The sequence below is a fragment of the Pseudomonas sp. NFR02 genome, from assembly GCF_900119375.1.
Lineage (GTDB): Bacteria > Pseudomonadota > Gammaproteobacteria > Pseudomonadales > Pseudomonadaceae > Aquipseudomonas > Aquipseudomonas paracarnis.
The window spans coordinates 1-53,650 of sequence record NZ_FPJJ01000003.1 but is presented as its reverse complement, the minus strand read 5'-3'; the positions used below and the strand labels follow the sequence as shown (position 1 = coordinate 53,650).

Annotated in this window: 45 protein-coding genes and 2 pseudogenes; 21 read left to right on the top strand and 26 right to left on the bottom strand. The window is 62.0% G+C overall.

Annotated features, from left to right (window positions below; translation table 11 throughout):
• Window positions 1-109 precede the first annotated feature (109 nt).
• The 5 genes from BT199_RS10720 to BT199_RS10700 are packed head-to-tail and all read right to left on the bottom strand — an operon-like array spanning window position 110 to window position 6,475.
• On the bottom strand, window positions 110-865 hold the full coding sequence (locus tag BT199_RS10720) for an energy transducer TonB (RefSeq protein ID WP_014718166.1): 756 nt from the start codon (window positions 863-865) through the stop codon (window positions 110-112).
• Window positions 862-1,308 (bottom strand): protein TolR, encoded by a 447-nt coding sequence (gene tolR, locus BT199_RS10715; protein ID WP_072434455.1) that lies wholly within the window; start codon window positions 1,306-1,308, stop codon window positions 862-864. Before tolR ends, BT199_RS10720 begins: the two co-directional genes overlap by 4 nt.
• A 15-nt stretch (window positions 1,309-1,323) precedes the next feature.
• Window positions 1,324-2,016, bottom strand: a complete 693-nt coding sequence (gene tolQ / locus BT199_RS10710; protein ID WP_072434454.1) for a protein TolQ — start codon at window positions 2,014-2,016, stop codon at window positions 1,324-1,326.
• 47 nt (window positions 2,017-2,063) lie between these two features.
• The gene (locus BT199_RS10705; RefSeq protein ID WP_072434453.1) at window positions 2,064-3,929 is read right to left on the bottom strand and encodes a phytase; all 1,866 of its coding nucleotides are present in this window, start codon (window positions 3,927-3,929) and stop codon (window positions 2,064-2,066) included.
• Window positions 3,930-3,964: 35 nt separating this feature from the next.
• Entirely contained in the window at window positions 3,965-6,475 is a 2,511-nt protein-coding gene (locus tag BT199_RS10700; protein ID WP_072434452.1) for a TonB-dependent receptor, read from the bottom strand.
• Between the two features lie 892 nt (window positions 6,476-7,367).
• Here BT199_RS10700 and BT199_RS10695 point away from each other — a divergent pair.
• Both BT199_RS10695 and BT199_RS10690 read left to right on the top strand, forming a co-directional pair.
• Window positions 7,368-8,282, top strand: a complete 915-nt coding sequence (locus BT199_RS10695) for a GGDEF domain-containing protein (RefSeq protein WP_014718160.1) — start codon at window positions 7,368-7,370, stop codon at window positions 8,280-8,282.
• Window position 8,283: 1 nt separating this feature from the next.
• Window positions 8,284-9,321 carry an AraC family transcriptional regulator gene (locus tag BT199_RS10690; RefSeq protein WP_072434451.1) on the top strand — a complete coding sequence of 346 codons (1,038 nt, stop codon included), beginning with the start codon at window positions 8,284-8,286 and terminating at the stop codon, window positions 9,319-9,321.
• On the opposite strand, the gene BT199_RS10685 is transcribed toward BT199_RS10690, so the two are convergent.
• The 4 genes from BT199_RS10685 to BT199_RS10670 all read right to left on the bottom strand — a co-directional run bounded on the left by BT199_RS10685 (window position 9,308) and on the right by BT199_RS10670 (window position 13,459).
• On the bottom strand, window positions 9,308-10,189 hold the full coding sequence (locus BT199_RS10685) for a LysR family transcriptional regulator (RefSeq protein ID WP_072434450.1): 882 nt from the start codon (window positions 10,187-10,189) through the stop codon (window positions 9,308-9,310). The genes BT199_RS10690 and BT199_RS10685 overlap by 14 nt on opposite strands.
• A gap of 197 nt (window positions 10,190-10,386) precedes the next feature.
• Complete coding sequence (ycaC, locus tag BT199_RS10680; RefSeq protein ID WP_003191905.1) at window positions 10,387-11,004, bottom strand: isochorismate family cysteine hydrolase YcaC; 618 nt, start codon at window positions 11,002-11,004, stop codon at window positions 10,387-10,389.
• A 29-nt stretch (window positions 11,005-11,033) separates the two neighbouring features.
• Window positions 11,034-12,872: an amidohydrolase gene (locus BT199_RS10675; protein ID WP_034134486.1), complete on the bottom strand. Its 1,839-nt coding sequence runs from the start codon at window positions 12,870-12,872 to the stop codon at window positions 11,034-11,036.
• Window positions 12,869-13,459, bottom strand: coding sequence for an antibiotic biosynthesis monooxygenase (locus BT199_RS10670; protein WP_014718156.1), 591 nt, complete (start codon window positions 13,457-13,459; stop codon window positions 12,869-12,871). The genes BT199_RS10675 and BT199_RS10670 overlap by 4 nt, the downstream gene beginning before the upstream one ends.
• Window positions 13,460-13,637: 178 nt before the next feature.
• On the opposite strand from BT199_RS10670, the gene BT199_RS10665 reads away from it, so the two are divergent.
• Genes BT199_RS10665 through argE form a run of 4 tightly spaced genes read left to right on the top strand, consistent with a single transcriptional unit; the run spans window position 13,638 to window position 17,234 of the window.
• On the top strand, window positions 13,638-14,969 hold the full coding sequence (locus BT199_RS10665; protein ID WP_161981182.1) for a flavin-containing monooxygenase: 1,332 nt from the start codon (window positions 13,638-13,640) through the stop codon (window positions 14,967-14,969).
• A gap of 23 nt (window positions 14,970-14,992) precedes the next feature.
• On the top strand, window positions 14,993-15,403 hold the full coding sequence (locus BT199_RS10660; RefSeq protein WP_014718154.1) for a RidA family protein: 411 nt from the start codon (window positions 14,993-14,995) through the stop codon (window positions 15,401-15,403).
• Between the two features lie 11 nt (window positions 15,404-15,414).
• Window positions 15,415-16,092, top strand: a complete 678-nt coding sequence (locus BT199_RS10655) for a DUF1028 domain-containing protein (protein WP_072434449.1) — start codon at window positions 15,415-15,417, stop codon at window positions 16,090-16,092.
• Complete coding sequence (gene argE / locus BT199_RS10650) at window positions 16,089-17,234, top strand: acetylornithine deacetylase (RefSeq protein ID WP_014718152.1); 1,146 nt, start codon at window positions 16,089-16,091, stop codon at window positions 17,232-17,234. Before BT199_RS10655 ends, argE begins: the two co-directional genes overlap by 4 nt.
• Before the next feature lie 213 nt (window positions 17,235-17,447).
• Here argE and BT199_RS10645 read toward each other — a convergent pair whose 3' ends face one another.
• Window positions 17,448-18,359 (bottom strand): LysR substrate-binding domain-containing protein, encoded by a 912-nt coding sequence (locus BT199_RS10645; RefSeq protein ID WP_014718151.1) that lies wholly within the window; start codon window positions 18,357-18,359, stop codon window positions 17,448-17,450.
• Between the two features lie 250 nt (window positions 18,360-18,609).
• Here BT199_RS10645 and BT199_RS10640 point away from each other — a divergent pair, with 250 nt between their 5' ends.
• The 4 genes and pseudogenes from BT199_RS10640 (at window position 18,610) to BT199_RS10620 (ending at window position 22,062) form a co-directional block, all read left to right on the top strand.
• Complete coding sequence (locus BT199_RS10640; protein ID WP_072434448.1) at window positions 18,610-20,025, top strand: purine-cytosine permease family protein; 1,416 nt, start codon at window positions 18,610-18,612, stop codon at window positions 20,023-20,025.
• 82 nt (window positions 20,026-20,107) lie between these two features.
• Window positions 20,108-20,203: pseudogene (locus tag BT199_RS27435) on the top strand (fructose-bisphosphate aldolase); the annotation flags it as partial.
• A gap of 639 nt (window positions 20,204-20,842) precedes the next feature.
• Window positions 20,843-21,334 (top strand): GNAT family N-acetyltransferase, encoded by a 492-nt coding sequence (locus BT199_RS10625; RefSeq protein ID WP_014718149.1) that lies wholly within the window; start codon window positions 20,843-20,845, stop codon window positions 21,332-21,334.
• A 329-nt stretch (window positions 21,335-21,663) separates the two neighbouring features.
• Entirely contained in the window at window positions 21,664-22,062 is a 399-nt protein-coding gene (locus tag BT199_RS10620; RefSeq protein ID WP_072434446.1) for a hypothetical protein, read from the top strand.
• Window positions 22,063-22,183: 121 nt separating this feature from the next.
• Here BT199_RS10620 and BT199_RS10615 read toward each other — a convergent pair.
• Window positions 22,184-23,376 (bottom strand): annotated as a pseudogene (locus BT199_RS10615) (YgcG family protein).
• Between the two features lie 132 nt (window positions 23,377-23,508).
• Between BT199_RS10615 and BT199_RS10610 the strand changes: the two are divergent.
• On the top strand, window positions 23,509-24,324 hold the full coding sequence (locus BT199_RS10610; protein WP_072434445.1) for an alpha/beta fold hydrolase: 816 nt from the start codon (window positions 23,509-23,511) through the stop codon (window positions 24,322-24,324).
• Window positions 24,314-25,450: a PAS domain-containing sensor histidine kinase gene (locus BT199_RS10605; RefSeq protein WP_014718145.1), complete on the top strand. Its 1,137-nt coding sequence runs from the start codon at window positions 24,314-24,316 to the stop codon at window positions 25,448-25,450. Before BT199_RS10610 ends, BT199_RS10605 begins: the two co-directional genes overlap by 11 nt.
• On the opposite strand, the gene dapF is transcribed toward BT199_RS10605, so the two are convergent.
• Entirely contained in the window at window positions 25,447-26,250 is an 804-nt protein-coding gene (dapF, locus tag BT199_RS10600) for a diaminopimelate epimerase (RefSeq protein WP_014718144.1), read from the bottom strand. The genes BT199_RS10605 and dapF overlap by 4 nt on opposite strands.
• A gap of 156 nt (window positions 26,251-26,406) precedes the next feature.
• On the opposite strand from dapF, the gene BT199_RS10595 reads away from it, so the two are divergent.
• On the top strand, window positions 26,407-26,904 hold the full coding sequence (locus BT199_RS10595; protein ID WP_020301859.1) for a P-loop nucleotide/nucleoside kinase family protein: 498 nt from the start codon (window positions 26,407-26,409) through the stop codon (window positions 26,902-26,904).
• Between the two features lie 42 nt (window positions 26,905-26,946).
• On the opposite strand, the gene BT199_RS10590 is transcribed toward BT199_RS10595, so the two are convergent.
• From BT199_RS10590 to BT199_RS10580, 3 genes are read right to left on the bottom strand one after another with little or no spacing between them, the layout of a single operon-like run.
• Window positions 26,947-27,357 (bottom strand): SRPBCC family protein, encoded by a 411-nt coding sequence (locus BT199_RS10590; RefSeq protein WP_032903525.1) that lies wholly within the window; start codon window positions 27,355-27,357, stop codon window positions 26,947-26,949.
• A 25-nt stretch (window positions 27,358-27,382) separates the two neighbouring features.
• A complete protein-coding gene (locus tag BT199_RS10585; protein ID WP_020301857.1) occupies window positions 27,383-28,180 on the bottom strand; it encodes an SDR family NAD(P)-dependent oxidoreductase in 798 nt (265 codons plus the stop codon).
• An 11-nt stretch (window positions 28,181-28,191) separates the two neighbouring features.
• Window positions 28,192-29,202, bottom strand: a complete 1,011-nt coding sequence (locus BT199_RS10580) for an aldo/keto reductase (protein WP_072434444.1) — start codon at window positions 29,200-29,202, stop codon at window positions 28,192-28,194.
• Window positions 29,203-29,314: 112 nt separating this feature from the next.
• Here BT199_RS10580 and BT199_RS10575 point away from each other — a divergent pair, with 112 nt between their 5' ends.
• Window positions 29,315-30,211, top strand: coding sequence for a LysR substrate-binding domain-containing protein (locus tag BT199_RS10575; protein WP_072434443.1), 897 nt, complete (start codon window positions 29,315-29,317; stop codon window positions 30,209-30,211).
• A 159-nt stretch (window positions 30,212-30,370) separates the two neighbouring features.
• Here the strand turns inward: BT199_RS10575 and BT199_RS10570 are convergent, their stop codons facing one another.
• From BT199_RS10570 to BT199_RS10560, 3 genes are read right to left on the bottom strand one after another with little or no spacing between them, the layout of a single operon-like run.
• A complete protein-coding gene (locus BT199_RS10570; protein WP_032903527.1) occupies window positions 30,371-31,663 on the bottom strand; it encodes an NAD(P)/FAD-dependent oxidoreductase in 1,293 nt (430 codons plus the stop codon).
• Complete coding sequence (locus BT199_RS10565) at window positions 31,660-32,748, bottom strand: polyamine ABC transporter substrate-binding protein (protein WP_072434442.1); 1,089 nt, start codon at window positions 32,746-32,748, stop codon at window positions 31,660-31,662. The genes BT199_RS10570 and BT199_RS10565 overlap by 4 nt, the downstream gene beginning before the upstream one ends.
• Window positions 32,749-32,773: 25 nt before the next feature.
• Entirely contained in the window at window positions 32,774-34,132 is a 1,359-nt protein-coding gene (locus tag BT199_RS10560) for a glutamine synthetase family protein (protein WP_014718136.1), read from the bottom strand.
• A 137-nt stretch (window positions 34,133-34,269) separates the two neighbouring features.
• Here BT199_RS10560 and BT199_RS10555 point away from each other — a divergent pair, with 137 nt between their 5' ends.
• Window positions 34,270-35,166: a helix-turn-helix domain-containing protein gene (locus BT199_RS10555; RefSeq protein WP_072434441.1), complete on the top strand. Its 897-nt coding sequence runs from the start codon at window positions 34,270-34,272 to the stop codon at window positions 35,164-35,166.
• Window positions 35,167-35,225: 59 nt separating this feature from the next.
• On the opposite strand, the gene BT199_RS10550 is transcribed toward BT199_RS10555, so the two are convergent.
• From BT199_RS10550 to BT199_RS10540, 3 genes are read right to left on the bottom strand one after another with little or no spacing between them, the layout of a single operon-like run.
• Complete coding sequence (locus BT199_RS10550) at window positions 35,226-36,329, bottom strand: acetoin dehydrogenase dihydrolipoyllysine-residue acetyltransferase subunit (RefSeq protein ID WP_072434440.1); 1,104 nt, start codon at window positions 36,327-36,329, stop codon at window positions 35,226-35,228.
• The gene (locus BT199_RS10545) at window positions 36,326-37,345 is read right to left on the bottom strand and encodes an alpha-ketoacid dehydrogenase subunit beta (RefSeq protein WP_003190665.1); all 1,020 of its coding nucleotides are present in this window, start codon (window positions 37,343-37,345) and stop codon (window positions 36,326-36,328) included. The genes BT199_RS10550 and BT199_RS10545 overlap by 4 nt, the downstream gene beginning before the upstream one ends.
• Window positions 37,346-37,382: 37 nt before the next feature.
• Window positions 37,383-38,360: a thiamine pyrophosphate-dependent dehydrogenase E1 component subunit alpha gene (locus tag BT199_RS10540; RefSeq protein ID WP_057977155.1), complete on the bottom strand. Its 978-nt coding sequence runs from the start codon at window positions 38,358-38,360 to the stop codon at window positions 37,383-37,385.
• 307 nt (window positions 38,361-38,667) lie between these two features.
• Here BT199_RS10540 and BT199_RS10535 point away from each other — a divergent pair, with 307 nt between their 5' ends.
• Window positions 38,668-40,530, top strand: a complete 1,863-nt coding sequence (locus tag BT199_RS10535; RefSeq protein ID WP_034125781.1) for a sigma-54-dependent Fis family transcriptional regulator — start codon at window positions 38,668-38,670, stop codon at window positions 40,528-40,530.
• A 41-nt stretch (window positions 40,531-40,571) separates the two neighbouring features.
• Here the strand turns inward: BT199_RS10535 and BT199_RS10530 are convergent, their stop codons facing one another.
• Complete coding sequence (locus BT199_RS10530) at window positions 40,572-41,351, bottom strand: acetoin reductase (RefSeq protein ID WP_003190660.1); 780 nt, start codon at window positions 41,349-41,351, stop codon at window positions 40,572-40,574.
• A gap of 191 nt (window positions 41,352-41,542) precedes the next feature.
• Between BT199_RS10530 and BT199_RS10525 the strand changes: the two genes are divergently transcribed.
• Complete coding sequence (locus tag BT199_RS10525) at window positions 41,543-43,705, top strand: TonB-dependent siderophore receptor (protein WP_072434439.1); 2,163 nt, start codon at window positions 41,543-41,545, stop codon at window positions 43,703-43,705.
• Here the strand turns inward: BT199_RS10525 and BT199_RS10520 are convergent.
• Window positions 43,695-44,825: an MFS transporter gene (locus tag BT199_RS10520; protein ID WP_072434438.1), complete on the bottom strand. Its 1,131-nt coding sequence runs from the start codon at window positions 44,823-44,825 to the stop codon at window positions 43,695-43,697. The genes BT199_RS10525 and BT199_RS10520 overlap by 11 nt on opposite strands.
• Window positions 44,826-44,923: 98 nt before the next feature.
• Here BT199_RS10520 and BT199_RS10515 point away from each other — a divergent pair, with 98 nt between their 5' ends.
• Window positions 44,924-45,694 (top strand): AraC family transcriptional regulator, encoded by a 771-nt coding sequence (locus BT199_RS10515; RefSeq protein WP_038449861.1) that lies wholly within the window; start codon window positions 44,924-44,926, stop codon window positions 45,692-45,694.
• A 5-nt stretch (window positions 45,695-45,699) separates the two neighbouring features.
• On the opposite strand, the gene BT199_RS10510 is transcribed toward BT199_RS10515, so the two are convergent.
• From BT199_RS10510 to BT199_RS10500, 3 genes are all read right to left on the bottom strand, one after another.
• Window positions 45,700-46,137, bottom strand: a complete 438-nt coding sequence (locus tag BT199_RS10510; protein ID WP_003190655.1) for a carboxymuconolactone decarboxylase family protein — start codon at window positions 46,135-46,137, stop codon at window positions 45,700-45,702.
• A gap of 93 nt (window positions 46,138-46,230) precedes the next feature.
• Window positions 46,231-47,676 (bottom strand): mechanosensitive ion channel family protein, encoded by a 1,446-nt coding sequence (locus BT199_RS10505; protein ID WP_072434437.1) that lies wholly within the window; start codon window positions 47,674-47,676, stop codon window positions 46,231-46,233.
• 179 nt (window positions 47,677-47,855) lie between these two features.
• Window positions 47,856-48,722: a pirin family protein gene (locus BT199_RS10500; protein WP_054896578.1), complete on the bottom strand. Its 867-nt coding sequence runs from the start codon at window positions 48,720-48,722 to the stop codon at window positions 47,856-47,858.
• A gap of 368 nt (window positions 48,723-49,090) precedes the next feature.
• Here BT199_RS10500 and BT199_RS10495 point away from each other — a divergent pair, with 368 nt between their 5' ends.
• The 3 genes from BT199_RS10495 to BT199_RS10485 form a co-directional block, all read left to right on the top strand.
• A complete protein-coding gene (locus BT199_RS10495) occupies window positions 49,091-50,197 on the top strand; it encodes an efflux RND transporter periplasmic adaptor subunit (protein ID WP_014718124.1) in 1,107 nt (368 codons plus the stop codon).
• A 2-nt stretch (window positions 50,198-50,199) separates the two neighbouring features.
• Window positions 50,200-53,274 (top strand): efflux RND transporter permease subunit, encoded by a 3,075-nt coding sequence (locus tag BT199_RS10490; RefSeq protein ID WP_072434436.1) that lies wholly within the window; start codon window positions 50,200-50,202, stop codon window positions 53,272-53,274.
• 110 nt (window positions 53,275-53,384) lie between these two features.
• Window positions 53,385-53,650 (top strand): hypothetical protein (locus tag BT199_RS10485; protein WP_139271609.1); only part of this gene is annotated, 266 nt, incomplete at its 3' end.

Below are 53,650 nucleotides of genomic sequence, written 5' to 3'. Positions count from 1 at the left end.
AGCGGGCTTGCCCGCGAAGGCGGTGTGTCAGTCACTGAATATTCAACTGAGCCACCGCTATCGCAGGCAGGCCAGCTCCCACAGGTTTTGGGGAGGTGGCTGGAGAAGCTCATTTGATGCGGTAGTGGAAGGTGTTGCGCACTGCCGGTACGGCAACAGCCTTGCCATCGACGATTCTCGGCTGGTAGCGAAAAGTATTGGCCGCCGCCAATGAGGGCCGAATGAACAACGGGTGACAGCCGTCCAGCACCTTGGGGTTTTCCACGTGGCCCTGGGTGTTGACGGTGTACTCCACCGAACAGTCGCCTTCGATGTTCTTGTCCAAGGCGCGTTCGGGGTAGTCGGGGGCGGCCTTGCTCAAGGGCTGGTACTGGCGGCTGTCGAATGCAGGGGTAGGCACAGGCACGGCGGCTCGGGCTTTTTCCGAAGCAGCACGCGCCTGACTCAGACGCTGCTGTTCCAACGCCTGATTGCGCTGCTCGGTCGCCATGCGCTGCTGTTGTTGCTCGAGTTTCTTTTCTTCCACCCGCTTGCGCGCCAGCGCGGCTTTCTCGAGCTTTTGCGCCTGGACCTGCGGATCGACCGTCGGTTTGGTTGGTACCGGGATGGCAACAGGTTCTGGCAGTGCGGCAGCGACGGGTTCAGGTGTCGGCGCAGGCGCCGGCGCGGGTAAAACCACCCACTGCGTGTGCATCACCCGTGGCGCTGGCACCCCCGGTCGCTCCGTTGACCAGCCCAGCATCAACGCCACTGCCACCGCACCATGCAGCGCCACGGCCAGGCTCGCTGCCAGGCTTTTACGCCAGAAACCATCGCTGTCAGGCGCCAAGGCCAGTGCCGGACTGTGCATGATCATCACCGTCATTGTGGGGCCTCTGTCACCAGCCCAAGATTGCTGATGCCGCCCTTCTGCAGCACCGCCATGGCCGCCACCACACGGCCATAACCGGCATTGTCATCAGCGCGGATATACACCTGGGTATCGCTGCGCGACGCCACCACCTGCATGACCTTGGCGCTCATTTCTTCCAGGGTCACCGCGCTGTCGGTCTGCTGGCGGGTCTCCAGCTCGCCCCCCAGGTTCCAGTAGTAGCCACCGTCCGCCTTCACCGATAACGTCAGGATCTGCTGGCGCGTATCGGTGGCCAACGCCTCGGCGGCGACCTTGGGCAGTTCGATCTTCACGCCCTGGGTGAGCATGGGCGCGGTGACCATGAAAATCACCAGCAGCACCAGCATCACGTCGATGTAGGGCACCACATTCATCTCGGCCTTGGGCCCGTGCTTGCGTTGCGGCCTGATCAACATCGCTTTGCTCCTTGTTCAGGCGGCCACGGCCAGGTTGTTCGAGGTACCGCGCAGTGTGCGGTGCAGGTGCACTTGCAGCTCATTGCCAAAAGCGTAGTAGCGCGTGAGCAAGGTCTGGCTGCGTGCCGCAAAGCGGTTATAGGCGACCACTGCCGGAATCGCCGCAAACAGGCCAATGGCCGTGGCAATCAAGGCTTCTGCAATACCCGGTGCCACGGTCGATAGGGTGGCCTGTTGCACCTGGGACAAGCCGAGGAACGAATTCATGATGCCCCACACGGTCCCGAACAGGCCGATGTAGGGGCTGACCGACCCCACCGTGGCCAGAAACTGCAAGCCCTTTTCCAGCTCCAGCTCCTGCTCGGTGATCGCTACCTGCAAGGCGCGCTCCACACCCTCGAGCACTGCCGGATCGTGGTGGTGCAAGTGCTGGTATTCCTGCATGCCGGCAATAAAGATCGGCGCCACACCGCCCTCGCCCGCCTGCACGGTTTCGCGATACAAGGGTTGCAGGTCCGACGCCCCGCGAAAGCGCGCCAAGAAGCCGTCAAGCTGACGTTCCAGACCACGCAGCACACTGCTGCGCTGAATGATCAGGTACCAACTGAGCAAGGACGCCAGCAGCAAAGTGACCATCACAGCCTTGACCAACAGGCTGGCGTCGCTGATCAAGCTCCAGATCGTCATATGTTCCATCGTCGCGTGCATGGTGAAGCTCCTATTCGATTAAAAACTGATGACTGCGTGATGACAGCTCAGGGTAATTTCAACGCACGGCTCACCTGGGCCCAGGGCACGAACTTGAAGTTCTGGGCTTGCTCGGGCATGCGCTTGCGCCCGTCCTGCACCACCAGCATGCCTTGGCTCCATGGCCCGCCGAGGTTGACGGCAGTGACCTCCAGGCCATCGGTTTCCGAGGCGCCATCAATGCCGGCGGCCGCATTGAGGCCAACGCGCAAGGCGCCGCGCACAGCGAATGGCGGCTCGGCGTCCAGCACCAGGTAGCTGTCATTGCCTTGGCTGGAGATCACCAGGTAATCCCGTGCGGGGCTTTGATACAGCGCCAGGCCTTCGACATCCGCATGCAGTTGCGGGCCGACATTGATCACCGAAGTGAGCATGGCCGGTTGGTCGGCACGGGCATCCATCGCCCACACGCCGACATCTTCCTCACCGATAAACAAGCGTTGGCGCTGGTCATCGGCCACACAGCCCTCGGGTTGGCTGTCGACCTTGAACTGACGCACCAACTCGCCCTGCACACGGCCTGCCGGTGCACTCAGGCGGTATTGCAGGAAGGTGCCATCCTTGTCATTGGCAAATGCGTAGAGTTCACCGCTGGCGGGCTGGTACAGGCAGATGCCGTAGATGTCCTTGAGTGGCGTGGAGACCTCACCGGCTTCACGCAGCTCGCCGCTCTGACGGTCGATGCTGAACAGGCTCAAGCTGTTGCGGTCGCGGTTACTCGCCACGGCCAGATCGACGGTGTGCGTACCCAGTTTGAAGCCTGGGCGTAGGTCGACATTGTTCAGGCGCCCCACTGCCAGTTCCTGCAGCAGCTTGCCGTCGAGATCGTAGGCCAGCAGGCCCTGTTTCTTGTTGGTCCCCAGCACACGGCTTTTGGCCGGTGTTTCCGGGTGAATCCAGATGGCCGGGTCATCCGCCGCGTCGCCCTGGCGACCCACGGGTTCGGTCTGGCGCAGTGCAGCGACTTGGGCAAGTATCGGCGCAACCGGCACCGGCGTGGCTTGCCAGTCGAGACGGCCCTGATAGAGCTGGCCGCTGTTGTCGTCCCGCACCAGCACCTGCCGGCCCTGTATCGCCAGTTGCTCCGGTTCTTTGAGGCCCGGCAAGGCCAGGCTGGATTGCCCGACCCAACGCTCCCCGACTTGCTGGAACAGGTGCAACTGCGCGGTTTTCGGGTCCAGCGCGAGCATCCCGCCCGGCACCAGCGCCATGACGCCGGCTTCGCGCTGGGGATCGTCGAACAGCGCCACGGGCGTGCGCTTCACCTCGGCTTCCGGGTGCGCCGGGTAGGCCCACCAGCCGACGTTTTGCTCATTCACCACCAATCGCTCGGTCGCATCGTCCACTTGGCAGTATTGCGCCGATGGCGGCAGTGGCAGGCTGCGAACACGCTGCGCCTGGGCCAACAGGGTCGCACCATTGCCCACCAGCCACTGTTCGCCCTTGCCCTCTTCACCGACCAGAAACACAAACAGGTTGGCCGCCGCATCGCGATAGAGGCACAAGCTGTTTACCGCAAAGTCGCGGGGCGGCAGGTACAGCGGCGTACCCCAGGTTTTGCCGGCGCCATCGAGGCCGATCAGCAAGGCCTGCTGGCGGTCGTTGTCGAGGCTGGCGATCAGCGATTGAGTGCCGTCAGTACGTGTGTCGAGGCTGCTGAAACGGCCTTTGAAGCGGGCCAGTTCGACGCCTTTATCGTCGAGCAGCAGCAGGCCGTCGCGGGCACTGGCCGCTACGCGCTGGGTGCCGCCGGGCAGGAAGGCAACGGCTTGGGCGTTAAGGCTCGGTGCCCACGGGGTCAAGGGTAGGTCAGTGGCGAACGCATTGGCGCTGCTAACCAGTACGACCAGCAGGCACAGCTTGGAAATTCTCATGAACAGACAAATCCTTCAGGATGCACGCGTTATCGTTAGAAATGGGTGAATGTCAGGCCCAGCTTGTAGGTGGGGCCGTACTCTTCGTACTGGCCGTTGTAGCTGCGGTGGCCGGTGTAGACGAAGTACGACTCATCGGTGAGGTTCTGTGCCTCGAAGCTGACCTGCAGGTTCTTGGTCAGCGAGTAGCGCGCGCTGAAATCAACGAAGGTTTGCGCGTCGACGTGCAGGTCATGGGCCTTGTCGTTGATCGACGCCAACTCGTACAGGTAGGCCGATTTGTAATTGGCCGAGAGACGCAGGCTGAGTGTGTCGTCTTCCCAACCGAGCATCAGGTTGCCGACCGTGTCCGATTGGTTGGGCAGGCTGATGTTGCGCTTGCGATTGCGCCCGCTGGCACTGTCGAAGCCCTCGATGTCCGCGCTGGAACGGCTGAAGGTGCTGTTGGCGCCGATCATCAAGCCGTTCCACGGCGCAGGCAGCCAGTCGAACTTCTGTGAGTAGGCCAACTCCAGGCCATAGAGTTTGGCGCTGTCGCCGTTGGCAAAGGTGTGCGCCTCGGCGAAGTTGGCCCAGGCCCCGGTACCGGCGACATCGGTGTTGTAGACGAAGTTCTGGATGTCTTTGTAGAACACGAATGCCGACACGGTACCGGCACGGCCCATGAAATGTTCGATGCCCAGGTCCAGGTTGCTCGACTCCAGAGGCTTGAGGTCCGGGTTGCCGAAGGTGGCTTCGTCATCGTCGATCACAAAACCTGGGGCCAGTTGGCCAAAGGTCGGACGCACCACCGATTTGGTCCAGGCGGCGCGCACTTGGGTGTTCTTGTCAATCTGGTAGCGCGCATGCAAGCCCGGCAGCCAATGGTGATAACGGCGCTTGGTCTCGGTGGCGCTGAACTGGCCGTCCGTGGCGCCGGTGCCCTTGGCTTCGAATTCAGTCCCCTCGTAACGCATGCCGGCAATGAAGCGCCAGTCGTCAATATCGACGGTGTTCATCAGGTAGCCGGCGTTGATGTCTTCGCGGATGGTGAAGTCGTTGACCGTGGATTCGGTGGGGTCATAGAAGTCATCGCGATTGAGGCCGCCGATCAACTGGCGGATATTGCTCGCGCTGATGCCTGGGCCAAAGCGGCCGAGACGGTAGTCGACGCTGCCCTTCTGGAACTGAGTGAGGTTGAGTTGTTCATCGCTCAAGCCCTCTTCATCCAGGTCCTTGTAGACCCAGGCCTCCAGGTCATTGTCCTTGTGGCGCCGGCTGACCTTGCCGCCGAACTTGAACTGGGATGCGTAACCGCGCAGGTCATAGTCGCGGGCCAGGTCCAAGCGCAGGTTCTTCTCGGTGTCCTGGGTGTGCTGTTTTTCCCAGTCGACTTTGTCGAGGCTGAAATTGGCGGGGTCGTAGAAACCGCTACCAACGATGGGCCGCGGCTTGGCCTTGTCGTAAAAGCCGCTGTGGGCAAAATCACCGCCATCGAAGGTCGCACCGGCAATATGCCCCGGGCTGTCTTCGCTGGAACGGCTGTAACCGGCCTGGCCGCTCAAGGTCCACAGGCCGAGCAGGCGTTCACCGCCCAATACGTAGGACTGGATTTGCTGGGTTTCCTCGCGGTTCTTGAGCTTGCGTTTGCCCTCGGCTTCGCCCAATTCACCGGGCGCTTGCGGGTCAGCGAACTCGAGGCTGGCGGCGTTGCGGGTTTCGGTGTCCTTGTAGCGGCTGTAGAGGGTGCGCAGATAGTAGCTGCTCAGGTCATCGGGCTTGTAATCAAAGTTAAGGCCACCACCGGCGCGTTCACGGCTGATGTCGTAGTCGCGCTGCTCGAATTCGTTGAGCCGGGCGCCGTTGGTGAAGTCCCAGGCGCCGCCAGTTTCGACGTTGTCCGAGCCGAAATCACGCTTCTGCCAACTGAGCGCCGCGGCCACGCCAAAGTTGTCGATACCGTCGCCGAGGCTGAACCGGTTACTGGCGGCGCCAGAGAATTTCGGGCTGGTCTGGTGCGTGTTCTTGTCATAACTGGCCTCGGTGCTGCCGGTGTAGAACAGGCCCTTGTGGTCGAACGCCGAGAGGCTCTTCACATCGACAGTGCCGCCGAGGGAGTTGGCGTCCATGTCCGGTGTGAGCGTCTTGATCACCGACAGCGACTGCACCAATTCCGAGGGCAGAACATCGAGGGCCACGGCGCGGCGTTCGCTCTCGGGGGATGGCACCAGGGTGCCGTTGATGGTCACGCTGTTGAGGTCCGGGCCCAGGCCGCGCACGCTGACAAAGCGGCCTTCGCCCTGGTCACGTTCAACGCTGATGCCCGGCAAGCGCTGCACCGCCTCGGCAACATTCTCATCCGGCAACTGGGCGACGCCGTCGGCATGCACCACGCTTTTGATACTGTCGGAAGAGCGTTGCTCCTTGAGGGCGCTGTCGATCGCAGCGGCTTGGCCGACCACATCGACATGCTCGGTGGCCGCTTCGGCGGCGTTGAGCCGCTCGCAGGCTATCGCCAGAGCCAAGGCGGTAAGCGTAAAGCTGACGAGCCCGGTGCGCTTGTACATGAAACCCTCCCCAAGAATCCGTTGGCGCCAGGCAAAGGGCCCGGCAACTGGGAGGGCACGCTAGGGGGCAGGCGTGACGGTTCTGTGACAAGGTTGCGGGCAGAGCCTGTCAAAGCGGGGTTTACAGGCTTCTGGAGGGTACAAATGAGCTGAAATGACCTCGGCCAGATGCGGGAGCAAGCGGGCTTGCCTGCGATAGCGGCCGGACAGCCGATGCTTATCTCTCTGACACCCCACAGTCCAAATGTGGGAGCTGGCTTGCCTGCGAAGACGGCAGTTCAATCGACAGAGAAGTCGAATGTGCCGCCCAGGTAACCACGATGCGAAGCGAGCCGCTCTTGATCTGCTCTTGATCTTAGGCGCCCCGTCAAACCACGCTGGCCGGAATTCGACAGGGATTTGGGGGGTAAACCGGCAGGGATGCCGGTTTAGCCGCCCCGCGCCATGGATGGCGCGTGGCGGCGGCCCCCCAAATCACTGGCGGATTACGGGCACACCGAGCCTAAGCGAGGTGCCGAGTGGTGGGGCAAGAGCGTTTTGCTTACTTTTGTCTGGGCCGGCATTCCGGCTTTTCAAAAGTGAGCCGCTGTAAAAGCGGAACCCTAAGTGGCCGTTACCGCAGGAATGGATATGTACTCGGTATAAACAGTGTCGCCTGTCAGGTCGCCATCGCAGGCAAGCCAGCTCCCACATTTGGAACGCTGACCGTCAGATAGATAGAGGCCGGCTGCCAGGCCGTCTTCGCAGGCAAGCCAGCTCCCACATGGGCTCTATGTCCAGCTAAAAATAGGCCAAGGGCATGAGCTGATTCGACCCTCCCGCCCGTCATCCAACCGTCACATCCATCTGCTGTGCTGGCGCCCATTACTCATTTGCCCAAGGACCCGTGGCCATGTTTTCCGTGCTCAAACCCCACCGCTGGAAACTCGCGTTGCTCCTGATCGCCGCCAACCTCGGGCTGCTGCTGCACCTGGCCTGCGGCGAGCTCAAGAGCGTCAGCGAATGGGTATGGCTGGATATCATCGGCGAAGGCGGTTCGGCGCTGCTCGCGCTGATCTGGCTGGGCCTGGTGTTGAAAAGCCGCCCCGCCGGACGGGTCACCCAATACCTGGCCCTGGGGCTGTCGTGCATCTTTTTTTCCTGGTGGATCGACAGCCTCGACGAATTCATCCGCCTGCCTGATAGCGTGTCCTGGGACCACTGGCTGGAGTCAGGGCCAATGCCGGTGGGCATGATCCTGCTGACGATTGGCATTTATCACTGGCACCACGAACAACTGGCGATCAGCGCGCAAATGGAAAAACGCGAGCGGTTGTTTCGCGAGCACCGGCTATTCGACAAACTCACGCCCCTGGCCGGCGCCGACTACCTCAAGCGCCAACTCATCGACAGCCTGCGCGACAGCCAAGCGCAGCAACAACCACTGTCGTTGCTCGCCCTGGACCTGGATAACTTCGCCACCATCAACCAGGTCTACGGGCATGCCGAGGGTGATGCGGTGCTACAGGCGGTCAGCCACGTGCTGCTGCTCAACCTGCGCCGCCAAGACCTGTTGTGCCGCCTGGCGGGCGATCGTTTCGTGGTGCTGCTGCCCAATACCGGCGAGCGTCAGGCCCAGGGCCTGGCGCTGGAGTTGCAACACGCGGTGCAGAGCCTGGCCCACAAGACCCGGCAACAGGGCGAACGCCTGCAACTGGCGGCGACCACGGCGGTGGCAATGGCCTTGCAAGAGTCCCCCCACGAGCTGCTCACGCGGCTGAATATGGGCCTGGCCCGGGCCAAGCAACCCCTTGCGAAAAGCGCCTGAAATGGCCGTGAAAACCAGCTGGTATGAAAACGACAGCCGCTTCATCCCCGGTCACTATCAACCCGCCACGTTGATCGACCTGGGCTTGTCCCGGGACATCGACAGCCATCGCCTGCTGCGGGGCACCGGCCTGTTCCACGAAGACATCCTGGCCGGCAACGCGCGGTTGAGCCCGCAACAGTTTCTGGGCTTGATCGGCAACAGCCGCAAACTACTGGACGCCGATGACAGCAGTTTCCTGTTTGGCCAACGCCTGCTGCCCGGCTACTACGGCGCCGCCAGCCATGCGCTGGGGCATGCACAGAACCTTCATCAGGCCCTGGACATCCTGATCCAGCAACAAGTGCTGCTCAGCCCGCTGGCCACGCTGCAACTGGAACTGGATGAGCACCACGCTTACCTGTATTGGTTGGACAGTTGCGGCGCCGGCGAACACTGGCGCTTTCTGCTCGAAGCCAGCATGACCTCGCTGGTTGCCATGAGCCAATGGCTCAGCGGCCAGCGCTTGCCATGGGTGTGCAGTTTCAACCATGCCGAACCTCGGTATGTCGAGCAATACTGGGTGCATCTGGGCGAGCACACGCGCTTCGAACGCCCGCTAGATATGATGTGCATCCCCCGTGAATACCTCACCCACAACTGGCCGGGCGCTTCGGCCACGGCGGGCCAGGTCGCGCGCCAGCAAGCCCTTGAACAAATCGAGCAACTGGGCTTTGCCACAAGTTTTCTGGACTGCCTCTATGCCTACCTGCGCGAACATGTGCGCCAACCACCCAGCCTGGAACAGGCCGCGCACATTTTCGCCATGAGCCCGGCCACGCTAAAGCGCAAGTTGCAACGGCACGACACCGGTTTTCAGCAACAGGTCGACCGGGTGCGCAAGCATGTGGCGTTGCACCTGTACCTGGCCAAGGGCTTGAGTAACGAGGAAGTCGCGGCGTACCTGAACTTCAACGATGCGGCGAATTTTCGGCGTTCGTTCAAGCGGTGGACGGGCAGCACGCCCAACCTGATCCGCCAACTGTTCAGCAGCCGCTAGCGAGGCGTTCGCGCAGGAACTCCACCAGCGCTTGCACCGGCCGTGAACTCTGTCGGTGCTGCGGGTACACCGCCGACAGGGTCAAGGCCTCTGGGGCGAAGTCTTCCAATACCTTGACCAAGCGACCGTCCTTCAAGGCGTCGCTGACAATGAACGTCGGTAGATAGGTAACGCCCAGACCGGCTATCGCGGTATCGCGCAGCAGGTCACCGTTATTGACGCGCATGCGCCCACTGACGCTCAAGGCTTGCACCTTGCCTTTGAAGCGCCATTGCACCTGGCGGCCGTGGCCGTAGGGCAGGCAGTCGTGCGTGGTTAAGTCCTCGGGTTTCAAAGGCGTACCCCGCAACGCCAGGTAGTCGGGGCTGGCGCAATACACCCGCTCGATAGCGGCGATCCGTCGGGCGATCAGCGTGGAATCTTCCAGGGTGCCGATGCGTAGCACCAGGTCGTAGCCTTCGCCGATCAAGTCCACCGGACGGTCGCTCAGGTCAACTTCAACGCAGACCTGCGGATGCTGACGCAGAAACAACGGCAACAGGCAACCCAGGTGCGCCATGGCGAACGACAAGGGTGCACTGAGGCGAATGGTGCCTCGGGGCTCGCTGTTCTGGCCAGCGATGCCCTGCTCCACTTGTTCCACCTCACCGAGCAGGCGCAAGGCCGACTCGTAGTAACTCTGGCCCAGCGGCGTGACGTCCAGGCGCCGTGTGGAGCGGTTAAGCAAGCGCACGCCCAGGCGGTCTTCCAGTTGGATCAGGCGGCGGCTGACGAATTGCTTGGACAAGCCCAATTGCTCGGCGGCGGCGGTGAAACTGCCGGATTCCATGACCTGGCAGAACAGGCGCATGTCTTCGAAGGGGTTCATTGTCGCTTCTCAGGGGACGATGGGCTGTTTTATAGCCTGTCAGTGGTCACACCACAAACCAAAATGTGAACACAATCAAATGTGGGAGCTGGCTTGCCTGCGATAGCGGTGTATCAGCCAGCAATGCTGTTGACTGATGCACCGCTATCGCAGGCAAGCCAGCTCCCACAGGGTTTTGCGGTGTTTTACCGACCAGGTTACTTGGCAGCGAACGCCGAGTAGCTGTTCATCAGGTTGCGGTAGTTGGGAATGCGCGGCGAGAGCAGGTTGGCCAGGCCTTCCATGTCGTTGCGCCAGTCCACTTGCAGCTCGCAAGCCACCGAGAACCAGTTGACCAGTTGTGCACCGGCGGCGGTCATACGCGCCCAGGCGGCTTGTTGCACGGTTTCGTTGAAGGTGCCGGAAGCGTCGGTGACCACGAAGACCTCAAAGCCTTCGTCAAGGGCACACAGGGTCGGGAACGCCACGCACACGTCGGTCACCACACCGGCAATGATGATTTGCTTGCGGCCGGTGGCCTTGACGGCCTTGACGAAATCTTCGTTGTCCCACGCGTTGATCTGGCCAGGGCGCGGAATGTACGGCGCGTCGGGGAACAGTTCTTTGAGCTCAGGCACCAATGGGCCGTTGGGGCCGCTTTCAAAGCTGGTGGTCAGGATGGTCGGCAGGTTGAAGAACTTCGCCACGTCGGCCAGGGCCAGCACGTTGTTCTTGAACTCGTTGGGGGAGAAATCCTGCACCAGGGAGATCAGGCCGGTCTGGTGATCAACCAACAAAACAACAGCATCGTCTTTGTTCAAGCGCTTGTAAGTCATGGGTAACTCCTTTAGGGATGGGGTGTTCTTCAAAAGGCAAAGCAGGAGCAGCCGAACGCACCCCAGAAACCCTGGAAGTCGCTGACCGGCACGCTGGAAAGGCGCGCTTTTTCATGGCTATGGGCATGCACGCCACAGGGGCCGCTGCACTGGTGAACCTGGGCCTGCATCGGCGACGTGGGGCGCCAGTGCCCCGGCACCTTGACCACCGGCGACCAGTCCGGCAGCACCGGTACCCGTGGCGGGGCGAAATCTTCGAAGTCGCCAGCGCCGTAAACGACCTTGCCGCCGACCACTGTCAGCACCGACTCGATCCACTTGATAGCTTCTTCCTCGACACTGAAAAAGTCCGCCGACAACGCGGCGACATCCGCCAATTGACCGACCTTGATCTGGCCTTTCTTGCCCTGCTCGGAGGAGAACCAGGCGCTGCCGTGGGTGAACAGCTCCAATGCGGTAAGGCGCGGCAAGCCCTCGGCGTGCAGCTCCAGGCCACCGACGGTACGGCCGCTGACCATCCAGTACAGCGAGGTCCAGGGGTTGTAGCTCGACACGCGGGTGGCATCGGTGCCCGCCCCTACCGGCACGCCTTCGGCCAGCATGCGCTTGATCGGCGGCGTGGCTTCGGCGGCCTTGGCGCCGTAGCGCTCGACGAAGTATTCGCCCTGGAACGCCATGCGATCCTGAATCGCAATACCGCCACCGAGGGCACGCACGCGTTCGATGTTTTTCGGGGTAATGGTTTCGGCGTGGTCGAAGAACCACGGCAAGCCATTGAACGGAATATCGCGGTTGACCTTCTCGAACACGTCGAGCATGCGCGAGATGGACTCGTCGTAAGTGGCGTGCAGACGGAACGGCCAGCGCTGTTCCACCAGGTGGCGTACCACCGGTTCCAGCTCCTGTTCCATGGTCAGCGGCAGGTCCGGGCGGGGTTCGAGGAAGTCTTCGAAATCCGCCGCCGAGAACACCAGCATCTCGCCGGCACCGTTGTGGCGCAGGTAGTCATCGCCCTGGTGCAGGGTGACGCTGCCGGTCCAGTTCTTGAAGTCGCTGAGTTCTTCCTTGGGCTTCTGGGTGAACAGGTTGTAGGCGATGCGCACCGTCAACTGTTGATCCTTGGCCAGTTGCTCGATCACCGCATAGTCATCGGGGTAGTTCTGGAAGCCGCCGCCGGCATCGATGGCGCTGGTCAGGCCCAGGCGATTGAGTTCACGCATGAACTGGCGGGTGGAGTTGACCTGATATTCCAAAGGCAGTTTCGGGCCTTTGGCCAAGGTCGAGTACAAGATCATCGCGTTGGGCCGCGCCACCAGCATGCCGGTGGGGTTGCCGTTGCTGTCGCGTACGATCTCACCGCCCGGCGGGTTCGGCGTGTCCTTGGTGTAGCCCGCCACCCGCAGGGCTGCGCGGTTGAGCAAGGCGCGGTCGTACAGGTGCAGCACGAACACCGGGGTGTCCGGGGCGGCCTGGTTGAGTTCTTCCAGGGTGGGCATGCGCTTTTCGGCGAACTGGAATTCGTTCCAACCGCCCACCACGCGTACCCATTGCGGCGTGGGCGTGCGGTCGGCCTGGTCTTTGAGCATGCGCAAGGCATCGGCCAGGGACGGCACGCCTTCCCAGCGCAGTTCAAGGTTGTAGTTCAACCCGCCACGAATCAGGTGCAAGTGCGAGTCGTTGAGGCCGGGAATTACGGTGCGGCCCTTGAGGTCGATGACCTGGGTGCCGCTGCCGCGCAGGGCCATGGCTTCGCCGTCGGTACCGACGGCGACAAAGCGCCCTTGGTGGATGGCCACGGCGGTGGCGCGTGGGTTTTCCCGGTCCACGGTGTGGAACTGGCCATTGAACAGAATCAGATCGGCGTTCATAGGGTTTCCTTTACAGAGGCTTCAAGCCAGGGAGCGAACAGGCGGGTGGCCGCCGGCATCAGCAGGTACACCACCAGCAACACGATGGTCAGGGTGACCAGGAAGGTGGAGACCACGTAGTTGGACAAAAACGGGTGCAACCGCAGGATTGGCCCCCAGATAAACGGCAGCAGCAGGGTTTGCGGCAGGATCACAAACAGGCTGACCACCGCCTGCTTCCAGCGCGGCGGCTTGGCACCGCCCTCGGCCTGGGGCGTGAACCAGAATTCATTGGCCGCGCCGATTTCCGTCTGGTCGCCATCCGCGAGCATGGGCGCGGCTTCGTCGATCAGGGCCTGGCGTTGCGGGGAGCCGAGCCACAGCTCAAGGGCGTTGGTGGAGCTATAGCGCAGCACGCAAGTGAACAGCGCCATGCCGTTTTGCTGGCTGCGCACCACGTCAACGCCAAGGTGCCCAGGGCGTTCGCCCGCGATGCGCACGATGCGGCGCAGCCAGGCTTCGTACTCGACTTCAAAGCCGGGTTTGACCCGGTGCTTGACGACCAGGGTGACGACTTCGTCGGGGCGGGTGTTGGCGGTTGATTCCATGGCTGGGTGTTTCCCCGGAGCATTGAGCGATGGGGAGAGTGTGGCCGGTTGGCAGGTGTGGGGAATTGCATGTATGTGCTGTCTGGCAGGCATTCGCCGGCTCTGCATCCGATATTTATGCTCACTTCCCAACTTAATAATATTTTATTAATACCCCCCCGCCGCCTAACTTGACGTCATGCCCGAGCTGAATCCAACTGCATTACGCAAGGATAGAGACATGACTGTAGCGATAACAAAAATAGACACGCTGGTGGTTGGCGCAGGTCAAGCTGGCGTGGCCATGAGCGAGCATTTGAGCAAGCAAGGCGTGCCGCACCTGGTGCTGGAACGCAGCCGTATTGCCGAGCGCTGGCGCACCGGCCGCTGGGACTCATTGGTCGCCAACGGCCCGGCCTGGCATGACCGCTTCCCCGGCCTGCATTTCGATGACGTCCCCGCCGATGGGTTCGCACCCAAAGAGCGCGTCGCCGATTACTTCGAAGCCTATGCCCGTAAATTCAACGCGCCGATCCGCACCGGCGTGGACGTCACCTCAGTGGTACGCAACGAGGGGCGCCCCGGCTTTACCGTGCACACCAGCGAAGGCGTGATCGAAGCCAACCGCGTGGTAGCCGCCACCGGGCCCTTTCAAAAGCCTGTGATTCCCGCTATCGCGCCTAAAGACACCGCGCTGCACCAGATCCACTCCGCCGACTATCGCAACCCTGGGCAACTGCCAGCCGGCGCTGTGCTGGTGGTGGGCGCCGGCTCGTCCGGGGTGCAAATTGCCGATGAATTGCAGCGTTCCGGTCGCCAGGTGTACCTGTCGGTCGGCGCCCATGACCGCCCTCCTCGCGCCTATCGCAACCGCGACTTCTGCTGGTGGTTGGGCGTATTGGGCGAGTGGGACCAGGCGGCGATGAAACCCGGCCGCGAGCACGTCACCATTGCCGTGAGTGGCGCCCACGGCGGCAAGACCATCGACTTTCGCGAGCTGGCCCAGCAAGGCATGACCCTGGTCGGCCTGACTCACGCCTTCGACGGCACGGTGGCAACGTTCCAACCCAACCTGGTGGAGAACCTGGCGCGCGGTGATGAAAACTACCTGGCCTTGCTGGATGCGGCCGACGCCTATATCGAGCGCAACGGCCTCGACCTGCCCCTGGAGCCCGAGGCACGTCGCGTGTTCCCCGACGCTGAATGCATCAAGCAGCCGATCCTGACACTGGACCTGGCGGAGGCTGGCATCACTTCGATCATCTGGGCCACCGGATTTGCCGTGGACTACAGCTGGTTGCAGGTAGACGCCTTCGACGCCGCTGGCAAGCCGCAACACCAGCGCGGTGTCTCCAGCGAAGCGGGCATCTACTTCCTTGGGTTGCCATGGCAATCGCGGCGTGGCTCGTCGTTTATCTGGGGCGTGTGGCACGACGCCAAATACGTGGCCGACCATATCGCCATCCAGCGTCAGTACCTTGAGTACCGCGAAGCCGCCCCGGTTGCCCGCCAGTCCCCTGTCAGCGCCTGATCATTTTTCCCAGGAGTTTTTTGATGCCTACTCACACTCGCATTCGCATGTTCAACACCAAAGAAACCTATCCCAACCAGAGCCTGGACAACGACCTATGCCAGGCCGTGCGCGCCGGCAACACCGTGTACGTACGCGGCCAGGTGGGCACTGATTTCGACGGCAACCTGGTCGGCCTCGGCGACCCACGGGCCCAGGCCGAGCAGGCGATGAAGAACGTCAAGCAACTGCTGGAAGAAGCCGGCAGCGACCTCAGCCATATCGTCAAAACCACCACCTATTTGATCGACCCACGCTATCGCGAGCCGGTGTACCAGGAAGTCGGTAAGTGGCTCAAGGGCGTGTTCCCGATTTCCACCGGGCTGGTGGTTTCGGCCCTGGGCCAGCCGCAGTGGCTGATGGAAATTGATGTGATCGCGGTTATCCCAGAGTAAGGAGGCTAGCCATGACCTTTTCTATCGTCGGCCGTTGTGCAGAGACCGGCCAACTGGGCATTGCCATCAGCTCATCGAGCATCGCCGTGGGCGCCCGCTGCCCGTGGCTGCGGCCCGGTGTGGGCGCCGTGTCGACCCAGAACATCACCTTGCCGGCCCTCGGCCTGGACGTCCTCGACGGGCTGGAACAGGGCCTGGCTCCCGCCGACGCCGTCGATAAAGCGCTCACCCGCAACGGCTACAGCCAGTACCGGCAACTGACGGCGATTGACCACCTGGGCCGCAGCGTGCATTTCAGCGGCAGTCAGACCCTGGGTACCCATCACGCGGTATCGGGCGAGCAATGCGTGGCGGCGGGCAATATGCTCGCCGCCCCTGAAGTGATCACCGCGATGGTCACGGCCTTCGAACAGGGCGAAGGCCAGCTCGCAGACCGTCTACTGGCCGCGATGCATGCCGCCATCGCCGCCGGTGGCGAAGCCGGCCCGGTGCACTCCGCCGCGCTGGTGGTGGTGGGCGAGTTGACTTGGCCGATTATCAACTTGCGCGTGGATTGGGCCGACGAGGCGCCGATTGGCGAATTGCAAAAACTCTGGGATGCCTACCGCCCACAGGTGCAGGACTATATCGATCGCGCCCTCGCCCCCGACCGCTCCCCCGGCTACGGTGTGGCCGGAGACGACCGATGAGCCGCAGCCGCGACCTGCTGGAAACCCTGGTGGGCTTCGACACCACCAGCCGCGAGTCCAACCTGCAATTGATCGAGTATGTGCGCGATTACCTGGCCGGGCTTGGCGTCACCAGCGAGCTGGTCTACAACGCGCAACGCAGCAAGGCCAACCTGTTTGCCAGCATCGGCCCGGTGGAACTACCAGGTATCGTGCTGTCGGGGCATACCGACGTGGTGCCGGTGGATGGGCAACCCTGGAGCCTGCCGCCGTTCACGCTGACCGAGCGCGACGGCAAGCTGTTCGGGCGCGGCACCGCCGACATGAAGGGGTATATCGCCTGCGTGCTGGCGTTGGTGCCAGCGCTGGTCAAGGCGCCATTGCGCCTGCCGGTGCACATCGCCCTGTCCTACGATGAGGAAGTCGGCTGCCTGGGCGTGCGCTCGCTGCTCGCCGTTCTTGAACAGCGTCCGGTCAAGCCGATGTTGTGCATCATCGGCGAGCCGACCGAGCTCAAGCCGGTGCTGGGCCACAAGGGGAAGTTGGCGATGCGCTGCGATGTTCAGGGTCAGGCGTGCCACTCGGCCTATGCGCCCTCGGGTGTGAATGCGATTGAACACGCCGCCGAGTTGATCGGTGAACTGGGGCGCATTGGCCAACGGCTACGCGCGCGTCAGGACCCACGTTTTGACCCGCCGTTCAGCACGGTACAGACCGGCATGATCAACGGCGGCAAGGCCTTGAATATCGTGCCGGCCGACTGCCGCTTTGACTTTGAGGTGCGCGCCCTGCCCTCCATGGACCCGGGCGAAGTAGCTGAAGAGCTGCAGGCCTACGCGCGGCAGCAGGTGTTGCCGCGCATGCAGGCGGTCAGCAAGCAGAGTTCGATTCGGTTCACCGAGTTGTCGGCCTACCCAGGGCTGGTCACGGATGAGCGCAGCCAGGCGGCGCAATTGATTGCGACGTTTTGCGACTCGCAGGCATTCGGCACCGTAGCGTTTGGTACCGAGGGCGGGCTGTTCGATGCGGTGGGTATTCCCACCGTGGTATGCGGGCCAGGCAGCATGGACCAAGGGCATAAGCCCGATGAGTTTGTGAGCCTGGAGCAGCTCGATGGCTGCGATGCGATGTTGCAGCGGTTGCTAGGCTTTATCAGCACCTGAAGACATCGCACCACCTATGTGGGAGGGGCCAGCCCCAATGCCGATCAGTTAAGCGCAAATCCCTGTGGGAGCGGGCTTGCCCGCGAAGGCGGTGTGTCAATCACTGCATCGGTTACTGCACGACCGCTTTCGCAGGCAAGCCAGCTCCCACCTTTGATCTTCGTTGCGTTGAGCACTGTGTTCGCTTAACTGATCGGCATTGGGGTTTGGTGTTCAGCCCAGTAGTCGCGCCAACTCTTCGCGGCAGTAGTCGACAAACAACTGCACCGGTTTGGTCAAGGGTGCGCGGCGTAGCCAGACGGCGGACAACCCCGACCCCGTGACCGTTTCCACCAAGGGAATGCACACCACTTTCTGCCCATCATAGGTGTACTCGCTGAACGGTTTGGTCACCAGGATCGAGAACCCGAACCCCCGCCCCACCATGCCCCGCACCATTTCGATGGAGGGCGAGCTGAATACGATATTCGGGGTCAGCCCGCGTTCTTCGAAGATGCTCACGAAGTAGGTACGGCTGGGCAACACGTCCAGCAAAATCATCGGCTCCAGCACCAGGTCGGCCAGGGACACCTTGGCCTGTTGGGCAAAGCGGTGGTCGGCCGGCAGCAACGCATAGGGCTGTTGCGGCGGCATCAGCGGCGTGGTCTCGATGGTGCTGCCCAGGTCGTGCTCAAACAGCATCGCCACGTCGATACTGCCCGCCGTCAGCGCCTGCACCAGCTCCTGCTGCTCGCCATCGCGGATGCGGATCTCCACGCCCGGCCAGCGCGCCTTGAAACCGGCGATCAAGCGTGGCAAGTACAACGGTGCCACGGTTTCAAAACAACCGATGTCAATCTGCCCGGCCACCACATCGTTATCGGCCAGGGCGTTCTGCTCGAACTCATGGGCTACCCGCAACAGCTCCAACGCCTTGCGATAAAAGCGCGCTCCGCTGGGCGTGAGGGAAACGCCCTGAGCGTGATGGCGGATAAACAGTTGCACGCCAAAGCTGTCTTCCAGTTGCTTGATCGCCGTGGAAACCGACGGCTGGGCGATATACAGCTTGCGCGACGCCTCGGCAACGCTGCCGCATTCGGCCGTGGTCACAAAATATCTGAGCTGACGCAGGTTATAGGCTGCCATCGGCACCTCCCTAAACGTGGTTTTTTGCCCCAAACAAGTGCGCAGAAACACCGGTTTTTCAAGCCATTGACGTGCATGCAACATACCGGAGCAAAAAACCTCACGAGATACTTTTTTTAAGGTCTATAGCAACAAACTTACTAATTTACCTGCCTGCGCCCATTGCAGATGATCACTCCAACAACAAAGCGGTGCCCATGCGCCGCACAGCGAAGTACGCCCACGTACTCACCTTGCCTTGGAGCTCGTCATGGTTACCACTGCAACATCCTCCGCCCCGCTCATCGAAAAACACACGATTGGATACGTGCCCCCGGAAGATCGCCATGGAAAGGTAAGAGACCTGTTCACCCTGTGGTTCGGCGGCAACATCGCGCCGTTGCCGATCGTCACTGGCGCACTGGGTGTGCAACTGTTCCACCTCAACCTGGTGTGGGGCATTGTCGCCATCCTTGTCGGCCATTTGGTCGGCGGTGTGTTGATGGCATTGCACTCGGCCCAGGGCCCGCAAATGGGTATCCCGCAGATGATCCAGAGTCGTGCACAGTTCGGCTCCCTCGGCGCATTGCTGGTGGTGGTGATTGCCGGGGTGATGTACATCGGCTTCTTCGCCTCCAACATCGTGCTGGCCGGTAAATCCCTGCATGGTGTGGTGGACGCCGTGCCTGTACCGGTGGGCATCGTTATCGGCGCCATCGGTTCCGGGATCATCGGCGTCATCGGCTATCGCTTCATCCACGTACTCAACCGCATCGGCACCTGGGTACTGGGCGCCGGCATCGTGCTGGGCTTTGGCTACATCTTCACCCATGTACAGACCACGGATTTCCTCACCCGTGGCAGCTTCAACATCTCGGGTTGGCTGGCCACCGTTTCCCTGGCCGCGCTGTGGCAGATCGCCTTTGCGCCCTACGTGTCGGACTACTCCCGCTACCTGCCCGCCGACGTGCCGGTAGCCGCCACCTTCTGGACCACCTACCTGGGCTCGGCGCTGGGGTCGAGCCTGGCGTTCATCTTCGGCGCCGTGGCAGTGCTCGCCACGCCGGTAGGCATGGACACCATGGACGCCGTCAAACTCGCCACCGGAGCGATTGGGCCGTTGATGCTGGTGCTGTTCCTGCTCAGCGTGATCAGCCATAACGCCCTCAACCTGTACGGCGCGGTGCTGTCGATCATCACTCTGGTACAGACCTTCGCCTACCGCTGGATCCCGACCGCGAAAAGCCGTGCGGTGATCTCCATCATCGTGCTGGCCGCCTGTTCGATTGCGGCGGTGTTTGCCTCCCAAGACTTCATCGGCCACTTCGTCGACATGGTGCTGGTGCTGCTGGTGGTGCTGGTGCCCTGGACGGCGATCAACCTGATCGACTTCTATGCCATTCACAAAGGCCAATACGACATCGCCTCGATCTTCCGCGTGGATGGCGGCATCTACGGCAAGTACAACCCCCAGGCGCTGCTGGCCTATGCGGTGGGGATCGTGGTGCAGATTCCGTTCATGAACACGCCGCTGTACGTGGGGCCGATTTCGCAGCACATCAACGGCGCGGACTTGTCGTGGGTGGTGGGGTTGGTGGTGACGTCGCCGTTGTACTTCTGGTTGGCGAGTCGGGACAGTGCGTATAAGCGCCGGATGGACAGTGGGAAGTTGGTGAGTGGGGTTTGATACATCCTGTCGGTATGGCGGCTGTGCGTCGGAGACCTTCGGGTCTGCCGGGGGTGATTCTTCCTGGTCTGCGAACCCGCGCACAGTTGCCAATACCGCCCGGATCATGGTCCAGGATGTGGCGGATGTGTTTACGGTGATTGAAAAACATGGCCTTGATTCGCCTGCTGTGCAGTAAGTTGTGAGAAAACCCGCCTCGGCGGGTTTTCTGGTTTTTGCGAAACTCAATCCTACCCGCTCCTACCCAGGCGGTAACCACGATGCGAAGCGAGCCGCTCTTGATCTGCTTTTGATCTTGCTTTTGATCTCAGGCGCCCCGTTAAACCACGCTGGCCGGAATTCGACAGGGATTTGGGGGGGTAAACCGGCAGGGATGCCGGTTTAGCCGCCCCGCGCCATGGATGGCGCGTGGCGGCGGCCCCCCAAATCACTGGCGGATTACGGGCACACCGAGCCCAAGCGAGGTGCCGAGTGGTGGGGCGAGGACCTTTTGGTTACTTTTGGGTCCTTCCAAAAGTGACCCGCTGTAAAAGCGGAACCCTAAGTGGCCGTTACCGCAGGAATGGATATGTACGCAATCAACTGTGTCGCCTGCCAGGCCGCCTTCGCAGGCAAGCCAGCTCCCACATTTGGATCGCGTAGGGTCAGATAGATAGGTGTCGGCCTTCAGGCCGTCATCGCAGGCAAGCCCCACAGTTTGATTGCGCAGCACCAAAGTTGAACCTCACGCTTCACCCGTCAGGGCCGGCCTTGCGGTGCCAAAGGTGCAACGTTTCTCTATGATGTGGCCTTTCACTGAAAATCTCTGGAACGGCCCATGCCCACCCTCACCCTGCGCAACGCCCTGCCCACCGACGCAGCACGCTGCTTTGAAATCGAAACCAGCGCCTACGAGGGCGACGAAGCCGCCACGCTTGAAAAGATCACCACGCGTATCGCGCAGTATCCCGAGGGCTTTTTGATCCTGGAGGAAGATGGCGCAGTGGTGGGCTTCATCAACTCAGGGTGCGCCCATGAAGTGGTAATGTCGGACGAGGCCTTCAAGGAGTTGGTGGGCCATGTGGCCGAGGCACCGAATGTGGTGATCATGTCGGTGGTGGTTGACCCGGCCCATCAAGGCAAGGGCTATGCGAAACGGCTGATGACTGAGTTCGTGCAACGCATGCAGGCAATGGGCAAGCGCACCCTCCACCTGATGTGCAAGGCGCAGCATGTGCCGTTGTACCGAGCAATGGGCTACACCTACGTGCGCCCTTCGCCGTCGGATCATGGGGGTATGGCGTGGCATGAGATGGTGAAGACGCTTTAATGCAAGCCGTTGCACGAGTGATTGCAAAAGTGTTTCCAAGCGTGAGGCAACCAAAAGACCTGCAACGACCGAATGTGTTTCGGTGAGTGAAAAGCTGGCACTGCGCTGCGCTATCTGACAGCCAGCCTGACTTTTCGGAGCGTGGGCCGGACTGCGCCTATAGCCTTTTGACTCACTCGAAAACCAACACCTGATGCGGTTTCACGTTGTTACATCCAGCCAAAACAGACCTCGTTGAGCGCCTGCCCCAGGCGCTGTAGCCTGCGAAACGCCCTGTCAGGGCCACCCTCTGACAGGGTTAATTTCCAAGCAATCAGAGAGGTGCAATCATGTCTTCAATCAATGGCTCCGCCCCATTCGTACCCGCGTACCAGCCCGCTGCCAAACACCCTATCGATAACGATGTACCGAGGAAAAACTCTCTGGACAAACAGGCTGGAGAAGATGCCGAAGTGTCCAATGGCAAGGGCGGCTGGAAAAACATTGGCAATGCGACGCGCGACCACGCCAACCGCACTCGGCTGGATCGCAACTTCTTGCCTTCAGACAAAAAGACCGTCGATGACGCCCAGGTCAATACCAGGGCTGGATATCACGGCACCGGCACCCTGCCCGCCTTCCCAACTTGGGATGACAAGGCCTTAAACGACTCCGCGTCCAATGCCCAGCGTGAACCGATCGACTTCGAAATAAAACCTGACGGCAACGGCGGTTGGACCAAGGCGTGACAACTCCACTGTCTAAGCCGCTTTAGCACTCAGGGCTTTGCCGAACAACCAGTACCCAGGGGCTTCACCCTCAAAGGTACAGTTCAGCGGTTGTTCCACTATGGGACAGCCGCCGAGTCATCTACCAACTGCCGGAAGCCCCCCCGCCACCGCTGGAACCGCCACCGCCCGACGAACTGCTGCTGGTGCTGGAGCCGCTGGAACCTGAGCTGGACCCGCCGCCGGAGCCAGAACCTTCGCCGACCTTGCAAAGATAATCAGCGCAACAAACGATGCGATAGGAAATGCCAGCAACCAGGCGTCGCGATCGCCGTCCATCACCTGCCCCGCCACCCCATACACGGCCACCGCCGCCAGCAGTCGTACGCTAAAACCTGCGCGGCTGGTGCGCCAGGTCTGCCTCATGAGCAGCACCAGCACCAGGTACAACCCCAGCACCACCAAGACGCCCAGGGGCCACAGCAACCAGTGGGTGAAACTGACGTCTACGTAATGGTTTGCCACCACCAACCCGAGGATATAACCCAGCAGCCCGATCACGCCGTAAAACAGCGTGCGCACCTGCCACAACGCGCCGAATAGCGCGCCGCCAATCAACAAGGTCAGCGGCATTGCAACGAGGAACATCGGCCAGTCCCGACCACCGGCCAATACCGTCAGCAACAGCGTGGCCGCAACTGCGATGATCAAAGCTCTGCGCCAGTGCAACTTGCCAGCGGCGATCAGTGTACCGGCGAGCGCCCCCAGGACAAACGCCGCCAATATCGCGAAAAATTGCGGGTTGATCCCCGGCCCGGCCACTTCAGGCAGGTCGCCGCCGTCCACCAGGACCACCAGCGCGCTCACGCCTTGCTGGATGCCACCGGCAAAATCGCCCTGACGAAACGCTGGAGTGAGACGTTCTTCAATGATGCGATGGGCCAGCAGGTCAGTGACGATGCCTTCCAGGCCATAACCCACCTCGATGCGCACTGTGCGGTCGGCTTTGGCCACCACCAGCAGGATGCCGTCGTTGACGTCCTTGCGCCCCAGCTTCCAGGCGCGGAACAGTTGGTTGGCATAGTCTTCGATGCCGCTGCTGCCGGTGGTCGGCACCAGCAATACGGCCACTTGCGCGCCTTTGCGTTGTTCAAGGTCGGCGAGTTGTTGCTTGAGGCGCAGCACGGTGCCCGAGTCGAGGGTATTGGTCAGGTCAATAACCCGCTGATCAAGGGCAACCCCAATCGGCGAGGTGTCCGCATGAGCGGCGATGAACAGGCTGGAAAACACCAGGGCCAGTAGGCTGAACACCGATTGCCGCACAAGCACGATCATGTATGGTTACCTGAAGTCTCTCCCTGAAGACGCCGACTTTACCTTATCTGCACGCAAACGCGTGACCCAGGGCCTGCGACTATCTAAACTGCCCGCTAAGCTGCATAGCAATTAGCCATCCACGAGAACCCCATGGACCTACGTCACCGCAACAATGTACATGTGATGGGCAAAGGTCCCTCGACACTGGTGTTTTCCCACGGCTTTGGTTGCAACCAGGCCATGTGGAATGCCTTGGCACCGCACTTTCTCGAGCGCTTTCGCGTGGTGCTGTATGACCTGGTCGGCGCCGGCCTGTCGGACTTGAGTGCGTTCGACAAAACCAAATACAGCCGCCTGGATGGCTATGCCCATGACCTGAACGAGATTATCGACGCCTATGCCCAAGGCCCGGTGATTCTGGTGGGCCACTCGGTCAGCGCGATGATCGGCACCCTCGCCGACCGTTTCCTCCCGGGCCGCATTGCCGCACACGTGATGATTGGCCCATCGCCACGCTATATCGATACCGAGGAATATGTCGGCGGTTTCCAGCGCGACGACATCGACGACCTGCTCGACACCCTCGACAGCAACTACCTGGGCTGGTCCAGCGCCATGGCCCCGGTGATCATGGGCGCCCCGACGCAGCCGCACCTGAGCGAGGCGCTCACCGAGAGCTTCTGCCGCACCGAGCCGGACATCGCCAAGCAGTTCGCCCGCGTGACCTTCCTCTCGGATAACCGCCAGGATGTGTTCGGCCTGACCACCCCGGTACTCATCCTGCAATCGACCGACGACCTGATCGCCCCCGTGGCCGTGGGTGAATACCTGCACGCCGTACTACCTAACAGCACTTATTGCCTGGTCGAGAATGTCGGCCATTGCCCGCATATGAGCGCCCCCCAGGCGTGTGCAACGGCGATGGACCGGTTCCTGGCCCCTTGGGCGGCTGCCGATGCCCGTTGACCCGCTGTTTGACAGCGCGGCGTGTGCCCTGGCGGTGACCCAGGAAGATGGCACGATCCTGCACGTCAACCCGCGCTTGTGCGACTGGCTGGGCTTTACTGCGGCCCAGCTGCTGGGCCGGCGTTTCCAGGACCTGCTGGCCATGGGCGGGCGGATTTTTTACCAGACGCACCTGGCGCCGATGCTGCGTATGCATGGCAGCGTCACCGAGGTGAAGCTCGACATCCGTCATTGCAACGGGCACAAAGTCACGGTCTTGCTCAACGCCAACCGGCGCCAGCAGCCCGACGGCGTGGTGTATGACTTGGCGCTGTTCGGCACCACCGACCGTGACAAGTACGAGCGTGAGCTGCTCAATGCCCACAAGCAGGCTGAAGCCCTGCTGCAGGAAAAAACTGCTACGGAACTGGCCCTGCAACAGGCCCAGGCCGAACTGAGCGAGGCCTACGCCATTGCCCAGCGCCGGGCGTTGTTTGCCGAACAGATGGTGGCGATTGTTAGCCACGACCTGAAAAACCCTCTGACTGCGATCCGCATGGCCTCCGACTTTCTCCAGCGTGGCGAGCGCACGGCCAAGGAGCGCCAGTTGTTGGGGCACATCGGCCAGTCGTCCGAACGCGCCCACCGCATGATCGCCGACCTGCTGGACTTCACCCAGGCCCGGGTCGGCCAGGGCATTACCATCAAGCCGCAACCGCTGGACCTGCACAGCGTTATTCATCGCAGCGTCGACGAACTGCGGGTGGCCTTCCCCAAGGCCACGCTGGTGCATCACGCCGAGGGCCAGGGCGACGCGTGCCTGGACGCCGACCGCGTGCAACAGATGATCGGTAACCTGGTGGCCAACAGCGTGGCCTATGGCGACTTGCTGCAGCCGATCACCATTACCTCGCGCCTGGGCGATAACACCTGCGCGGTCGCGGTGCACAACCACGGCCCGGCAATTCCCCAAACCCTGCTGGCCGGATTGTTCGAACCCATGACCCGCGGCACCGACCAGGGCAGCGACGTGCGCAGCGTAGGCCTGGGCCTGTATATCGTGCGCGAACTGGCCAGAGTACATGGCGGCGACGTGGCGGTGAGTTCATGTGCGAGCGCCGGCACCACGTTTACCGTGAAGTTCTAGTACAGGTACGCGGTGCCCTGCATGATCGGCTCGACCCGGCCGGTCAATATCACCCCGCCCCGCCCGTCCCATTGCACCGTGACCGCGCCGCCGTCGCACTGGACCTCCACACGCTCATCGAGCAGCCCTCGCCGGATGCCGTTGACGACCGCCGCGCAACAGCATGAACCGGACCCCAGCGGCACACCTCCGCCACGCTCCCAGATACGCAGGCGGATATGGCCGCGGTCCAGCACTTGCACGAAATGCACATTGGTCCTGGCCGGAAACAGCGGGTGAACTTCCAGGGTCGAGCCCATGGCTTCAATATCGAGCGCCGTCACATCCTCCACAAAAAACGTGCAATGCGGGTTGCCCATGCTGCACGCCGCCGGCTGGCCGTCGATAGGCAACACGCAGGTGTCCATCGCCCTGGCCAAGGGTACCGACGCCCAGTCCAGCGAGGGTGGGCCCATATCCACCGACACGCGCTGCCCATCAGCACGTGTGCATGTCAGCAAGCCACGGTCGCTGCCCAGCACGATGCTTTGGGTGCCAGCCTCATGCATCAGGCGATCCGCCACGCCACGCGTCGCGCTGCCGCAGGTTTGCAAGCGTGTTCCGTCCGGGTTCCAGAACTGAACGCGCGCAGCAGCCTCCTCACAGTCGAGCACCACCGCCAGCTGATTGAAACCGATGCCGGTGCGGCGGTTACCCAAGTGGCGGGCAATCTGCGCAGTAATAGGGTTATCCTCGCCACGGCGGTCAATGATAATGAAGTCGTCGCCGTGGGCGTGCATCTTCACGAACGGCAGGGTCATGGGCGCTCCTGTGGGTGAAATGAGTCAAGCGGTTCTAATACCATTGTAGGAGCGAGGTTGCTCGCGAAAAACTCACAGGCGCCGCGTTTATTCAGGGAGTGCGCGTTATGGTTGGCGTTTTTCGCGAGCAGCGCGCCTACAAAGGGTTGAAGGGTCATGCTTATTGTATTCAGCGGCTTGCCCGGCAGTGGCAAGACCACGATTGCCAGGGAGCTGGCGCGACAGTTGGGCGCGGTTTACCTGCGTATCGATGTGATTGAGCAGGCGCTGCGGGAGGCTGCGGTGTTGGTAGGCGATGTGGGGGCCAGCGGCTACGCGGTGGCGAATGCGCTGGCGCTGAGTAACCTGCGCCTGGGGCAGCGGGTGATCGCCGATTGTGTGAACCCCGTGAAGGAAAGCCGCGATGCCTGGCAAGCGGTGGCGACAGCGGCCGGTGTGGCGCTGAGCAATATCGAGGTGGTGTGTACCGATCAGCAGGCGCATCGGCGTCGAGTCGAAGGGCGTGTGGGCGATATTCCCGGGCTGGTGCCGCCGACCTGGGAATCGGTGCAGGCGCATAAGTACGAACGCTGGGAAACCCCACCGTTCAGGCTGGATACGGCGCAGATGACGCCGGCAGAGGCTGTCGCGGCAGCCTTGCTCCATATAGGCTAAAACCCACCTGTGGCGAGGGAGCTTGCTCCCTCACCACATTCTTTAGAAGTTACCGCGCAACGCCTCAAGCCCGCCTTCGTAGACACCGGCAAACAATGCCTCGACTTGCGCCTCGGTGGTACCCGCTGCCGGCGTGAACACGCCGGACCAGGTCACTTTCGCCGAGGTGTCCGTCAGCGCTTCAACCTGCAAGGTCGCCAAGTAAGCACTCACCGGAAACGGCGACGCTTCAATGGTGTAGCTGTAGGTGCGCGCCACGTTGTCGAAGGTCTGCAAACGCTCGACAATCGCGCCGCCGTCAGCGGTGGTCAGGTGACGCACACGGCCACCCTCGCTCGGCTCGCTCTTGGCAATCAAAGGCAGCCAGTCAGGCAGGCTGTTGAAGCCGCCAATCAGTTGCCAGACCTGGTCGGCCGACACCGCAATTTCAATCACAGAAGACGCTGTTGCCACGATCAATACTCCAGTCAGGAAAAAATCAGATTGCCATGCTGTCGACAACGCCACCGTCGACCCGCAGCGCGGCACCGGTCGTCGCCGAAGACAGCGGTGAAGCAATGTACGCCACCAGGTTCGCCACTTCATCCACATTGGCCGCGCGCTGGATGATCGAGGTGGGCCGCGCATGGCGCACAAATACATCCGCTTCCTCTCGGGCACTGCGCCCGGATTCGGCCGTGGCGTCCTTGAGCATGTGTTCCAGGCCATCGGTAAAGGTCGGCCCCGGCAAGATAGCATTCACCGTCACCCCAGTACCCGCCAGGCGCTTGGCCAGGCCGTGGGACACCGCCAGGTTGGCGCTTTTGGTCACCCCGTAGTTGATCATGTCGGCCGGCGTCGCCACGCCAGACTCCGACGACACGAAGATCACCCGGCCCCAGCCCTGCTCGACCATACCCGGCACATAATGCCGCGCCAGGCGCACGCCGGAGATCACATTGACCTCATAGAAGCGCGCCCACTCACTGTCCGGCGCGTCGAAGAAATCCACCGCGTCGAAGATGCCCAGGTTGTTGACCAGAATGTCGGCGCGGGGTTCGGCGGCGAAAAGTTTCTGTGCGCCTTCAACGGTGCCGAGGTCGGCCACCACACCACGCAGTTGAGCAGCCGGAACCGCTTGGCGAATGCTGGCCAAGGCGTCGTCCACCTTGCCTGCATCCCGCCCGATCACCACCACCGTGGCACCGGATTGCGCCAGGGCCTGGCTGATACCCAGGCCAATCCCGGCGGTGCTGCCGCTGACAATAGCCACTTTGCCACTTACATCAATTTTCATGCTCAAGCTCCTTAACGTGAGAGAGGCAAAGGTGCACGGTCCGAGATCAAGCGGGCCTCGCGCAACGCCTGCCAGAAGGCTGCTGGAATCTGTTCAGACAACGCCGCGACGTCTTCGGCAATCCGCCCCGGACGACTGGCACCAGGAATCACCGCTGCCACTGCCGGATGGGCCAGTGAGAACTGTAGCGCAGCGGCCTTGATACTGACGCCAAACGCCTGGGCAATTGCCTTGATCTGCTCGACCTTGGCAATGATCGCCGGGCCGGCTTGCTGGTATTCAAAGTGCGCACCGCCAGCAAGGATGCCGGAGCTGTACGGGCCACCGACAACGATCTCGACCTGCTGGGCGTGGGCCGCGTCCATCAGGCGCTGCAAGGCGCGGTCGTGGTCCAGCAGCGTATAGCGACCCGCCAGCAGAAAACCATCAGGCTGGGCTTCGGCCAGGTCCAGGGTCAACTCGCAAGGCTCGACACGATTGACGCCCAGCCCCCAGGCCTTGATCACTCCTTGCTCGCGCAAACGGGTGAGTACTTTGAAGGCACCAGTGCGGGCCTGGTTGAAGTATTCCAGCCATTGGTCGCCGTAAAAATCCTGGGCGATGTCGTGAACCCACACGATGTCCAGGCGATCGGTTTGCAGGCGTGTCAGGCTGTCTTCAATGGAGCGCAGGGTGGCGTCGGCGCTGTAGTCATTGAGTATTTTATTGGGCCGGCCGTGTTCGAATACGCCGCTTTTTTCGCCAAGGTCACGGGCGGTTTCTTCGACTTCATCGAGAATCACCCGGCCGACCTTGGTGCTGAGCACGTAGTCGTCGCGGTGATAGTTGGACAGCGCTTGGCCCAGGCGAATTTCCGACAGGCCCGAGCCGTAGAACGGCGCGGTATCGAAGTAACGCACGCCCTGGTTCCAGGCGGCCTGGACGGTGGCCTGGGCTTCTGCTTCGGGGATGGCGCGGAACATATTGCCCAAGGGGGCGGTGCCAAAGCCCAGTACGCCGGGCAGTGTGTCTTTCAAGCTCATGGTGGTTCCTCAATCGGTGCGAGGTCGCGGTGACCGTTGAGCAGATGCTAGATTGCGCAGATCAGACCGTCCAAGACATACTGCGACCAACTTGAGTCCTTGAAGGTCTTACATGATTGATCTACGCCAGTTGCGCTACTTCGAAGTGGTAGCCGAAGAAGAACACGTCGGCCGCGCCGCCGAGCGCTTGCACATTTCCCAATCGCCCCTGAGCCGGCAGATCGCCCAGCTCGAGGAACGCCTGGGCCTGACCCTGTTCGAGCGCAGCCAGCAGCGCATCCGCCTGACCCGCGACGGCCAGACCTTCCTGGCCGAAACCAAGGCCCTGCTGACCCACGCCAACCGCCTGGAGTCCCTGGGCAAGCGCCTGGGCCGCGGCGAAGAAGGCGGTTTGTGCATCGGTTATATCGAAAACGCCATGCACGCCGGTGTCTTGCCCAATGCCTTGCGCATACTGCGCGACGATAGGCCCGCCGTGCACATCAAGCTGTATAACCTGCCCTCCCTGGAACAACTGGAAGGTTTGCGCCAACGCAGCCTGGACATCGCCCTGGTGAGCGAACCACCTGCCGCCGACGACCCGGACCTGACCGCCTGGCAAGTCCTCGACGACGCGATGCTGCTGGCTCTGCCCGAACAGCATCCGCTGGTTCAACAACATGAACTGTTACCCGAGCACCTGGCCGACCAACAATGGATCGGCGTGCAGCGCAAACCTGGCGCCAACCCGGCCGATGATTTCGTCGCCGCCTGTATCCGTGCCGGTTTCACCCCGCAGATTCCCATGGAAGCCAGCGAGCCCTTTACCGCACTGGGCCTGGTGGCGTCCGGGCTGGGGGTGGCGATGGTGCAAAAAGGCCTGAGCCGCAACGCACCGCCAGGCGTAGTGTTGCGCGAGCTGCCGTGGCTGGCCTACACCACACCGCTGTGGGCGGCATGGCACCGCGTCAACTTGAGGCCGTTGGTGGAAACCTTTCGCAAAGTGCTGACCGAACCTGAGGCTATCTGACTGACGTCTCACAGGGTGTCTATGCCGGGTGATGATTTTGTGAGCAACGCAGAACCAGTGTGGGAGCTGGCTTGCCTGCGATAGCGGTGGTTCAGTTGAAGATTCAGTGACTGACACACCGCCTTCGCGGGCAAGCCCCCTCCCACATTGGGTCAGGAATCAGAGTGCTTCGCGCAACCGATACCACAACATCCCCAACGCCAGCAGTGGCGAGCGCAGCGCCTTGCCACCGGGAAAGGTCATGTGCGGCACCTGGCTGAAAATATCCAGGCCCTGGCTTGCACCCGCATGTATCCCTTCGGCCAGCAACCGTGCGCACCAGTGCGTCACGTTCAAGCCGTGACCGGAATAGCCTTGGGCATAGAACACATTGGGGTACTGCTTGAGCCGCCCGACCTGGGGAAAGCGGTTGGCGGTGATGCCAATCTTGCCGCCCCACTGGAACTCGATAGCCGTGTTGGCCAACTGTGGGAACACCTTGAGCATTTTCGGGCGCATGTACGCGGCGATGTCCTGGGGGTCGCGCCCCGAGTAGTGGCAGGCACCGCCGAACAACAGGCGCCGGTCGGCAGTCAGCCGGTAGTAATCCAGGCCGACTTTCTGGTCGCACAGCGCCAGGTTCCGCGGGATCAACTGCTGGGCTACTGGTTCAGGCAGTGGCTCGGTGGCGATGATGTAGCTGCCCGCCGGCAGCACCTTGCCGCTCAAGCGCGGCTCCAGTTCCTCAAGATGGGCATTGCATGCCAGCACCAGGTTGGCTGCGCGCACGCTGCCGCCTGCGCAGCGCACTTGCACCGTCTCGCCATGGATCAGCTCCAGCACCGGGCTGTGCTCAAAGATGCGCACCCCAAGGGCCTCGGCCGCACGCGCTTCACCCAAAACTAGGTTAAGCGGGTGCAGATGCCCGGAACCCATGTCGACCAGGCCGCCGGCATACACCGTAGAGCCCACCACCTGTGCCATGTCTTGTGGGCCGACCAGCCGCGTTTCATGGGCATACCCCATGGCCTCCAGGTGCGCCTGTTCGCCCTTGAACGCGGCAAACTGCGCCGGGGTGTTAGCCAGTTCGCAAAAGCCCCAGCGCAGGTCACAGTCGATGCCGTGCTCGGCAATGCGCTGGCCCACCAGAGCGACCGAGTCGATACCGGCCCGCTCCATATAGCGCACGCCCTCCTCACCCACGTATTTGGCAAACCCGGAGACATCATGGCCGATACCCCGAATTAATTGCCCGCCATTGCGCCCGCTGGCGCCCCAACCGATGCGGCGCGCCTCCAGCAGGATCACCGAAAGCCCGCGCTGGGCCAGTTCAATGGCGGTGTTGACCCCGGTGAAACCGCCGCCGATCACACACACATCGGCGCTCAGGTCTGCCTCAAGTGCGGGCCGCTGCACCATGGCATTCGCCGAAGCGCGGTAATAGGACGGGGCATGTTCATTGGACTGCATCATCGGTTGGACTTCACTTTGCTCCAGGCGCGGGTCATCACGCGCATGGTCGCCGGCGTAGGCGTGGTGGAGATATAGAGTTTGTCGAGTACGTCCTGGGGCGGGTACACCTCAGGATTGTTCACCAGCTCCGCAGGCATGAACGGCTTGGCGGCCGGGTTGGCGTTGGCATAGCCCACCGAGGTGCTGACCTTGGCAATCACCTCAGGCTCAAGCAGGTCGTTGATGAACGCATGGGCTTCTTCAGGGTTGCTCGCATCGGCCGGAATCGCCAACAGGTCGAACCACAGGTTAGAGCCTTCCTTGGGGATCGAGTACGCAATGTTCACCCCGTTCTTGGCTTCCTTGGCGCGGTTGGCGGCCTGGAACACATCGCCGGAATAACCGAAGGCCACGCAGATATTGCCGTTGGCCAGGTCGGAGATGTACTTGGAAGAGTGGAAATAGGTGATGTACGGCCGCAGCGTGAGCAACTTGGCTTCGGCCTGCTTGTAGTCCTCGGCATTCTCGCTGCGTGGGTCCTTGCCCATGTAGTTGAGGATCGCCGGGAACAGCTCATCCGCTGAATCGAGGAAGGCCACGCCGCACTCATGCAGCTTCTTGATGTTTTCCGGCTCGAACAACACCGCCCACGAGTCGATGCGGTCGATGCCCAGCACTTGCTTGACCTTGTCGACGTTGTAGCCAATGCCATTGGTGCCCCACAGGTACGGCACCGAGTGCGCATTACCGGGGTCGTTCTGTTCCAGTAACTTTAGCAGCTTGGGGTCCAGGTTCTTGAAGTTGGGCAACTGCGCGCGGTCAAGCTTGAGGAACGCACCGGCCTTCACCTGGCGTGCCAGGAAATGGTTGGACGGCACCACCACGTCATACCCGGTGCGCCCGGCCAGCAACTTGCCCTCCAGGGTTTCGTTGGAGTCGAACACATCGTAGATCACCTTGATGCCGGTCTTGGCCTGGAAATCCGCCAAGGTGGTCTCGCCAATGTAATCGGTCCAGTTGTAGACACTCACCGTCGGCGCCGCCTGACCGGCACCGCTGAACGCCGCGACCAGGGCCAGTGGAAGAAGCTTGTTCACAAGACGCATATCGTCACCCCTCTTATGCTTGTTTTCAGACGCTCAACAGCAGGAACTCACGCTCCCAGGAACTGATCACCCGCTTGAAATTCTCATGTTCGGCGCGCTTGACCGCGACGTAGCCGCGCACGAATTTTTCGCCCAGGTACTGCTTGACCGTGTCGCAATCCTCCATGCGCGCCAGCGCATCTTCGAGGGTGAACGGCAGGCGCAGGTTGCGGCGTTCATAGGCGCGGCCTTCCACCGGGGCACTGGGTTCGATGTGCTCGATCATGCCCAGGTAGCCACACAACAAGCTGGCAGCAATCGCCAGGTAAGGATTGGCATCGGCGCCCGGCAGGCGGTTTTCCACGCGCATCGCCTCCGGGCTGGAAGTGGGTACGCGCAGGCCGACGGTGCGGTTCTCTTCGCCCCATTCGACGTTGACCGGCGCCGAGGTGTCCGGCAAAAAACGCCGAAACGAGTTCACGTTGGGTGCAAACATCGGCAGCAGCTTGGGGATGTACTTCTGCAGGCCGCCGATGTGATGCAGGAACAACGGGCTCATGTTGCCGTCGGCATCGACGAACACCGGTTTGCCGGTGGCGATTTCGACCACGCTCTGGTGCAGGTGCATGGCGCTGCCGGGCTCGTCGGCCACCGGCTTGGCCATGAAGGTGGCGGCGACGTTGTGCTTGAGGGCGGCCTCGCGCAAGGTGCGCTTGAACACCGTGATCTGGTCGGCCAGGTCCAGGGCGTCGCCATGGCGAAAGTTGATTTCCATCTGCGCCGGGCCGTCTTCGTGGATCAGGGTGTCTAGGTCCAGGCCCTGGGCTTCGCACCAGTCATAGACATCTTCGAACAGCGGGTCGAATTCGTTGGCGGCATCGATGGAAAACGACTGGCGCCCGGTTTCGGCGCGGCCCGAGCGGCCGATGGGAGTTTTCAATGGCAGGTCCGGATCTTCGCAGCGCTGGGTCAGGTAGAACTCCATTTCCGGCGCGACAATCGGCTGCCAGCCTTGGTCGGTGTAGAGCTGCAGGACTTTCTTCAACACATTGCGCGGCGACAGTTCGATGGGGTTGCCCTGCTTGTCGAAGGTGTCGTGGATCACGATGGCGGTGGGCTCGATGGCCCACGGCACTACGTAAGTGGCGTTGGCGACCGGGCGGCAAATCATGTCGATATCGGCCGGGTCCAACAGGTCGTAATAGATATCGTCGTCGACAAAGTCCCCGGTTACCGTTTGCAGCAACACACTTTCCGGCAGGCGCATGCCTCGCTCATGCAGGAACTTGTTGGTGGGTGCAATCTTGCCGCGTGCGATGCCAGTCAAGTCACTGATCACGCATTCGACTTCGGTAATCTTGTGTTCTTTCAGCCAGGTGGACAGCTGATCGAAGGGGGCGTTCATAAGGACCTCGTCTTGGGTGGGATGCGACGCCGGGTTGTACTCCCAGCGCATTGAGGTCTATCTTGGGCCAGCCTTGAAACGGCATCTATCCACTTTGCACGCGGCACAACGCACCAATAGAGTGCGCACGGATCACCATGACACAGGCAACCGCTTTGCGCGTACAGGCCTTCGCCACCGGCGATGTGGCCGCCCAATGCAGTGCGACACCCGGCTGGGTGCAGCAGTACCAGCAGATGTCCCCCGGGCATTTTGCCGGGCAGGTGCGCTACCTCGACCTGCAAGGGGTGCAGGTCTACGAAGAATGCATGAACACCCGGGTGGAGCAGCATTTCAACGCACCTGCCGGCGCCCTGGCGTTCTGTTTCGACGCCAGTGACAACGCGCTGTACCTGCTCAATGGCGAAAGCCGCAACACCTGGATCACCCCGGTCAACTACCGCGAAGTGGCCGTGGTGTTCGGCCCGCAGTTCGTCCAGCGCCACGGCCTGGATATGGCCAAGCTCGAAGGCCTGTTCATGGCACCGCTGAGCTGTCGGCAAAATGCGCTGTTCACTCGCTGGCTGAGCGGCACCCTTACGCGCCTGTCGGCACTGACCGACCCCATCAGCCGCGATGCCCTCACCCAGCAACTGCTCGACGACTGCCTGTTTATCCTCGACAACGCCTGCGTGTGCCTGGACGGCAGTTCACTGCAAAAGCGCAGCGAAGAACGCCAATTGATGGCGCGCATCGGCGAATGGGCGGCGGATGCGCCGGATGAAACCGCCAACCTGTTGGAACTGGCGCAGATTGCGGGGGTGCCGTTGCGCCAATTGCAGCAAGGGTTCAAGACCTACACAGGGATGAGCCCGGCGCAGTGGTTGCGGTTGCGCCGCTTGAACGGGGCGCGGCGGGAGTTGCTGAGCACGACCGACACCACGGTGGCCGAGGTCGCGATGAATTGGTCGTTCTGGCATTTGGGGCGGTTTTCAAACAGCTACCGGGCGCTTTTTCAGGAGCTGCCCAGCGAAACCCTGAAACGCTCCAGCTGAAAAAACACCCTTGACCTTGTGGGAGGGACAGGCCAAACCGTCCCTCCCTTGAACCTCAATCAGGGCTGCGCTTTCAAAAAGGTGGAGATCAGTTGATTGACCTGCTCCGCCGCCTCCAGCTGCACCATATGCCCCTGCCCCGGCAATACATGCACCTGAGCCTGCAGCCCTTGGGCGTGGCTTGCCGGGATGATCGCATCGTCACTGCCCCAGATCACCAGGCTCGGCTGGCGGCCCACCTCGCTGCGAAGATCCAGCATCTGCCGCCCGCCATCGAACAGCTTGTGATCGAGTTGGCGCAACGCTTGATCCACCCCTTCCAGGCGCTTGAATTTGAGCATGTCCTCCAGCATCTGCCGCGTCACCAGCGCAGGGTTACTGAACAGTTGAGTCAATGGCGGCTTGAGCGCGTTACGGTTGTTGGCTTCGACAAAACCTCGCAGGTAATCGCCGTTGATATCGGCACCCAGACCGGCGCTGGCGATCAAGGTGATGGAGGCGATACGTGCAGGCGCCAGGCTGGCGACGGTGAGGGTCACCAGCCCACCCATGGAGTGGCCGGCCAAATGCACACGGTCGAGCGCCAGGTGGTCGAGCAATGCCAGTACGGCGTGACTGAGTTCGGCAGCGTCTCCCGTTTGCAGAGACTTGCCCGACTCCCCGTGCCCTGGCAGGTCCAGGGCAATCACCCGGCGTTCGGCGGCCAGGGCCGGTTGATTGAACAGCCAGTTGTTCAGATCGCCCCCGAAGCCGTGCACCAACACCAGCGGCGTGCCGCCCTCGCCCATGTCCAGATAACGCAGCAAGCGCCCGCCTACCTCGACTTTTTGTGCGCTGGGGCCGGCCTCTTCGGCTTCGGCGGCACTGGAGACGAACCCGGCGTTGAAGCTTTCGATCACGCTATCGATCTGAGCCTCTGTCGCCTCGCCCTCCACCACAATTCCCAGTAGAGCGCCCACCGGCAGGGTTTCATCACTGAGCGCCAGTACCCGACGCAGCACGCCGCTAAAAGGCGCCTCGACACTGCTGGAGATCTTGTCGGTCTCCACGTCCAGCACTTCCTCGCCCTTTTCCACTCGGTCGCCGGGTTGTTTGAGCCAGACATCGATGCGGCCCTCGGTCATCGACAGGCCCCATTTGGGCATGGTCAGGGTATGAATCATGCGGCGGTCCTCTTGTCGGCGATCTTCATCACGGCGGCCTCGATCTTCGCGGCGTTGGGGATGTACAGGTCTTCCAGTGCATCGGAAAACGGCACCGGGGTGTGCGGCGCGGTGACCATCTCGATGGGAGCGCGCAGGAAAGCGAACCCCCGCTGGGCCACCAGGGCACTGATGTCGGTGGCGACCGAGCAGCGTGGGTTGGATTCGTCGATCACCACCAGGCGCCCGGTTTTCTCGACGCTTTCAAGGATGCTGTCTTCATCCAGCGGGCTGGTGGTGCGCAGGTCCAGCACTTCACAATCAATGCCTTGACGCGCCAGGTTGGCCGCAGCCTCCAGGGCGATATGCAGCATGCGGCCGTAGGTCACCAGCGTCACATCCTTGCCCTCACGCACAAAGTTGGCTTCGCCAAACGGGACCGTGTACAGCTCTTGCGGTACGTCGCCCTGCATGCCGTAGAGCATTTTGTGCTCAAGGAAAATCACCGGGTCATTGTCGCGGATTGCCTGGATCAACATGCCCTTGGCGTCGTAGGGCGTGGCCGGGCATACCACCTTAAGGCCGGGGATATGCGTCCACATGGAGGTGAGCATTTGCGAATGCTGGGCAGCCGCCCGCAAACCGGCGCCGTACATGGCACGGATCACCAGCGGTGTAGTGGTTTTGCCACCGAACATATAGCGGAACTTGGCAGCCTGGTTGAGCAACTGGTCCAGGCAGCAGCCGATGAAGTCGACGAACATCAATTCGCACACTGGGCGCATGCCACGGGTAGCGGCGCCCACCGCCATGCCCACGTAGCCGACCTCAGACAACGGTGCGTCCAGCACGCGCCCGGGAAATTGCGGGTGCAAGCCCTTGGTCACGCCAAGCACGCCGCCCCATGCGTCCTGCTCACCGGGGGAACCGGTGCCACCGGCCACATCCTGACCGATGATGAATACGCTCTGGTCACGGCCCATCTCTTGAGCCAAGGCCTCATTGATCGCCTGCTGATAGCTGATTTTACGAGCCATTAGATTCTCTCCACGTCTTGTTTTTATAGGGTTGGTATCAGCGGTAGGCCACGTAAACGTCGCTTAGCAGGTCGGCGGCCTGGGGCTTGGGATCGGTTTTGGCCAGGCGTACGGCGTCTTCGATCAATTGCGCCACTTCACCGTCGATGCGCTCGAACTGCGCTGCATCCAGCCAGCCTTCGGCATGGCAGCGCTGACGGAACAAGGCCAGGCAATCGGCGCTTTCGCGCAGGTTTTTCACTTCGTCAGCGCCGCGATAGGTTTGCGCATCGCCCTCGAAGTGCCCGTAGAAACGGCTGAGCTTGACCTCGACCAGCGTTGGCCCGTCGCCTTGGCGCGCCCGCTCCACAGCAACGCCGAGTGCTTCATGCACCGCGAAAAAATCATTGCCGTCGACGATCACCCCCGGCATACCAAACCCGGCGGCGCGCTCGGCGATGTCTTTGCAGGCCACCGACCAACCGGCGCCAGTGGCCTCGGCATAACCGTTGTTTTCGGCGACAAACAGACACGGCAGCTGCATGATCGACGCCAGGTTCATCGCTTCGAACACGGCACCTTCGTTGGAGCCACCGTCGCCAAAAAACGCCACTGCCACGCCCTGGCTCCCCTTGAGCTTGGCAGCCAGCGCAGCCCCCGCGGCCAACGGTGCGCCGGCACCGACAATGCCGTTGGCGCCGAGCATGCCTTTCTCTTGGTCGGCGATGTGCATGGAGCCGCCCTTGCCGCCGCACACGCCGGTTTTCTTGCCATAGATTTCGGCCATCATGCCGAACACGTCGACGCCCTTGGCGATGCAGTGTCCGTGGCCGCGGTGGTTGGACGCGATGCAATCATCATCATTGAGGTGCGCCATGACGCCAGCGGCGCAGGCTTCCTGACCGGCATACAGGTGAACGAAACCGGGGATCTCGCCGGTGGCGAACTCCACATGCAGGCGTTCTTCGAAATCGCGGATGGTGCGCATCACGGTGTAGGCATGCAGTAACTGATCGGTGCACAGGTGGGTGGACATCTTGTTGTTCTCCAGGTTGTCTCGACGCACAAAAAACTGGCTGCGGCCAGTGCCAAGCTGTTCAGCACAGCTTGTGCCAACCGTCGAGAAAACCTGGCAAAGCCTTGATCCAGAGCCTTGCCACACAGCGATGCCCAGGCAAGTGGTCGACTAAATGTGAGACGCAACCACGCAGTTCGACCCTTGAGTCTCAGCGGCATGAGACGCAGCGTCTCAATGCAGGCGTTGGTCAGGGTGCCCTTGTCCGTGGGCACACATGCGCGCTTAATGACGCGCATAACAACAAAGCTTGAGAACCGGAGGCTTTATGCTCGCCATGAACTCCAGGGAGCATGTCGACTGTGTCAGTCGCGTGGTCCGCAATGCCGAGCGCCTGCCCCAGGCGCCCGTGCCGTCGCTGATCTTCGATTCGTGGCGGCGGTCCATGGAGCAACACCGCCTGGACCCCGGCTCCCTGCAAGGTCCACGTATCCTCAGCGAACCCTTGCTCAAGGAATGCCGCGAGCGCGCCGAGCTGTTCATGCGCATCGCCGGCGAAGAAGTCGCACAGTTGCACCATCGCGTGCGCCATGCCGACTACTGCGTGATGCTCACCGACGCCCAGGGCCAGACCATCGATCACCGTGTCGATGCGAGCATTCGCACCGACTGCCGCAAGGCCGGCCTTTACCTGGGCACCTGCTGGTCGGAAGCCGAGGAAGGCACCTGCGGCGTGGCCACGGTGCTGACCAGTAAAACGGCGGTAACGGTGCACAAGCGTGATCACTTTCGCGCAGCGTTTATCGGCCTGACGTGTTCGGCTGCGCCCATCTTCGACCCGCAGGGCCACCTGTTGGGTGTGCTGGATGTCTCGGCGCTCAAGTCGCCGGATGACCGCGGCAGCCAGCACCTGATACGGCAGATGGTGGCGCAGAGCGCCCAGGCCATCGAAAACGCTTTTTTCATGCACAGCGCCCGGCAGCACTGGGTGTTACAAGCCCATAGCACTCCAGGCTTTGTCGACAGCCAACCCGACCTGCTGCTGGCCTGGGACCAGGACGGACGTCTGCACGCCTTGAACAGCAAGGCGCGTCAAGCCCTGCGCTTGCGCTTTGGCCAGCTGCCTGAGCATATCGGCGAAGTGTTCGATGTGGATGCATTGCGTGCAGCCACTGATCAGTCAACCCGGCAGTTGCACTGGCTGGGCAAGCCCGGCGCGGTACACGTGAGGGTCAATGCACCCCGACGCCCCTCGGTTCGGGCGCTGCCAGAGACTCAAGTCGACCCGCGGATCCAGGAGCACCTGCGCTTGGCTGCGCGGGTCAAGGACCGCAACCTGCCCGTGCTGGTGCAAGGTGAAACCGGCGTCGGCAAAGAAGTCTTCGCCCGCCAGTTGCACGAGCACAGCGCGCGCCGGCACGGGCCGTTTGTGGCGGTGAACTGCGCGGCGATTCCGGAGAGCCTGATTGAAAGCGAGCTGTTCGGCTATTCGCCCGGCGCCTTCACCGGAGCCTCCAGCAAAGGCATGAGCGGGCTGCTACTGCAAGCCGACGGCGGTACGTTGTTCCTCGACGAAATCGGCGATATGCCGTTGGCGTTGCAGACACGGTTGCTGCGGGTGCTGGCCGAGGGTGAAGTCGCGCCGTTGGGCGCAGCGAAAACCCGCGTGGTGAACATTCAGGTGATCTGCGCCAGCCACCGCGATTTGGCGGCGCTGGTCAGCGCGGGCCGATTCCGTGAAGACCTGTACTTTCGCCTGGGTTGTGCGCGCTTCTGCCTGCCGCCGTTGCGCGAACGCACCGATAAGCTGGCCCTGATCAATCGGCTGTTGGAGCAAGAGGCGCGTAACAGTGGCGTGTCGTTGGGCATCGGCCAGGCCACACTGCAATTGCTACTGGGTTATGCGTGGCCGGGCAATGTGCGGCAACTGCGGCATGTGCTGGCGTACGCCTGTGCGGTGTGCGAAGGCACTACACTGCAAGTGGTGGATTTGCCGATTGAAATCCGGGGCGAGCAGCCTCAAGGGCTGGAAGAGCAAAGCGCCAGCCCCGAGCGTCAAATGGTTCTGGATGCGTTGATTCGCCATCGCTGGAAACCCTCGCCTGCGGCACAGGCCCTGGGGATTTCAAGGGCAACCCTGTACCGACGCGTGAACCAACTGGGTATTGATATGCCCGGCAAAACCCACTGATACAAGGGATCGACTCCCACGCAGGCGAGTCGACCACGCTGTCAGCGGTAGACCAGGCCACCGTCGATCAACGGCGCCTGCCCGGTCATATAGTCTGCGTCCGGGCCTGCCAGAAATGCCACAAACCCCGCCACATCCTCCGGCGTTTGCGCACGGCCCAAGGCAATCCCATCCACGTACTGCTTGTAGGTTGCCCCCACCTGCGCCCCGGTAATCTCGGCCATGCGCTTGTCGATCTCAACCCACATATCGGTGCCCACCACACCGGGGCAATAGGCGTTTACCGTGATCCCCGCGCTCGCCAGTTCCTTGGCCGCCGCCTGGGTCAAGGCGCGCACCGCGAATTTGCTCGCCGAGTAGACCCCTAACAGCGCAAAGCCTTCATGCCCTGCGATTGAACAAGCATTGATGATTTTGCCCTTGTGCTTGAGCGCCTTGAATTTGTTGGCGGCCGCCTGGATCCCCCACAGCACGCCCTTGACGTTGATATCCAGGGTGCGCTCGACCTGCTGCGGGCTGACATCGAGCAATGAGTCGATCTGCGCCACTCCGGCGTTATTGACGATGATGTCGAATCCGCCCAGCGTCTGGTGGGCATGCTCTACCGCAGCCGTCACCTGTTCGCGTCTGGATACATCAGCGATGAACACAGAGGCTTTGCGGCCGGTGGCGACGATTTCGGCGGCCACGGCGTTGAGCTTGGCGCCGTCAATGTCCACCAACGCGACATCGGCGCCGTCCTGTGCAAGGCGCATGGCAATAGCCCGGCCTATGCCCTGCCCGGCGCCGGTGACCAGCGCGACTTTACCTGCGATACCCATGACAATCTCCTGAAACGATGAGGGGAGCCTTGTCTATCGCAAGCCGGCGCCTGGCTGTCGAGCCGCAACAGGATCGGCATCGGAGCTGAGACGGGTTGTCTCGCCGTGCGAACCTTGCGCGAAAGCTTGTAAAAGGCCGCGCTTATGCCTAGCTTAGGCGCCCCCCGCCCAGCGCTTTAAGGCCTTGCCCCATGGTTTTGCGTTTTCGCCCCGTCGTCACTTCACGTTTCGCCCTCGGCCTGTTGCTCAGTGGCGGCATCGGCAGCAGCCTGGCCGCCGAGATCGAGTTGCCGACGGTAAAGGTCCAGGGCCAGGATGAGTCGGGCTACCGCAGTGAAACCGCGTCGGTGGGCGGCTTTGATGAAGCGCCGCTGTTGGACACCCCCGCCTCGATCACCGTGATCAACGCCGCGCTGATCAAGGACCAGCAGGCACGCTTGCTCAGTGAAGTGCTGCGCAACGATGCCTCAGTGGGCGACAGTTATGCGCCTATCGGTTATTACGAGAATTTCGTGGTGCGTGGCTTTTCGCTGAACGCGGCCAGCAGTTACAAGATCAATGGGCGCACCATCACCGGCGAGCAGAACGTCGCGCTGGAGAACAAGCAGCAGGTGGAAGTGCTCAAGGGCCTGGCGGGTTTGCAGAGCGGCATTTCCGAGCCCAGCGGGGTGATCAACTACGTGACCAAACGCCCCCAGGATGTGCGCTCGGTGACGGTGTCCACCGATGATCGCGGCAGCGGTTATATCGCCACCGATGTCGGCGGCTGGTTTGGCAGCGAGCAGCAGTTCGGCCTGCGTGCCAACGTCGCCCATGAAGACCTCAATGCCTATGTGGAACACGCCAACGGCCAGCGCGATTTCGTGTCCCTGGCCTTTGACTGGAACATCAGCCCCGACGCCGTGCTGCAACTGGACGCCGAATACCAGAACAAGCAACAGCGTTCGGTACCGGGGTATCAACTGCTGGGGGGCACCGAAGTGCCCCACGGTGCTTCACCGAAGAAGCTGTTGGGGCACCAGACGGGCGGCAAGCAGGTCGGGATTGATTCGCTGAACCTCAACGGCAAGTTCGAGTACCGTTTCAGCGATCAGTGGAAAGGCAGTGTCAGCGCGGCGCGTAGCAAGGTGGTGATTGATGACTACAGCTCGTTTGCCTGGGGTTGCTATGGTTCGGCCAGTTGCAGTGCCGCCAGCGTGCCGAACTACTTCAGCCCCGAAGGCAATTACGACGTCTACGACTACCGCAGCCCGGACGACACTCGCCGCGACGACGAAATCCAGGCGGCCATGACCGGCCTCTTCGACACTGCCGGCATCGGCCATGAACTGACCTTTGGCAGCAGCGCGTTTCGCCGAGTGATCGACAAACGCAAGTCGGTCAACGAATTCATCGGCACCGCCAATATCAACGAAGAGGTGCCGAGCTTTCCCCCAACCGACAAGCCGTTGAACGACAGCCACCGCAACCTCGACAGCCGCCAGTACGGGCTGTTCGTCACCGACCGCATCCGCTTCAACGAGCACTGGCAAACCATCCTCGGCGGCCGTGAAGTGCGCCTGGACGAAAAAGCCTTCGACAGCGTCACCGGCAACCAGACGCGCCACACCCAACAGTACGTGTTCCTGCCCCAGGCCTCGCTGATCTACAAGCCGGTGGACAACGTTTCGCTGTACACCAGCTACAGCAAGGGCCTGTCCCTGGGCGGCACCGCGCCGTGGTTTGCAAGCAATGCCGATGAAACACTCGCCCCCACCGTCTCGCGCCAGATCGAAGCCGGGGTGAAATACGACTGGCGCCGTATCAGCTTCGCCGCCGCCGTGTTCCAGACGCGCCAGGCTTACCAGTACGCCAAACCCGAAGGTGACACGTTCAACTACGTGCAGCAGGGCCAGCAAAAAAACACCGGCATTGAATTGTCCGCCAACGGCTGGGCCACCGACCGTCTGCAGATCGCCACCAGCGTGGCCGCGATCCGAGCGCGGGTGAGCGGCAGCGGCACGCCGGCGTACGAAGGCCATCAGGCGATCAACGTGCCCAAGCTGCGCGCCAGCGTGTACGCCGACTACGCCCTGCCCTGGGTCAACGGCCTGGCGGTATTGGGCGGCGTGCAATACAGCGCCAAGAAGTCCGCCAATCGCACCGGCAATGTGGAAGTGGGCGACTACGCCGTGGTCAACGTCGGTAGCCGCTACACCACCAAGGTCGATGGCTACGAAACGGTGTTTCGCCTGAGCGTCGATAACCTGTTCGACAAGCGCTACTGGCGCGACGCCGGCGAATACATGGGTGATGACTACCTGTTCCAGGGCGCACCGTTGACCGCGCGCCTGAGCGCGTCGGTCAACTTCTGAATAGCCGCGACGTGGCCAGCCACAACGCCGCCAAAGCGCACACCAACAGGCTCCAGCCAAGATCCTGGGACCAGGTCACCAAAGCCAGCCCGCCACCAATCACCAGGTAGTACAGCAAGCCAAACAGGGCGGCGGCGGTGCCAAGGCGGTCACGGTAATCGACCAGGGCCGCCCCCAGCACGTTGGGAATCGCCATGCCGAAGGCCAGCACCACCAACAGCATCGGCCACACCAACAGCCAACTGTGCTGCAGGGCCAACACCAACAGACTCCCCACCACGGTCACCGCGGCGGCGACAACCACCAACCGCTCGCCGCTCCACCCATGCTTGAGCAAGGCTTTGTTCAGCCATGCACCCGAGCCGGAGCCCAGCGCCAGCAGCACACCGCTGTAACCAAACTCGGCGGTGGAACGCCCCTGCTGCGCGAAGATAAACGGCCCCACGCTGTAATAGCTGAACAGCGCAATATTGAACGCCGCGACCAACCCGACCGAGCGCCATACTCCGGCATCCTTGAGCATCAGGCCGAGCGTCTGGCCAAGGGCGGCGGTGGGCAGCGATGCCGGACGGGTCTCCGGTAAGGCCCACCAACACCAGCCCCATAACACCCCCGCGAGCATCAGCAACGTGCAGAGCACACCGCGGTAACCGAAAAACTCCACCAGGCTCGCACCGCTGAACAAGCCGATAGCAGGACTGGCGGCCAGCGCAACGCCCATCACGGAAAACACTTGGGCCAGTTCGGCACCGTGGAAACGGTCACGCAGCACTGTCTGCGTGACCACCGACCCCACGGCCGCACCCAATGCCGCGCAGGCCTGGGCCAGCAGCAAGGCGTTGAATGTCGTCGCAGTCAAGGCCAGCGCCGAAGCGCCCACATAGACTGCCAGCCCCATCAGCATCACCGGCCGCCGCCCCAAACGATCACTCAACCGGCCCCACACCACCACGCCCAGGGCGAAGGCGAGGAAATACACCGACAAGGTCTGCCCCGCTCGCTCGGGCGCGACATCAAAGGCCCGGCCGATATCGCCCAAGGCCGGGCTGTAAAGGGTCTGGGCCAACTGCGGGAACATCAGCAGGGCCATGGTCAGCGCCAGCAATTTTTTAAACGTCATCACAAGATCCCTCCATAAACACAACGGACGGATTCTAGGGCGCGCCAGCTGGGCTATTATCCAGACTTCGACACTTTATCCATCAAATCGGACAACCCATGGCCTGGCTTGCCGCCACCGCGTCTTTCAACCCCGATGTTTACTCAGCGCCCGTGATCGGCATCGCGGCGGTGTTGGGCAATCACGATTCGGGCCTGCATGTGCACCAGCGCGGGCAACTGCTGTTCACCCAGCAAGGTTGCACGCGCATCACCCTGGACAATCAACTGTGCCTGTTGCCACCTAGCCGCGCAGCCTGGATCCCCAGCGGCCTGCCCCATCGCGCAGTGATGCAGCAGGCAGTGGATTATCGTTCGGTGTATGTGAGTGCGGCCCTGGCCGAGCAGTTGCCGGCCCAGGTGCGGGTGATCGAAGTGAGTGCCTTGCTCAGGGCAGTGCTGGAACCCATGGCCCTGGCGCCGTTCGAGACTGATTGGCAGGCGGGTCGCTATGCCCATTTGCTGGGGCTGTGCCTGGATGAAATCCGCCACGCAGCCGCACAACCCATGCTGCTGCCGTTGCCACGGGACAAGCGCCTGGCGCCGCTGCTAGCCCAGCTCGACCGCCTGCCCCCCACGCTGCAGGACCTGGAACAGCACATTGGCGCCAGCACCAAGACCATCGGCCGGATTTTCCTCAAGGAAACCGGCCTGGGGTATCAGCAATGGCGCCAACAGTGGCGTCTGATGCGGGTGATCGAACTGCTCGCCACCGGGCGCAGCCTGGGCTACTGCGCCTTTGAACTGGGCTTTGCCAGCGACAGTGCACTGATCGCCTTTTTCAAAGGCATGACCGGCACCACGCCGCGCAGCTATTTCAAAGCCAACTGACGGCCTTACTTGGGCATCTTGCGAAAGCCCACCGCCAGGCGGTTCCAGCTGTTGATGGTGGCGATGGCGACACTCAGGTCGACTTGTTCCTGGGGGCTGAATTGGGCGGCCAGTGCGTCGAAGTCTTCATCCGGGGCGTGGGTCTGGCTGAGCAGGGTCAGGCTTTCGGCCCAAGCCAGGGCGGCGCGCTCGCGCGGGGTGAAGAACGGGGTTTCACGCCAGGCCGACACGGTGTACAGGCGCCGCTCGGTTTCGCCGCCCTTGCGTGCATCGGCGGTGTGCATGTCCAGGCAGAACGCGCAGCCGTTGATCTGCGATACGCGCAGGCGCACCAGTTCCAGCAGTGGCAGTTCGATGGAGAGTTTGCCGACTGCCGCTTCCAGGGCGAGCATGGCTTTCATGGCGTCTGGGGAAGCGGTGTAGAAATCGGTACGGGTTTGCATGGTGTTGCTCCAGGACAGTGGGATTGGTGAGCAGGTTAGTCACCCCGGCGTCCTGGAGAAATAGCCAATCCGGGCGAAGAACAGGTGACCAATCTACAGGCCGCGGTTCCTCAGCCACTGGATGAAGCCCTTCTTGACCGGTACCACGGGCGCGTCTTCGGTCAGGGCCTGGGCGGCATGGCGGCGGAAGTCCAGCAGCGCCTTCATGGCTTCACCGATATCATGCCGGGCGTCCAGGCACGGCTTGAGGTATTCGTTTTCGATGCGGTAGAGCGTGCAGTAGGTCTTGGCCGAAAAATCCGCCAGCGCCGCCTGGTCGGAGAGAATGCCGGACTCACCGATCACCTCCCCCGGGCCCATGCGCCCTGCCTCGAACGTGTGCCCGTCCTTGATCAACAGCACCGAGACCACGCCGGACTCGATGATGAACAGGTGATCGCTGACCTCCCCCGCCGCCAGGATCATCTCACCGGCGCGGTAGGTGTGCAGGGTCATGTTCTGGCTGAAGGTGTCTTTTTCTTCCTGGCGTAAGGTGGAGAAGATCGTCGAGCGCTCCAGCAAGGCGCGGGCGCCAGACACCGCAGGCGGCGTGCTGCCTTCGGTGGCGGACAACAGGCCCACGCCCGCCGCCTGCAAATGCCGGTAGGCCAGGTCGTAAAGCTGGTTGCGGGTTTCGCGCTTGAGGCCCATGGCCGGCACAAAGCCGCTGATCTCATACTCCACGCCACTGCCGGTGGACGCCTTGAACGCGACGCTGGGCGCCGGCTGGGCCAGCAACGGCCGGCAGCCCTGCATCGCACGTTCCAGCGCTTCGATCACGGTTTGCGGGCGCGCATGGGGGCTCACTTGCAGGCTGACCGCCAGGCCGAACATGTCTGCCGGGCGCGAGAAGTTGATGATCTTGGCCTTGGCCGCCAGGGAGTTGGGGATCACCGCCAGGCTGCCCTGGGAGGTTTGCAGGCGCGTGGCGCGCCAGTCGATGTCGGTGACGCGGCCTTCGGTGCCGTCGATGGAGATCCAGTCATCGATCTGGTAAGGCTTGGTGGTATTGAGGACGATCCCGGAAAACACATCGCTCAGAGTGCTTTGCAACGCCAGGCCGACGATGATTGCCACGGCGCCGGAGGTGGCCAGCACGCCCTTGACCGGCAGGTCGAGCACGTAGGCCATGGCGGCGATGATCGCAATGAGGAAAATCACCGCGCCCATCAGGTCCTGCAACAAGCGCCCGGTATGGCCGACCCGCTGCATCATCACTGCGCCGAGCAATACCGTGAGGGTGCGCGCCGCAAACAGCCACCAGCCGATCTGCAATGCCGTGGCGGCCAGGTGCAAGGTGGTGTCATCGGCATAGGGCGCCGCCTGCATGGGGTTCATGCCGTCGTTGAACAACACGGCACTGAATACCGCGAAAATCACCAGCCGCGCTGCGAGTTTCCAGTTAGCCAGGTTGGCGGAAATAAGGCGCCACACGGCGATGTCGATCAGGATCAACGCCACGGCGCACAGCATCGGGTGATCAGCGATAAATGAGGGCATCCAGGCGACTCCAGGGCGAATGCCGAGAAGATCGCATGAAATCAGAACCCTGGAAACAAAATGTAGGAGCGAGCTTGCTCGCGAAAAACCACAACGATCACGCGTGCTGTCTGATTGAGCGCGGTATGTTGAAGTTCTTCGCGAGCAAGCTCGCTCCTACAGGAGGTGGCGGTGAACCGTCAGGCGTGCATCTGCCCGAATTTTCCCGACTGGAAGTCGGCAAATGCCTGGTGAATCTCCTGCTCGGTATTCATCACGAACGGACCGTGGCCGACGATGGGCTCGTCGATGGGTTCGCCGCTGAGCAGCAGCACCTTGGCGTCGTCGTTGGACTCCAGGGTCAGTTGCTTACCGTCGCGCTCGAACAGCGCCAATTGCCCCTGGCGTGCGACCTCCTCGCCGTTGATCAACAACGTGCCGCTGAGCACCACCAAGGCGGTGTTACGCCCGGCGTGCAGGTCCAGCGTGACCGCTTTACCGGCGTTGAGGCGCAAGTCCCATACGTCTATTGGCGTGAAGGTGCGGGCCGGGCCTTGAGTACCGGCAAATTTCCCGGCGATCAGGCGCAGGTGGCCGGCGTCGTTTGCCAATGGCAGCACCGGAATGTCGCCATCGACGATGGTCTGGTAACCGGCATCCGCCATTTTGTCCTTGGCCGGCAGGTTGACCCACAGTTGCACCATCTCCAGTGCGCCGCCACTACGGGCGAAGTCTTGGGAGTGAAACTCTTCGTGCAGGATCCCTTTGGCTGCGGTCATCCATTGCACATCGCCCGGGCCGATTTTGCCGCCGGCACCGGTGGAATCGCGGTGCTCGACTTCGCCGTCATAGACGATAGTCACGGTTTCAAAACCGCGATGCGGGTGCTGGCCGACGCCGCGACGTTGTTCAGTCGGGGTGAATTCGGCCGGACCTGCGTGATCCAGCAACAGGAATGGGCTGATGTGCTTGCCCATGGTGTCGTAGGAAAACAGCGTGCGTACCGGAAAGCCATCGCCGACCCAGTGGGCGCGGGGGCTGGTGTAGATACCAATCAGCTTTTTCATGGTGTACCTCCAAAGTGAGTACAGCTTAATTCGCCTCACTCCTGAGCACTAGACGGTAAAATTGGCCCTGATCGTTCTACATATAGAACGATACTTTAACCTGTGGGAGCGGGCTTGCTCGCGAAGGCGGCCTTGCAGTCAACACAGTTGGATTGTGTACATATCCATTGCTGCGGTAACGGCCACTTAGGGTTCCGCCTGACGGCGGGTCATCAGGGACAGACACTCCGCTTTCACGAACAAGCCCACTGGAGATTGGCGCATAGCTGACTGGGAATATCGGGGGCTGGATTAATTTATATTTCAACCATAATATAAGCAAAAGATTACGCCCATAATTTTTTGCACAATGGTTTCCGGAGTTCGCCATGCCCCCTCTCCCCCTGCGCCTTCTCACGCCCCTGGCTCTGCTGGTGGTCCTCAGTGGTTGTAACAGCAAGGCCGACAGCGCCGCCCAGGCGCCCACATCGCGCCCGGTGCTGGCCGTCAAAGTCGAAGCAGCCGGCACCCAGCAAAGCGCTTATACCGGCGTGGTGGCGGCACGCACTGAAAGTGACCTGGGCTTTCGGGTCAGCGGCAAGGTGATCGAGCGCAAGGTCGACCCCGGCCAGCACGTCTCCCGTGGTGACACCCTGTTGGTGCTGGACATCGGCGACTTCGAACTGGCGCTGCGCTCGGCCAAGAACCGCGTCAACGCCGCCCAGGCCCAACTGCGCCAGCGCCGTGATGATGAAAACCGTTACCAGCGCCTGGCCAGTACCGGCGCGGTGTCGCGGCAGATCTTCGACCAGTCGGCCACCAACCTGCGCGTCGCCCAGGCCGAACTGGCCGCGGCGCAATCGGACGCCAGCCAGATCGAAAACCGTCGCACTTATTCGGTCCTCAAGGCCGATGGCGACGGCATCATCACCGACGTACTGGCCGATCGCGGCCAAGTGGTGGCCGAAGGGCAAATCGTGGCGCGCCTGGCCCATGACGGCGCCCGCGAAGCCATCGTCAACCTGCCGGAGAACCGGCGTGACCTGGCCGCGCAAAAAGCCCTGGCGCTTCCCTTTGGCGCAGCGGACCAGGCCGTGACCGCCACCCTGCGCGAACTGTCCGCCAGCGCCGACCCGGTCACCCGCACCTACCGCGCACGTTATGTGCTGCAGGGTCCGGTCGAGCGGTTCGCCCTCGGCTCCACCATCACTGTACGCCTGCAAGGCAATGGCCAGCCGCTGCAAACCCGCGTGCCGATTGGCGCCTTGCAGGATGCGGGGCAAGGCACGGGCGTCTGGCTGATTGGCGATGACCAAAAGATCAGCTTCGCACCAGTGAAGGTCGCCAGCCTCGGCCAGGAAGACGCCTTGCTCGACAGCGGCGTAACACCCGGCCAAACCATCGTCGCCCTCGGCGCTCACCTGCTGCACAGCGGCGACACGGTGCGCTTGCTGCCCGCCCAGGCGCTGGCCCTCAACCGTCAGCAGGATCAATGAGTATGCGCGGGATCAACCTCTCCGAACTGGCCGTCAAACACCGCGCCGTCACCCTGTTTTTGCTGATCGCGATCCTCGTCGCCGGGGTCTTCGCGTTCGGCAAGCTGGGGCGCGCCGAAGACCCTTCGTTTACCGTCAAGGTCATGACCATCACCGCCGCCTGGCCCGGCGCCACCGCCCAGGAGATGCAGGAGCAAGTGGCCGACCGCCTGGAAAAACGCCTGCAGGAACTGGACTACTACGACCGCGTCGAGACCATCGCCCAGCCAGGCTTTGTGTCGATGCGCATGACCTTCCTGGAGTCCACACGCCCGAGCGAAATCCAGGAACTGTTCTACCAGACCCGCAAAAAACTCAGCGACGAAGCCACGCGCCTGCCCAAGGGCGTGATCGGGCCGTTTTTCAACGATGAATATTCCGACGTGTACTTTGCGTTGTACGCCCTGGAAGCCGAACACCTGCCCCATCGCCAACAAGTGCAAATGGCCGAGGAGCTGCGCCAGGGTTTGCTCAACCTGCCAGGGGTGAAGAAGGTCAATATCCTTGGCGAACAGGCCCAACGCGTGTTTGTGGAGTTTTCCTATGAGCGCCTGGCAACCCTGGGCATCAAGCCCGAACAGATCTTCGCCGCCCTCGCCGCACAAAACGCCGTGGCGCCCTCAGGCTTCGTCGAAACGGCGGGCGCCCGCGCTTATATCCGCATCGACGGCGCGTTCGACAGCCTGGCCTTGATCGAGAACGTGCCCCTGCAAGTCAATGGCCGCGTATTGCGCATCGCCGATGTGGCCACCGTGAGCCGCGGTTATGAAGACCCGCCCAGTTATCGCATCCGCCATCAGGGCGACCCGGCGTTGATGCTGGGCGTGATCATGGAGAAGCACTGGAACGGCCTGGAATTGGACAAGAGCCTGCAAGCCGAAGAAGCGCGGATTCAGGCCGACCTGCCCCTGGGCGTGAACTTCGCCAAGGTCTCCGACCAGGCGAAAAACATCAGCCTGGCAGTCAATGAATTCATGCTCAAATTCTTCGTCGCCCTGGCGGTGGTGATGCTGATCAGCCTATTGGCCCTGGGCTTTCGCGTGGGGCTGGTGGTGGCGGCGGCCGTGCCGCTGACGCTGTCGATCGTGTTCGTGATCATGCTGGTCACGGGCCGCGAATTCGACCGCGTGACCCTCGGGGCATTGATCATCTCCCTGGGCCTGTTGGTGGACGACGCGATCATTGCCATCGAGATGATGGTGGTCAAACTCGAAGAAGGCTTTGACCGCATCCATGCGGCCACCTACGCCTGGAGCTCCACGGCGGCGCCGATGCTGACCGGCACCCTGGTCACCATCATCGGCTTTCTGCCGGTTGGGTTTGCGCGCTCCGGGGCGGGTGAATACGCCGGCAATATCTTCTGGATCGTGGGTTTCGCGCTGATTTCATCCTGGCTGGTGGCCGTGGTGTTCACGCCCTACCTGGGCGTGAAGTTGTTGCCGCAGATCAAGCCAGTGCCCGGCGGGCATGATGCGATTTATGCCGGGCGCTACTACCAGAAACTGCGCAGCCTGGTGGAGGCTTGCGTGCGCGGGCGCTGGCTGGTGACCGGGCTGGTGGTGGCCGCGTTCGTGGTGTGCGGCCTGGGTATGGCGGTGGTGAAGAAACAGTTCTTCCCGGACTCCGACCGCTCGGAACTGATTCTGGAAGTGTATATGCCACCCGGCAGCGCCTTCAAAAGCACCGAAGCCGTGGCGGCGCAGGTGGAGAAGGCGCTGTTGCAAGAGCCGCAGACCAGTATGGTCGACACCTATGTGGGGGGCGGTGCACCGCGGTTTTTCCTATCGTTGAACCCAGAAATGCCCGACCCGGCGTTTGCCAAATTGATTGTGCAAACCGCGGATTCCCACGCCCGCGACGCACTGAAACTGCGGATGCGCGAGCGCATTGCAGCAGGCGAATTTTCGTCGGCGCGGGTACGGGTCACGCAGCTCGTCTTCGGACCGCCGGTGCCGTTCCCGGTGGTGTTCCGCGTCTCCGGGCCGGACCTGAATGTGCTGCGCGGGCTGTCGGAAGACGTGCGTCAGGTTGTGGCTGGCAACACGCTGACCAGGGACACCTTCCTCGAATGGGGCGAACGCGCCAGCGGTTATCGCCTGGTGCTGGACCAGGATCGCTTGCGCCTGCTGGGGTTCACACCGGACGAGGTCAAGTCCCAACTCAACGCCCTGCTCAGCGGCAACCCGATCACCGAAGTGCGCGAAGGTAACCGCACCGTCTCAGTGGTGGCCCGCGCCCAAGGCAGCCAACGCGAAGACCTGGCCAACCTCAACAACATGACGCTGACCAACAGCGCCGGTACGTCGGTGCCGCTGGCCCAGGTCGGGCATTTCCAGGCGGTAATGGAAGAGCCGATCCTCAAGCGCCGCGACCGCGCCACCACCGTGGAAGTGCGCGCCGACATCATCGACGGCGTACAACCGCCCGATGTGGAAATGGCCGTGTACAAAGACCTGCAACCGCTGATCGCCAAGCTGCCCAGCGGTTACAAAATCGACATCGGCGGCCCGGTTGAGGAAAGCGCCAAGGCCAACGTGGCCCTGGCGGCGCTGTTTCCGATCATGATCCTGCTGACCCTCACGGTGATCATGTTCCAGGTGCGCTCGTTCGGCGTGATGTTCATGGTGTTCGCTACCGCGCCTTTGGGCCTGATTGGTGCAGTGCCGACCTTGTTGCTGTTCAACCAGCCGTTCGGCTTCAACGCGATCCTGGGCCTGATTGGCATCGGCGGCATTCTGATGCGCAATACGCTGATCTTCACCGACCAGATCCGCCAGAACCAGGACCACGGCATGGCAATTCGCGAGGCCATCATCGAAGCCACGGTGCGGCGTGCGCGGCCGGTGATCCTGACCGCACTGGCGGCGGCGCTGGCGTTTATTCCGTTGACGTTGTCGGTATTCTGGTCGTCCCTGGCCTATGTGCTGATTGGCGGGGTGTTGGTGGGCACGGTGTTGACCCTGCTGTTTTTGCCGGCGCTGTGCAGCCTGGTGCTGCGCGAAAAAGCTGCTGAAACGTCCCACGTAACTGCCGGATAAGCTCTACTCCCCTCCTCTTTCAACCGCTGCAAAGTCCCTCGCCTGATCAAACAGTGCGAGGGATTGCAGATGGTGGTGTTCGTTAGAGCCCTGATGAATGGGGCTGTCTCTTGATCTCGGTGCTGGCCAACCTGGTGCTGGTGCCCATGGATCCCGAAGCGCCGAAGGTTGAGCGCGTATTCGCGGATTTCCGCACCTGCCTGAATACCTTTGATACGTGGGCCGACAGCTTTTTAAGTGGTTCGGCACTTAGCGTGGAGCAGGTGTTCAAGGTTGGGGAAGACGTCGCACTGGTCGCGCCGATCTCTTCCGACAAGCCCAGCCGCACGGTCGCTCAATGCAAAGCCCAGGGCGGGCTGACCTTGGTACATCTGTT

What these genes read in the sequence shown, in the direction of transcription:
- BT199_RS10625 (WP_014718149.1), top strand. Translation starts at nt 20,843, where the DNA reads ATGCCCACCCTCACCCTGCGCAACGCCCTGCCCACCGACGCAGCACGC.
- BT199_RS10525 (WP_072434439.1), top strand. Translation starts at nt 41,543, where the DNA reads ATGGTTTTGCGTTTTCGCCCCGTCGTCACTTCACGTTTCGCCCTCGGC.
- argE (WP_014718152.1), top strand. Translation starts at nt 16,089, where the DNA reads ATGAGCCGCAGCCGCGACCTGCTGGAAACCCTGGTGGGCTTCGACACC.
- BT199_RS10570 (WP_032903527.1), bottom strand. Translation starts at nt 31,663, where the DNA reads ATGATGCAGTCCAATGAACATGCCCCGTCCTATTACCGCGCTTCGGCG.
- BT199_RS10545 (WP_003190665.1), bottom strand. Translation starts at nt 37,345, where the DNA reads ATGGCTCGTAAAATCAGCTATCAGCAGGCGATCAATGAGGCCTTGGCT.
- tolR (WP_072434455.1), bottom strand. Translation starts at nt 1,308, where the DNA reads ATGTTGATCAGGCCGCAACGCAAGCACGGGCCCAAGGCCGAGATGAAT.
- BT199_RS10515 (WP_038449861.1), top strand. Translation starts at nt 44,924, where the DNA reads ATGGCCTGGCTTGCCGCCACCGCGTCTTTCAACCCCGATGTTTACTCA.
- BT199_RS10540 (WP_057977155.1), bottom strand. Translation starts at nt 38,360, where the DNA reads ATGTCCACCCACCTGTGCACCGATCAGTTACTGCATGCCTACACCGTG.
- BT199_RS10670 (WP_014718156.1), bottom strand. Translation starts at nt 13,459, where the DNA reads ATGGAATCAACCGCCAACACCCGCCCCGACGAAGTCGTCACCCTGGTC.
- BT199_RS10505 (WP_072434437.1), bottom strand. Translation starts at nt 47,676, where the DNA reads ATGCCCTCATTTATCGCTGATCACCCGATGCTGTGCGCCGTGGCGTTG.
- BT199_RS10555 (WP_072434441.1), top strand. Translation starts at nt 34,270, where the DNA reads ATGACACAGGCAACCGCTTTGCGCGTACAGGCCTTCGCCACCGGCGAT.
- BT199_RS10535 (WP_034125781.1), top strand. Translation starts at nt 38,668, where the DNA reads ATGCTCGCCATGAACTCCAGGGAGCATGTCGACTGTGTCAGTCGCGTG.
- BT199_RS10695 (WP_014718160.1), top strand. Translation starts at nt 7,368, where the DNA reads ATGTTTTCCGTGCTCAAACCCCACCGCTGGAAACTCGCGTTGCTCCTG.
- BT199_RS10575 (WP_072434443.1), top strand. Translation starts at nt 29,315, where the DNA reads ATGATTGATCTACGCCAGTTGCGCTACTTCGAAGTGGTAGCCGAAGAA.
- dapF (WP_014718144.1), bottom strand. Translation starts at nt 26,250, where the DNA reads ATGACCCTGCCGTTCGTGAAGATGCACGCCCACGGCGACGACTTCATT.
- BT199_RS10690 (WP_072434451.1), top strand. Translation starts at nt 8,284, where the DNA reads ATGGCCGTGAAAACCAGCTGGTATGAAAACGACAGCCGCTTCATCCCC.
- BT199_RS10565 (WP_072434442.1), bottom strand. Translation starts at nt 32,748, where the DNA reads ATGCGTCTTGTGAACAAGCTTCTTCCACTGGCCCTGGTCGCGGCGTTC.
- BT199_RS10580 (WP_072434444.1), bottom strand. Translation starts at nt 29,202, where the DNA reads ATGAGCTTGAAAGACACACTGCCCGGCGTACTGGGCTTTGGCACCGCC.
- BT199_RS10660 (WP_014718154.1), top strand. Translation starts at nt 14,993, where the DNA reads ATGCCTACTCACACTCGCATTCGCATGTTCAACACCAAAGAAACCTAT.
- BT199_RS10700 (WP_072434452.1), bottom strand. Translation starts at nt 6,475, where the DNA reads ATGTACAAGCGCACCGGGCTCGTCAGCTTTACGCTTACCGCCTTGGCT.
- BT199_RS10640 (WP_072434448.1), top strand. Translation starts at nt 18,610, where the DNA reads ATGGTTACCACTGCAACATCCTCCGCCCCGCTCATCGAAAAACACACG.
- BT199_RS10560 (WP_014718136.1), bottom strand. Translation starts at nt 34,132, where the DNA reads ATGAACGCCCCCTTCGATCAGCTGTCCACCTGGCTGAAAGAACACAAG.
- BT199_RS10595 (WP_020301859.1), top strand. Translation starts at nt 26,407, where the DNA reads ATGCTTATTGTATTCAGCGGCTTGCCCGGCAGTGGCAAGACCACGATT.
- BT199_RS10655 (WP_072434449.1), top strand. Translation starts at nt 15,415, where the DNA reads ATGACCTTTTCTATCGTCGGCCGTTGTGCAGAGACCGGCCAACTGGGC.
- BT199_RS10685 (WP_072434450.1), bottom strand. Translation starts at nt 10,189, where the DNA reads ATGAACCCCTTCGAAGACATGCGCCTGTTCTGCCAGGTCATGGAATCC.
- BT199_RS10585 (WP_020301857.1), bottom strand. Translation starts at nt 28,180, where the DNA reads ATGAAAATTGATGTAAGTGGCAAAGTGGCTATTGTCAGCGGCAGCACC.
- BT199_RS10665 (WP_161981182.1), top strand. Translation starts at nt 13,638, where the DNA reads ATGCCCGAGCTGAATCCAACTGCATTACGCAAGGATAGAGACATGACT.
- BT199_RS10510 (WP_003190655.1), bottom strand. Translation starts at nt 46,137, where the DNA reads ATGCAAACCCGTACCGATTTCTACACCGCTTCCCCAGACGCCATGAAA.
- BT199_RS10620 (WP_072434446.1), top strand. Translation starts at nt 21,664, where the DNA reads ATGTCTTCAATCAATGGCTCCGCCCCATTCGTACCCGCGTACCAGCCC.
- BT199_RS10495 (WP_014718124.1), top strand. Translation starts at nt 49,091, where the DNA reads ATGCCCCCTCTCCCCCTGCGCCTTCTCACGCCCCTGGCTCTGCTGGTG.
- BT199_RS10490 (WP_072434436.1), top strand. Translation starts at nt 50,200, where the DNA reads ATGCGCGGGATCAACCTCTCCGAACTGGCCGTCAAACACCGCGCCGTC.
- BT199_RS10605 (WP_014718145.1), top strand. Translation starts at nt 24,314, where the DNA reads ATGCCCGTTGACCCGCTGTTTGACAGCGCGGCGTGTGCCCTGGCGGTG.
- BT199_RS10550 (WP_072434440.1), bottom strand. Translation starts at nt 36,329, where the DNA reads ATGATTCATACCCTGACCATGCCCAAATGGGGCCTGTCGATGACCGAG.
- BT199_RS10675 (WP_034134486.1), bottom strand. Translation starts at nt 12,872, where the DNA reads ATGAACGCCGATCTGATTCTGTTCAATGGCCAGTTCCACACCGTGGAC.
- BT199_RS10530 (WP_003190660.1), bottom strand. Translation starts at nt 41,351, where the DNA reads ATGGGTATCGCAGGTAAAGTCGCGCTGGTCACCGGCGCCGGGCAGGGC.
- BT199_RS10520 (WP_072434438.1), bottom strand. Translation starts at nt 44,825, where the DNA reads ATGACGTTTAAAAAATTGCTGGCGCTGACCATGGCCCTGCTGATGTTC.
- tolQ (WP_072434454.1), bottom strand. Translation starts at nt 2,016, where the DNA reads ATGCACGCGACGATGGAACATATGACGATCTGGAGCTTGATCAGCGAC.
- BT199_RS10705 (WP_072434453.1), bottom strand. Translation starts at nt 3,929, where the DNA reads ATGAGAATTTCCAAGCTGTGCCTGCTGGTCGTACTGGTTAGCAGCGCC.
- BT199_RS10610 (WP_072434445.1), top strand. Translation starts at nt 23,509, where the DNA reads ATGGACCTACGTCACCGCAACAATGTACATGTGATGGGCAAAGGTCCC.
- BT199_RS10500 (WP_054896578.1), bottom strand. Translation starts at nt 48,722, where the DNA reads ATGAAAAAGCTGATTGGTATCTACACCAGCCCCCGCGCCCACTGGGTC.
- BT199_RS10720 (WP_014718166.1), bottom strand. Translation starts at nt 865, where the DNA reads ATGACGGTGATGATCATGCACAGTCCGGCACTGGCCTTGGCGCCTGAC.
- ycaC (WP_003191905.1), bottom strand. Translation starts at nt 11,004, where the DNA reads ATGACTTACAAGCGCTTGAACAAAGACGATGCTGTTGTTTTGTTGGTT.
- BT199_RS10645 (WP_014718151.1), bottom strand. Translation starts at nt 18,359, where the DNA reads ATGGCAGCCTATAACCTGCGTCAGCTCAGATATTTTGTGACCACGGCC.